Source organism: Novipirellula artificiosorum (assembly GCF_007860135.1).
GTDB classification, from domain to species: Bacteria; Planctomycetota; Planctomycetia; order Pirellulales; family Pirellulaceae; genus Novipirellula_A; species Novipirellula_A artificiosorum.
In genome coordinates this window covers 212,369-270,039 of sequence record NZ_SJPV01000003.1, presented here as the reverse complement: position 1 = coordinate 270,039, position 57,671 = coordinate 212,369, and the positions used below count along the sequence as shown (strand labels likewise).

The following is a 57,671-nucleotide window of genomic DNA, read 5'->3' as shown; positions in this document are numbered from 1 at the left end:
CCGAAGTGCTTCACGTTGTGCCCGCAAAAATGCGTCCAACTTCTCTTTGGCGTAACGACGCTCCAACAGCGCCTTGCCGGAAACCGCACCGCTACGGGTCGCCTCTTCCAAGCGAACGATCTCGCGATTCTCAACCTCCAATTCGCTCAGCGTCTTGAGATACTCCGTTTGCTTGTCAACCAATTCTTCGTAGGTCAAACGCACTTCCATCAGCAATTCGCCCGGCATCACCGCTTGCCCAGTGACCGCATGCACGTGAGTCACTACTCCGTTCAGCGGCGATGCAACGACAACCTGGGACCGGCCTGGTTTTGCAACGATGACCGATGGCACCGTAATCGATCGACGGTAGGTCGAAAGCTCGATCGGTCGCAAGTAGTCCGACGTTAGGCCGAGATTCTTGATTGCCTGAGCCGTTAGGTTAAGCGACTCCCTAGCGACAGGTGCCGGCTCGGCATGGTCCGCATCATCACCGTGCCCCTCTTCTTCGGTTGGTGCACTGCGATGCGACATCAGTGTCGAATCGACCCAATTCGACAGTGGCGGCCACCATGTGTTGTAAGTCACACCCGCGACGACGACGGCGATCACACCGATGAAGAGCCGAATTGCGGGCCAAGGCAGTTTTGGAAATTTCCAACGCATCACATTTACTCAATGAAACGGGGGTGCAGCGAGACAGTTGCCGCCGCTCAATGAGCCGCAGCTAAAAGGATTTGTGGGTTTCGCCAGTACGAATGGCGGAAACCAAACCGATATGAAAGCTTGTAACCGTAGCTCGAACCCACAGAAAAGACCGCGCAATGGTTGCGGTGGCTCAAAGCCAACGCTACGAATGCATTCCAACTTTCCGTGACGGTAAATCTAGGCAGTAACGGAATGAATTCCGTTCTGCGAAGCTACAGCGGTAGCAAGAAGAGAGTCGCTCAAATCTGCCAAGATTGCAGATGAACGCAGTACTGTGACGAAGAAAGGCATGGCGTTTGGAACGACGATTCAACACGTTCGTCTATCACTCGCGACAACATCAATGTGTAGTCGTTCGCCACGCAGTATGCACCACAAAACGACAATTCGCCTAATAACGTTGACGCATCAACATTGAGGACACGAGAGCTTTCGGCAACGTAACTACAACGTGAACCGTTGCAATGATCGTCGTGATTGCAAGGCGACTCCGAAGCACAAACCGCTTCGACAGTACCTTCAACATCCGTCGCCACATCTACACCATCAAGGTCATCGGCGTCATGAGCGTCCGTGAGCAGATGAGTATGCCCACAATGAACATGAGCATGCGGATCTTGATCGACAGCCACCTGCTTCGTCTTGCTCGAACAACAATCGATCCCGGCAGCGTGCGAATGATGAGCGCAACAACCCAGCACCGCATGAACGGCAAACGCAATCAGCGTTAAAATGTGGGTGATTTTGGCAAACATGCGAGAAGTTGCAGGAAAAGCGTGAGAAAACAGGAACGGTATTGACCGAGTAACGTGAGTGAATTGTAAGCGTTAGATGCCTACGCCGCGTATTTATATTTACCCAGACTACGTAATCGGGTCAAGGGCAACCATTTCTTGAATGTATTATCAAGTTTACAATAACGGCACATTATTGTTGACTGAACGTCAGACCACGGAGGCTATCGTCGCCACTGTTGTCGATGACGGCGTCGAGTGCCCCGGTGAGCACGTATCCATCGACACGGGCACGGGCTTGACCGAGCAGCGATTGTGAGGAGATGTACTGCAAATTCGTGTCGAAGTAGGTGCGGCGTGCGACCAGGACTTGCACAAAATTGGTCTCACCTGTCTTGTAGGCTGTCTCTGCTAATTGCAGGCTTTCCGCTGCGTTTGGCAAAATATCTTTCGCATATTTCTCGACCGCTGCCAGCGAAGAATCGTAGTCACGTGAGACGGCACCGAGTCGGGCTTTGATCGAATTCTCGATCCGCTGTACCTCTTGTGCTGAACGCAATAGTTCGGCCCTGGCAGCGGCAATATTCCCTTGGTTCTTATTGAATACCGGGATGGGTGCTCCGATTTGCAAGTTAATCAATCCAGAATTTGTCGCATTATCGACGCCAGCAGCCAACTGGACATCTAGGTTCGGAATCGGTTGGACGCATTGACGTTCAAGGTTCGCTCGTGCTTGGCTGACTCGCGTTTGGGCCGCCTGATATTCAGGACTTGAAGCGATAATCGTGGATGCTAGCGTTGACCAATCCAACGTCGTTGCTGATTCAGGTAGCTCGCCCAATAATCGTACTGGCGTCATTTGTGGACTACCTGCCAATGCCCCAAGCTCTCGCCAAGCAGCCGCGTAACTCACCTCGGCTTGCTGTAGTGCCAACTCAATCTCGTTCTTCTGAACCTTGGCTTGAAGCACATCAAGTTGCGACCCTTCGAGTGCTTTCTTGCGAAGCTCGGCCAACTCGAGTCCTTTGTCGACGACCGACAAGAAATCACGAATCTGTTCAATACGTTCCTGGGCCGCCAGTGCATCGAAGAACTTAACGTGGATATCGGTTGTAACTCGGTACTTCTGAGCTTCGAGTTGCAGCAGTTGGGCTCGCAACGCTTCATTTAGCACACACCGATTCAGAGCGAGCTTGTCACCGGTAATGATCGTTTGAGAAATGAAGACTGTGTGCTGATCCGTCCCTTGGTCAGCTAATTGGTTTGCTTGGTAACCGATACTTGGGTTCGCTCGCAAACCAACTTGGGTGCGGAATCCAGCGGCCTTTTGTGTTGTCGCGACCAACTCCTGGATCGTCGGATTGTTGCCCAAAGCAAGTGCCTCAAAATCGGCCAACGTCATCGCTGCAACACCCGATTGATACTCCGACGACGGTATCCCACCGAAGTCACTCTCCGTAGGAGCTGCAAACCGAACAGCAGCATCCTTCACTTCCCCGCCTGTCATGTCCTCCAGCTTTGAATCGACTAACGACATCTCATCGAAGACGACTTGCTGAATCGCTGGTGAACTCGGCGCAGGTGGAGTCTGCGCGAGCGAGTCCACACCGTTGGTCGGATTGTAATCGTACAGAGCCGAGAAATGCCGCGTCGTTGAGCAGCCGGTTACTCCGACGGTCGTTGCAAGCAAAAGCAATCGGGCAAAGTGTTTGCGGCGGATAGGAATCATAAGAACACCAATATGAAGACAGTAAAGACCTAAAGCGTTTCCTCGGGCCCTTTCATTTTCGGCGATCGAATGTGCCTGTAATGCCCATAAAAACGGTTGTGACAGATAATTGTCGATCAAAACCGCGTCAGATCGATATAACCCTGAGAGTCCAACAAGACCCCTCCTTCAATCTACACAGAAACCCCCAATTCGGATGGCATAAGATGGGTGATTTGATATAATTCAAACACTCTTCGATCGCTTCGCTTCTCACCTCATACAAGGAACCAGTCCATGCTAGTTCGCATGTTCACCTGCTGTATCGTCGCCAGCATGTCCGCGATTTCCGGTCAAGCCGTAGCTCAAGTTCATCTGCACGGCGGGCATGTTCAGCCACACATCGACCACCATGACCATGTGATTCAGGATTCACACGGTCACAACATCGGCGTCCAACATCACGATGTTCTGCATGGCGGATCACACGGTATCGGCTCGCCCATTATCAGTGGCGGACACATTGACCATCACGATCATGTGATACAAGATTCGCACGGGCACAACATTGGAGTCCAACATCACGATGTTGTTCACCAGGGTTGGTCACACGTCGTGCCAAGCAACATTCACGGTCATTCGCCGGGCCAGTACTACGTTCAAGGCAACCAGTACTTCTACTCGCCGTCACCTGCGGCCGTAAACGGAGGACGTTATACGAGTGCCAAGCCAGCGGTCGTCCCCTTCGGTGGATTCAATCAGACGGAAGACCTTTCAGGGCGACTTGAAACACTGCTTAACGACTTGCTTCTCGACTTGCATTACAACTATCGACACAATCGCGGGTTCGCCGAAACCTACGGCGAGGCATACCAATTGCTTGATGTTGCCAAGTACATCCACGCTGCAGAGCACAACAACGACCGTCAGGCGATGCGTTCAAAGCTAGGTGGAACGGATCAGTTGTTTCATCATGTCCAAGAAGATGTGCGAGGATGGTCACGCCATCACCAACGCCAGATTGGTCAACTTGGCATTATCACGAAAATGGAATTGATCGAAGCAACACTTCATCACTTGATGAACGACGTTGGAGTCTCCGGTGCAGAAGGTGGTCCTCAGCAAGCACCGCCACCAGCCTCTGGACCGGAACAAGCTCCACCTCCACCCGGATACTCTACACAAGGAAATGCGTCTCTTGGGCACTCCGCTCCACCACCGACGCTACCTTGATTCTGATCCGCACGGGCTCGGGCGCCGTTGACAGTAAGATTAACCGCCGTTTGAGAAAACGGCTTGACCTCATGCTGTTCATTGCAATAGTTGAACGGTCAGTTCCCGACAATTTCTCATAGAGGCAATTCAAATGAACAGAATCATCATGACCACTGGATTCTTTACGGTTGCCTTCGGCTGGTTGTCGGCGACGGTTTCAGCTCAGCATTTTGGGCATGACCATTCAAGCTATGATTATTACGGACACGGTGGCTACTACGGCCACAGCAATCATCATGGCGGCCACAGCCATTACAATCACGGTGGATATCCCGTGGCTGACTACTTGACATACCCTGTACATCCGCCCGCCTACATGTACTCTGCTCCCGCATACACCGGTCCAGCGTATATGCATGAACCATCAAGCGAGTATTATTGCCCTGATTCTGGCTACTGCCCGCAAGCCGCATACGGAATCGGCGAACAATACGCACCGCTGCAATCGCATGGCCAACCGCGCGACCACGCTTACGGACAATCGCAATCGCCGAACGGTCCATTCCACGCTGGACATGATCACTCTGGTCACGATCATTCCAATCGTAGCGACGCCCACGCATCTCCGTCACAACCGCAGGACCGCAGCTACGTTCCCGCACCTTCGCTGAATCAAGCCCCACGGATCCAGGCTTCCCCGCCGCGACAGCCCACTGGCGATGCCGGCACTCGCCAGTACTTGCCAGACTCTCAGTCAAGCGAGCCGCACCGCACCGAAGCACCGATCCAAATGGACGGACCGCCACCGACATTTTGACTCGCGAAAAACATGAATCCGACGATGACGCCGTGCTTAAGCAGATTCACGATCAATTGAACCAAACGCCAGGATATGCGTTCCAGGTTAACTTCGACTGTCGCCAACATTGATGTCAAAGCGTCTGCCATCAGTGACCGTGTCCGACGTGAGCCTCTTCAGCGAATTCGCCTGCGTACGGTGTGCCTGCGACAACGTCGGTTAATGTTCCAGCGTACTCCTGAGCAATGCCCAGCTTCTCATGCGTACCGACGAACCGCGATGCTTTACCATCCGACTCGCCCTCGTGTGGAACGGCCCTTAAGACAACCTGCATTTCCGGAGCGGTGATACTGAGTTCAATCTCCTCCGCGTCGATTGGCACTGCGGATTTTTCGTCAGCCCCAAGGACATAAATGGTCGCGGTTTTTCGTGATCGACGGTGAATTCGACGTGATATTTTCCGCCGCCCCAATCGGCCAGAGTTCCGTCATGAGGGCCAACTCCGTGTGCGCCATGAGCATGCCCTTCATCGCCAGCATCATGTTCATGCCCATGGTCACCAGCGGCAGAAGTCTCTGGTGCGGTTGGTGCCACCGACTCTTGTTTGCAACCAATAAAGGAAATCAAAGCAAGAAGGGAGAAAGCATTTTTGATTGGCGGTTGAAGATTGTGGATGCGGTCATGGAAGTTTTCCATATCTAGGTTTATGAAACTGAAGATCTTTACCAAAATATTGCGATTGGAAAACCAGAAGCAAAGATCGCAACCCTGGGTAAAATGATACCACTATCAGCAACCACTTTGCCTGGACGCTGATGGATCTATTTGTTGGAAGTGACCACAACGACACGTCAAACTATGCTGCTTGTCGGGATAATCCTGCGGCATCCATCTGGCTGGTTGGCTCGGGACGCTTTGCAATGGAGTTTTACGACCAACCTTCCGATACTCTGCATTAAGGCATTCACAATTGACGTAGCGATTATCGCGTTGGCACGGACGTCAGCGGGGTCGGTACGGAATTCGTTTCCCGTTTGTTGAATGGATGCCATGAAAAGCCAAGCCCTTTGCTTGACAGCCTGTGTTTGTTTGTTGCCTCTGGGCTGTGCGCGGCTCGGCAAGTCGATTAGTCAGTCACCACTGCCCGTGTCCCTGGAAGTGAGAGCCAGTGATCGTCTTGATTCGGGGGTGCAAGCCAAAGTGGACGAGAGTCCTTCTTCTGAGGTGACGACGGTCGCCTTCACACAGATCGAAGACGCTGAGTCCACTGAGCAGGGATTGTCGTTGGAGCCGGTTGCGATTCCTCCGTTCGATGCACCTGTGACGTTGTCTGACACGATGGAAATCGTGAATCCCACTGCTTATACGCTCGTCGACGTCGAGCAATTGGCACTCGCCAATAATCCCGCGATCGCTGCGGCCAGTGCAACGGTGAGCAAAGCAGCAGGGCTGCGTCAACAAGTCGGCGCACTTCCAAACCCGTTGCTCGGTTACTTCGGTCAACAAATTGCCGACCGGAATACCGATCAGCATGGACTGTTTATTGAACAAGAGTTCGTTCGCGGTGACAAGCTGGAAATCAATCGGCAAGTTCTCGGACACACTCAATCGGCTCAGCAAGCGGAGATCGAAACTCAGCGATATCGTGTGCTAACGGATGTTCGTGTCCGATTCTTTGAAGCCGTAGCCGCTCAACAGCAGTTCGAAATTACGACCGAGTTTGCGAAGACGGCACGACGGGCGGTTGAAGCTGCTGAGCAGCGTCAAGAAGCAGACGAAGGCACGATGATCGACACATTGCAGTCGCAAACGTTGCTGAGCGAAGTCACTCTGGCCGCGGAGCAGGCTGAAGTCATGTATCGTGGCGCGTGGCGAGACCTTGCAGCGATCGCTGGCCTGCAGGTCGACACCCCGGTTCGTTTGTCAGCGGACTTGAATGTCCCCAGCGAGACACCTGACTGGCAAGTTGCTTTCAGCGAAATTGCCATGCAAAGCCCAGAGCTAGCGGTCGCTCGGGCGCTGGTCTGTGAGAAACAAGCGTTGCTGAAACGTCAACAAGTACAATACATACCGAACGTCACTGCGCAATTGGGCGCGGGGTACGACGATGCCACGAACCACGGGATGTTGAACGTCCAATTATCAGCACCGATTCCTGTTTGGAATAAGAATACGGGAAACATTTCGGCTGCCTATTCTGACTATGTCCGAGCAACACAAAATGTACTGCGGGTTGAACAGTCGATCCGTTCGAGACTCGCTCGTACGGCACAAGACTACGACGCAGCGATGGCCACAGTGAGAAAATATGATAATGAGATCCTTCCACAGGTTCAAAAGAGTCTCGATCTATCCGAACAAGCCTACCGTGCGGGCGAACTCAACTTTCTTCAAAGCCTCGTGATCCGTCGTAGTTTCTTTGACTCGTCGATTCGACTGGTTCAAGCAAAAGGAAGACTAGCCCAGGCCGCCGCGAAGGTTGACGGACTGTTGCTTACGGGAGGTCTTGAGGCACCGACGGACTACACCGACGGTGACGGCATCCGAGGCCAAGCGTTTAGCGGACAGTGATTTGATTGATTGTTCTCGCTTTGAGAAAACGTTCGTTGGGGGAGGACATGCGGTTGCGTTGCATGAATAATTCACAGCCGGGGTTGTTCATCATCCTCGTTCATAACCGACTGTTTGATTGCAGGGTTTGTGGCACTCAAGATCAGCAGCACGACTAGACTGCCAATTGCATAGACTGCGAGAATGCTGAAGAGATTCTCCGCAGTCATTTTTTCAATGCCCGCTGTAAAGAACGACGTCATCAGCAAGGCTCCGCCAAAACAGAGTCGACCGGCAAAACTCTGCAGTGATAAAAAGGTCGCTCTCATGTCGCTGCTTAGATGTGGATGAACGGTTGCGTTGATAACGGGGGTCATTAGCCCACGAGGAGTGCTTCTTAGTAGCAGTAAAACCGCTATCACTGGATGAACCCAGATCGCCATTAAGGCAATCAGACCGGCTTGCAGCAACATGGATGCAATCAGGGTCCATTTCGCACCTAGCTTCTCACATACTGCCATCGAACGCCTGCTTGCCCAACCGGCGATCAACATCGTTACTGCGACGTGTAAACTGGCAACAAGTGGCGTCATCGCGTAGGTCCCCGGATCGGCGAACCCATACCGCTGGATCAAAATGTCAAGATAGGACTGAAAGAACTCGTAAGGGACATGATTGAAAACCGTAATCGCAACTACGAATACCGAAACCCAGCGAAGGGTTGGATGTTTCAGTTGAGCGACACACCGGACGAGCTGGTTCGTAAATGTCAACTCCGTTTCGGCTCGATAACGCGGTGGTTCCGTCATCCGCCAGACAATCCAAAGTGTCAACACGCTGCCAATTGCAGATAATAGATAGGCGACTCGCAAGTCAAACCCAGCCAGAATCCCACCGGCGAGACAGGCAGCAGCGGTCGCATAAAAGCCGTAGCTCTGCCCGACTCCCTCATACTCGCCCACCTCGTCAGATCGATCGAGTGTTTGCAACGAGTCGTATAGGATTGATGAATCCGTTCCAGACCGGAACGACATTCCAACCGCTAAAAAGATTTGGGCAAACGCGAACCACATGAATGAGGCTGTCGTCGCAAACAACAAATACGCGGCGGTCCATGCCACTGCGGCAATCTGCAAAGTGGGACGTCGACCAATCCGATCTGAAAAATACCCGGACGGCACCTCCAGTGCAACGACGCTCCAGTAATAAATCGTTTCCAGAATCAACACTTCCCGAACCGTCAAGACGGACTGAAAGTAAAGGAAAAAGACTGGCAACCAAAAATGCAACGACGCGCACGCTTGAAAGTACGGATATAGTTTTAGATTTTTTTCCATGGGTCCGGTAACAAAAAAGAGGTGGGCGGAGGATTTCTCCTACGATCCTGTTATAGAAGGCATTCACAAACAGAATCGCCGACCGACGAAACCGCCGGTCACCGCCCACCGTGTTCTCCTACGATTAGTGTTCGTGGTCGCCGTGAGCCTCTTCGGTAAAGTCACCGGAATAGGGCGTGCCGTCGACTACTCCACCAATCGTTCCTGCGTATTCCTGAACGACGCCTAGACTCTCGTGGTTACCGACGAAGCGTGACGCTTTGCCTGCTGGGTCGCTGCTTTGCGGTGCAGCTTTCAAACTCACTTGCATCACGGGATCATTGATGCTCAGATCGATCGACTCGGCTTCGATGGGAACGGGCGACTTCTCGTCGGCACCGAGGATATAAACTGTGCCTTCTTGCTTGTCGTGATCGACGGTGAATTCGACATGATATTTACCACCACCCCAGTCGGCGATGGTGCCATCGTGTGGCCCCACACCGTGCGCTCCGTGCGGCGCGTGCTCGGTGCCATCGTCGTGGACGTGCGTACCATCCTCATTGGACGCCGCCGCTCCGGGAGCGGACGTCGCTGGGGTTCCTGCGTCCTTGCAGCCGGCAAAGCTTAAGACGCATGCAGTTGCCAGCAGAGTGAACATCGTGGTTGAAAGTTTCATATTTAGTTTCCTGTAAGTATTTTGAGTGTTGGCAAATTGTTTTGAACTGTACGGTGAGACGTTGATCGCCCCTACGGATTCCTTGTTGATTTGATTACTTTATTCCAAATTCGTCCTCCTCCGATTCGAGCTTTGCCAAGTAGGCAGCGTCTTTTCCACTGAATTTCCAAAACAGTCCAGGATGGATCAGAAATTCGCAGAATGTAGACGTGATTAGTCCGCCGAGAATCACGGTAGCGACGGGATACAGAATTTCTCGTCCAGGCTCTTGGCCACCTAGCACCAACGGCATCAAGCCAATGCCTGCGGTTATCGCTGTCATCAAAACGGGAGCGAGTCGCTCGAGGCTACCTCGCATGATCATCGCTTGCGAAAACTCTTCGCCCTCTTCCTGCATCAAATGAAAGTAATGTGTCACCAACAAGATGCCGTTTCGGACCGCGATGCCCCCGAGCGAAATGAAACCAACGAGACTGGCCACGGTCAAATTTTGTTGTGTAATCACCAACGCCATCACGCCACCAATGAATGCAGTGGGTAAGGCATCAGTTCTTTCGATGCCTCACCAACGCAAACCGACATCCCCTAAGCGGATGAAACGGATGCGTGATCGTGAAAGTTCTTTCGTCACCGACCAAATCAGGTGCAGTTGACGACTCATGCAAACGCGCACTTAGAGCGGTATTTCGGATCGCTGAAATCCGAATGCCTTTACAAACTAATTCTCTTTGGCGAGAACGCGACGCGAAAAGCTGTTCGGTGTTTCCTCGATCACTATCACACGGAAAGAAACCACCAGGGTTTGGACAACGAGCTGATCGTGCCCATGGATCGTCCACCGGATTTGAACGCTGAGATAGAAACGACGGAGCGCCTTGGTGGCTTGCTTCGATCGTATCGACGTGCGGCTTAGCTCGTCCCGTTCTCACTCGCTCGCACCACGCCGATTTCAAAACAATCGGTTTGATGTCTGCTGCGCGATGCGACCGTTTTGACGCGATTTTTCAACGGCACCGCTGAATTTGAGCTCGATCTCGACCTAGAATTGGATCTCATCTGAGAACGCAATCTCGGTTTCACTGACCTAAATGCTCGTTCGACTTTTTTGACCCGACGACCACCAAAGCCGGCAAGACCGTCGGCGGCGTGCGATTTATTAAGAGCGTTCTTCACGCATTGTTGACGAATCGAATCTATCTCGGAAAGGTCACCTATCACGATCAAGTCTACGAGGGCGAGCACGAGGCGATCGTCGATCCCGAAACGTTCGAGCGTGTCCAACAACGCTTGCGGCGAAACCGAATCAACGCTGGCGACCGCGTCCACGGACGATCCGCCGGCGTACTTGCCGGGTTGATTCATTGTGCGTCATGCAATTCGGCGATGACTCATTCGGTCAGCAGCCAGCGGCGCCAAGCCAAACGCTATCGCTACTACGTTTGCAGCAAGGCATCCAAACGAGGTCGTAAGACCTGTCCGCGTCCATCATTGCCAGCTGAAGAAGTCGAGCGATTCATCGTCGCTCAACTGCAATCGCTGACCATCGACGAAGACCTGCTTTCGGAAACTTGCAACCGAGTTCTCCAATCCGTCGACGACCGTCACCGGGACCTCGGCAAAGAGCGGTCGACCCTCGTCGCCGCTGTGCATCAAACCGAAAAGGCGATCGACGCATTATCGACGCCAGCCGACGATCACGATCGCGACGTGGCAAGGCTTCAATCGCTCGCCACGCTGACCGACCAGCATCGCCGCGACTGCCAACGACTCGATGCGGTCAACGAGCAACTTCAAGTCATCGATACCGCATCACCCGACCGCGTCGCCATCCTCCGCGCCGTGAAAGACATCGAAACGCTCTGGGATCACCTCACGATCGGGGAACGCTCCCGCCTGATGTCGCTTCTGATCGAACGCATCGAACACGATCCCGTCGAAGGCAACCTCTCGATCACGCTCAGTCCCGCCGGCCTGCAATCGCTCAGCACCGGCACCCCAAACTCAAACCCCAACGCAGCCGAATGACCCACATCCAAGCCAAGTTCCAAACCACCACCGCCGCACGCGGCCGACACCGCGTTACGTCCGTCACTGCGACCAAACCCCCGCCCACGCCGCGCGTGCCCCACGTTACTAAACTGATGGCCCTCGCCATCCGGCTCGACCACCTCCTCGCCACCGGCCAATTCAAAGACCAAGCCGAAATCGCCCGGACCGCCGGCATCACCCGCGCCCGAGTGACTCAGATTCTCAACTTGAACAACCTTGCACCAGACATTCAAGAGCGAATTATTGGATACGCCCCATCGAAAAGTGGCCAAGACTCGCTTAAGGAACGACAGCTGCGCAACATAGCAAATCAATCGAATTGGAATGTACAGCGTCAACGTCTCGGGAAGGCTCTTGATGACCGAAGAAGAGGCTAGGAGGCAGACTTTCGTTCATCGAAATACCTAACAAGCAAACGCTCGGACCGGAACCCGGTAATCAAGGCGTTTGCAAAGTAGACAATAGCCGCGGCAAGGTGCATCCCGAATGCTGCTCCCAGTAGAAAAGCAACGAGCAGAAATATCTTGTTGACGTTGACGCCAAGAGCATTGTTCGGATTGAGATCATGAACAAAATTGAACAAGAACACAAAAAATGCGACCATTGAGGCAATAACGACCGCGAACACGATCAGTAAGAGAACTCGCCATCTATCCCAAAACGCCAGCCTTCTGGCGACGGATTCAACATAATCTCTATCCGATTTCTTCTTGCCGATCAAGTTGCGCATCAGGTCAGTGGAAAGATGTTTGAGAGATTCTGTAAATCATACGTTTGCCGCATCCAAGGTCTGCAGAAGATCCTAATCGGTTTGCGGTCCATCGGTGGGAATCAGCATAACTCGCAGATTCAAATGCTCGTAGAACTGTTGAAATTCGCTCAAATTCTCAGCGTCATCAAACGCGATGATGCAAGGATCACGCTGGCCAAGATACCCGCTAAGATAGCAGTCATCGGCAATTTGCTGCCCCACGTCGTCGTCTCTCACGCACAACAAGATCCCCAAGCTGCGTTTGTGAGTTCGGTTGTAGGCCCGCAACTCCGCGATCTGCTGCTGCAGCGTGGGGATTCCGAGTTCGCATAATTCCTCACTGGTCAGATCCGAAGGCGAGGTTTTTTCCGAAGCAACACCCTTTTGTCGGATCTGTTCCTGAAACCATGCTTCAAATTCTATACCAAGCCTGTGTGCATGCACGGCGCGTTCCTTGCCAACAACGACATCAAGCCGAATAAAATCGACCGCATGGTTCGCAGCGTCCGTACCGATGATCCGCTTGGGGCGATTCGTCTCTGCGATCTCAATTTCAGGAATCGCAATCCGTTTTGCTCGAGAACGCATCACTTCCGTCGCACGCTGATCCTCGTCGGAGATTTTGGCATCTAAAATCGCAGACAATGCGTCTTTCTCAGCTCTTTTCGTCTGATCAAGTTCCGTCCGATAGGTCGCTGCGACTTCGCGGACCGTGTCTTGCAGGTAGTGCCGGATTTCAAAAAACACTATCCCCGATTCAAAGTCCGGCTGATCGATCGCGATCGTCTCTAATCGCAGCAAGACCCGTTCGACACTACCGATTGTTAAACCGTACATCAATCGATTGGAGTTGGCGAGATGTACTCCGACGCCTGCGAACGCGCGCAGATGCCGAATGTCTTGCTCGATCGGCAACCGATGCGATCGGCTCAAAATGTCACTACCCAACTGACGAAGCGATGACGATGCAACTGCGCCCCAGTTGCCGATCGCTTCTGCGGCGAAAAGTCTACCTTCAACCGCTCTTCGAAAGATGCCTTCTGGCACACTGTTGCCGCTAAGCCCAGGCATTTCCTTCTCAACGGATTCCGGGAAAGTTAGTAAAAAACCCGTCGGCCACGGAGCCTCTGGTGCAATGCAGTCCGAGCGTGAATTGCCGGCCTCCATTGCCTCAATCGCTTTTTCATCAATGGGGTCACTGAGTTCCTTTAGGCCCCGAGTGTAAATGACCGCTTTCGCGTATAGCGGCAAAGCGTTATGTGGTTCGAGCTGAGCCCAACTATCGGCTGCGGCAAGAGCAATTGTTTGGTCTGAGCTATCTAGTAGTGCAGCCCAAGCAGAAATCAGCATTGGATCACGTTGAACAGCCGTGAGTAGCAAATGCTCAAAAGATGACGAATCGCCACCCATAGCTTGGCGACGTTCCTGGAGATCCTGCTGCAAATGCCGAGCATACGAACGCATCGCAGCCGCCCTACCTTTCGCCCAAGATTGATCGGCTGCGGATTCGCTATTTGAAATAGTGGCAACTGACTGCAGCGTTTTGTCTAAGAGTTCAATAGTCTTTTCAATGTTGCTTTCATAGACTCCCAGCCTGCCTTTCCAATAGGCTACGCGTGCCGATTGAGGATAGGCTTTGCAAACCCTCTCAAACGCTTTCGATGCATCAACAGAACCAACAGGCTCTGCAATAAAGATCGACCAGAGTGCTTCAGCGATCATCTGATCTTCAGGGCAAGCGGGCGGAGAATCCGCTTTCATGCTCATCGGAACACAAACAAGAACAAGGAAGAACAAAATTACTGATCGCATTTGAAGCAAAGTCATTGATCAATCAATCCAAATAAAAATCTGAGCTTTAAGTTCCTGCCGCTATTCTCCTGTTCCGATCAGATCTCGCGAAGCATCTCGTTGTTTCGCTGGTTCGACAAAATCGTGCCATTGATAACCATCTGGTAATTCGCGGCACGCGGCAAACTCGAGATGCAGAATTCTGCGATGGCGAGTGGTGCCAGGGTGTGATGATCCGCTTGAATGTGTGATCAATGGTCTCATCGCCAACACGTCGCCGACAGCAGCGTGGATCGCGACAGCATTTTCCACGCCGACTCCGTCGCTTTCAACTGACACATGTGATCCAGGAATGACACGCAGTGGCCCATTCTCATCCGTGACCTCATCCAAATGCAACCGCAGGGTCAGCATTTGCCTAAGTACTTCATCGCACGCCACCACATGCGGCACACCAGCTTTGACCGTTGGACGCGAAAAACTCTCAGAAGCACCTGAGTTATCTTTCACGGCGATTGCGGTATCCTTGTGCCAAGGCAACGCCCAAGTGCGATCAGGTGGCTTGTCGAAGAATAGAACTCGGACCAAACCGATCGCGTCACCGAGAACCAATTTCAACGAGTCAAGCAAAATGCCTTGTTGCCAAAACGTCTGGATCTCTGGGACAACGTCAAGCAAGTTGCGAGCCGCGTAAACATGGCCACGACTCGATCGAGCACGTTCAACCTGATCGTCTATTTCAAGGGCTCGCTGGCAGGCTCGCATCAATATATCCACATTCGCCGAGTCAACGGCATCACGGATCAATGTGAAACCGTTGTTGTGTATCTCTCGCAAGTTTTCGTCGTTCATTGCGTCTAATCCTGATCCGGAATCATTTTGCCGGCGAGTGCGCCGATTGCCAATATCGCCGTGAGGAGTGTTCCGCCGATGAATAAAAACGAACGCACCCATTTTCGATCGTATCCCAGCCAACGAACGTAAGTCTCGATGATCGGGCCGGCAAAATAGCAGACGTTCGCGGCAATCCCGCCTTCGACAATCAAAAGAAAAATCCGCAGACGCATTAGGCTTCGACCCGCCAACAGAACCGTTAGCAGGCCAAGCAGGAGGATGAAAACAACTCGCAGCTTTTCCCAAGCTATAAACGTACTGCGAGCAGTATCACCCAGTGATCTCGATGCGGGAATCGCACCTTCGCCGGATTCTGCGGCAGGTTCAGATGTTGGAGTGGAATAGGGATTGGTCATTCCATTTCGACTTCGATTCTGGGATTCAACTCAATAAACTCCGTCGGTACCGCGTCGTTGAGCCAAACGCCTTCGGTGGACAAGGAAATGCGGATGTCCGGCAGAGTTTATTCTACCAGCGGAGTGTCTTGAATGCCGCGACCGAAACTAGCTCAATTCAAATTCCGCTCCAATACCGAACCGATGAACGCATTTACTTCATTCGCGTGAGTCAGTGAAATGACGTGACCACCACCAGCGACGGCCCGTGTTGGGTGCGTGTTTCGAATTGGCAGCACCAAGTCGCGGTCACCGTGAATGTGAAAGATGGGGCAGTCAACTCGCGGCGTAGAATCCCAATCTAGGATTCGCGATAGCGACCACTTAAATACTCTCGGATCGCTGTGACGGAATTGGCGGGCCAGTCCGCCGAGGTGTGGAAACCAACGGCCAACCATCTTCGATCCAATCGGCACACAGGCGATCTGCATCAGCCGGACAGGTAGCAGGGAAACGAGTGGTTGCAAGCGACGAGACCACTTTGCTGATCGGGGCAATTCGTCTGATGAGCGAACACTGCCAATCAGAATAACCGCCAACGGATCAAGGTGCTTGGCAACATGCAACGCCACGATCCCACCGAACGACGCGCCACCAATCACCGCTGGTCCGAACTGCCCTAACTCGCCGGCCAATCGTTCGCTGTAACTGTCAAGCGTATCATCTGATTCAGGAACCGGCCAACTCGGTACGATCAGGTTCTCGAACGCGAGCGACTGTGGAGCAAAGACTTCGCGATCCGCTGCAAGTCCTGAAAACAGAATCAGTGGCGTTGAATTACCGTGCATCGCCAACATCAGTCCTTCTCAATTCCGAAACCACCAATGAATGATCACTGCCGTCACGCTTAATGATTTCGGATTTGATTGTTTCAAAGTGCGGCGTATGAAAAATGTAATCGATCCTCAGAGCGAGCGGTAACGGACGTGTTGGCCAATGCCACGTCGGGTGCGTATCGGCGTCGGTTATCACAGATGCGAACGAGTCGATAAACCCGAGTTCGACGAGACGGTTAGGGGCGTTGAACGACGATAGACTGTTGAAATCGCCAATGACAATGGTGGGCTTCTTGATGTCCAATGACTGGATGATCGCGGTGACTTCGGAAGAGTGTATTTGTTCGGTCGCCGAAACGGCTGTCATTGCATCGGTGATTCCACCTCCACGCTGTACTTGGAATGGCGTCAGATGAACATTGACAATATGAACCGACTCGCCGGCAATGGGGATACTCGCTGAGAAGAAACCGAAGAGACCAGTGGCAGGGCCGACGTATCTGGTATTTGCAAGAGAGGTTTTTGACGCAAACACAAATCGCTCTCCCAAGTACTTGCCTTGGTGGCCGACCGAGTGGAAGTGGGGATAAGTCTTTGCAAGTCGTTCCTTTAGAAACGTTTCTGATACGGGCGTTGTCTCTTGAAAACAAATCAGATCAGCATCTGCTTCGGAGACCGCGTCGAGAATTTGGTCACCGCGACGGTTACCCCAATTCAAATTGTAGGTTGCGATGGTGAATGTTTCGCCACTCGCAGCTGATGAAAGTATGCCCAGGAAGGCAACAAGTAGTGCAATCGACCGAATCATTCTTCAGCTCCTTCCTTGTTCGAGACCGAAGCGGAACGACGCCAACGATCGGCCGGCGGCGAGTGTCGCATAAGTTTCGAAGGGATTTGACATGGTGGATTGGCTCTCGCATGGAACGGATCGTTCGTTATTCAGTATACTCATCTGTACCAGCCGCAATCCCCTGCCAACGAAGAGCAGCCAACTTCAATGACAACTGACCATTCGCTCGGCAAAGGTGTTTACTACGACATCAATGATTACCCCGGGTTCCTGCGGCGATTGGCAGTCCTCGTGATCGATTCTCTCGTTTTGCTTGCGATCGGAATCCTATTGTGGATGGTGATCGCAACATTTTCGATGGCCAACAACGCGTCCTATGATCCGAGCGGTATTTTCTACCTGGTCTGGATCGTTGCAGTGTGGATCTATTTGGTTCCGCTGAAACGCTCGCAGCTGCGTACGATCGCCTATCGCTTACTGAGCCTGAAAATCGTGACGACTCGAGGCGAACGCCCGTCGTTATTTAAGATGACGTTTCGAATGCTGATGTGGATGTTTGGCCCGTTTAACCTCGTAATCGACTTGATTTGGCTGGGTGCTGACACGGAACAACAATCGCTTCGTGACTGTTACGTCGGCACCTATGTCGTGCGGAACACTGCGGAACCGATTGGCGAAGGTCCCATGCATCTGACTCGCTACAACGCCGTAGGTTTTTCGATTGCCTATCCTCGCGCTGGTCGCCAACAGTCAACACCGCAAGGAGTCACGAGAGAGTAGGAACACACTCTTGATCGCATTAATCGACCTGCACTAAACGATCTACTCGTCTGATTCCGACTCCAGCGTTGATGCGGTCGCTGGAACAAAGCTTTTTAAGTATTCGCTATCCGAAATCAAACGCGTCCGGATCATGAACACCTGGCCCATGCCATCATCGCGTCTGACTTGCTCGGCGTCCGATTCGTTTGAATAGGGTTTTGGTGAAAATACTAGCAAGGTTTCCGACTCATTCAAGATACTCTCCACAGCGATCGAATCTGACTTGACCGTTGGCACTTGGATGGTCACCCGATCTTCCGGATCGTTGCCGCGTCCATTAGGTAAGTTCGCTAGTTTCACTCCGTCGATGCTCGCATGAGTGAACACCATTTTCAAATTCACCTCTTCTTCCGCAGTGACTGTTGGTTTCACCAAGAATTTCCAACCATCTTCGAATACGGAAATTTTCGGTTGTAACGCAGTCGCTTTGTTGCCAGGAATTTCAAACACATCGGTGACAAATGGACGTTGCACCATATCGCTGATCACTCCACACTGACCATTAAACATTGTGAATTTCGGAGCAATCATAAGGTTCGACCGATTATCTTTTTGCACTTGGTGCATGAATCTCGCGCTTTGCAAGCGACTGATCTTGGTAACGCGAATGGGGATGGAAACCGCTTGTTCGACCATATTATCATCGTAGGTTGTCGGAGGCCAACCCACCGCATTGAGCGAGAACGTCGCTTCTGCCCACTGTTCAGGGTCGTCCAAGACAGGCGAGCGATCGAGACGGCGCAAGCGAGCAGTCGAATCCGACGTCGACCAATCAAATTGATCGAGCAGGCGAATATTTGTGTTGATGAGTCTTAGCTCGGTGACGATCTGCCACGGACCTGACTGTTCGAATCCCGAAAGTCGTTGCCTCACTAATGCTTCTTTTTGTTTCGTCAGCTCGACGGTCACGACACCGTCAATGATTTTTGTCTCCGCACGTTGCTCTGCCGGCACCAAAGGAGATGTGAAGTAAGTCATGACGAACTTCTGGGCATCAATGCCGGGCTGTAGTTCCTTCGCTTTTTGAAGTGCTTTTTCGACATTGATCGCAACGCTTCGCTTCGACTCTTCACGCTTAACCTTTAAGGGCGTCCGGTCTCCGGGTTGAGCGACAATTGCGTCTGTTGTCAACTGTCGCTGCCACTGGGCTGTCGTATTCTCGAAATTCGGCACCTGCTGCGGTGCGACCTCCGGCGTGTCGATCGGCCCCGCGTCTGTCAGGCCCGATACGGCAACCAAGCCAATCACGGGCGCCGCCATCAAGCCTCGAAGCCACGTTCTGCTTCGAATCGGTGACCCCAGTGACTCGATGCGTCGCTGGAGATTTTTTGGCGCGGCCATCGCGAGCAGTCCTACGGTCGGCTGCTTGCGCAGAGATGGTTGGCCGGCAGCGAATCGAAGCAGCAGTTCGCCATACTCGCGAATCTGCGTCTCATTCAAATGAAGCGTTGCTAGTTCATCAGCGGCTCGCTCCATGCTGTGTTGTAGCTTATTAACCGCGATCCACGATAAGGGATTGAACCAGTGAACTGATTTCACCAAGGTTGCCATCGACAACAACAAGCCGTCGCGACCCTTGACGTGCGCGACCTCGTGACGAAACACCCATTCAAGCTGCTGCATTGTCAACTCTTCTTGCCAGCCCGCCGGGAGGCACACGATCGGCCGAAACAGACCAAACATCGCCGGGGCGTGAAGCGACGCGACTTCTTTGAGCCTAGGGCGTCGTCCCGCACCAAGCTCATCACAGACTCGCAGTAGGCAATCAATGGTCGCTCGATCGGTTACCAACGGCAGCGACCGCAATTTCCAAGCGAAACAAACATGGGACAGGACGTTGCGGAAGAGCAGCACAATCGCGACGGCTGGCAGGCCAAGAACGATCAAGTAGGAAGCTAGTACCAGAAAGGGTTCCATCATTTCAAACCAAGACTCCCCAGCGTCCACTTGATGGAATGGTTGCTGCGCTGCGGACGACGCAAGCAAAGCCAATTCCTCGGCAGTGATCTTCGCCACATAGGCATCCGCCTCAGCCTGTTCCTCCGCAGTCGCGTCGGCTGGCAGGAGTGCAACCGTCACGGACTCCCCATGGTTATCTTCGTAGGTGAACGTATCGAAGCCACGCGAATCCACCGCGACTTCTTCCTCGCTTGATATCAGCGTTTGTGAAGGTTTGTCAGCGACGGAACTGATCGCAACCGTCGACTCGACAGACCAAGGCAACAACAGTCTTGCGATCACGATGAGCCAAAGCCAGCACAGGTAACGCGCGGGGACTCGTTTGCGGATCACCAGCGTCAAGACTGCAACCAATAAAAAAATGGGCAACGTACGCCAGCTTGCCAGGAACACTAAGGCAAGAACCTCACAACACAGTTCGGCAATTTGGTCAATCATTCCTTTGATCCTTTATTCTGAGAGTTTTTCGATTTGCTATGTAGAAGTTCGCGAAGCTGATACAGCTCGTCTTCGCTCAGCTTGGAGGTTTTCACCAGATGCAAGAGTGCTGGTGCCGCGTCGCCACCGAACACACGATCCAAAAACGAGCGACTCGCTTTACGGACACAGGCACTCCGTCTCACGGCGGCGGTGTAGCGGTACTTCTTGCCAATTGGCTCAGTGGTCAAAGCACCCTTTTTCACCAGCCGATGAAGCATGGTTTTGACGGTTGCGTCGGACCACTCGTTTGCCGCACCCAACGCCGCGATCACATCGCTGGCCTCGGTCGGCTGCGAATCCCAGACGAGATTCATCACAATCCATTCCGCGTCTGATAACTGCATGAGTTTTTCCTTTTTCGATGACAGATGTAAACAGTTTACGTCCGTAATCGGTTCTCACGCAAGGCCGATTCCTTGCACTCCAGCAAGCCGGGGCAGTGAAGGTTTGCGAAGCCGCCTAAATCGCTTCCGCCAACTCGTCCAAAATCATCTCCGCCGCCGACTTGATCAACTCGACCAATTCGTTATCCATGAACTGGTAGTCGTCGGGTATGTCCAGCACATGCAGCGGCTTGAACTTCGACTCACCGGGAAAGTCCGCCAGGATTCGCTGTTGGTGTTTGACTTCCATCACCAAAACCGCGTCTGCCCAAACGATGTCACTCGCTCGAATCGTTTGCACGGCGGACCTCGACGTGCCGCGTGAACGAACCGAAATGCGATCGTCGTTACGATAGATCGCTTCCGCCGTGGGACTCCGCCATTGGTTCTTGCTGCACACGAACAGCACGTTGGGTCTTATCACAATGCGATCTTTCGTGACGCGATTGTCAGTCGTCATCGACATCCTCTGGGTCGTTTTGTCGCAAACGGTTGCTTCGCATTTCGACACGTTCAAGTCTCACTTCGCGAATAAAGTTGGGTCAATCCAAATCAAACTGATGATCCGGTGATACCCAAGGAGCGTACCAGATTGTTACCTGTCGAATCAGTCAGGTTCGCCCTGATGTCAATCACGGCGATCACACAAATCCCTCAGTGCCGGCTCAAGTTCTGCGAATTGAAACTCGAACCCTTCGTCCATCAATCGCTTCGGCAATACGTAACGACCATAGAGCACCAGTTCTGGATCGGTTCGCAAGAACAACGGAGCACCGATGCGGACCATCCACTCGGTCGCTGGCAAACCGATCGGCATCCCGATGACTTTGCGAAGCGTCCGCATGAAGTCCACCTGGGACATCGGGTTGGGCGATGAAACGATGTACGCCCCCGTCATCAAATCATCGACAATTGCCCGAGCAATGATCGCGTTCAAATCGTCTTCGTGGATCCAAGACATCCCCTGCAATCCTTTGCCAGCACGTCCGCCCAAACCCAACTTCGCGATTAGCCTTAGCGTCGCGAGCGCCCCGCCTCCCCCACCACGATCACGACCGACAACAAAACTGGTCCGCATCACCACGCCACGCTGAGCGTGTTTATGATCGTTGGGCAATTTGCTCTCCTCAAACGCACACTCCCAAGCCCGAGCGATTGTCGGCGCGAAGCCGATTCCTTCGGCCGAGTCCTCGTTGCAGACCAACGTCGGCGGATCGCCGTAGATGTGAGCCGTACTCATCTGGACCCATGTCGGAGGCGGCGAGTCGACAGCCCGCATCGCTTCGCCAAGCACCCGCGTCGATTCGACTCGCGAACGCAGGATCTCGTCCTGGTGGTCTGGAGTTTTAATGCAATTGACGGTTCGTCCCGTCAAATTCACCACCGCATCGGCACCAGCGAGCAGATCAACCCACGAGCCCAGCGACCGAGCATCCCAAACTTCGTGAGTCCAGCTACCAGTCACCAGCGGAGCCGACCTCGATAGAATCGCTACCTCGGCCCCAGCGGCCGAGAAGCTCTCCGCCATCGAGATTCCCAGAAATCCGCTACCACCCGCAATCACAATTCGCTTGCCGCTGAGTTCCGCCATATCCACGTCTGCTCATCCTTCCAGTTCGCTGGCTTTGTTTGCACAATTACACCAATTGATAACCGCAATAGCGGGATGGGGCTGACTCAGAGAGGACGTTTGTTTTTCAGCGGTTCTCTTTTGCTCGCTCAAACGGGAACGGGCTGTTAATTATTTGTCGCTGTTAATCAGAGAGTCTGAGAGTTTGGGGCGAAAATATTCGTAGAACGGATGAGAACGGGCGGTTCCGTTTCGATCTCCGAATTAGATTCCTCGACCCCGAGAGGTTTTCAAGATCGGCGAGAACTTGCAAAACACTGCAAAAAACGGGGTTAGAAACGAAAAAGCGCCCGGTCGAGAGTTCTCGCTTCCGGGCGTTAATTGGTGTGTCGATCAGTTCGATACTTTTCGACGAGCTCGCTGGTGTATTCGCCGCGTTAACTAAAGCATCGGAATGAAATCAGTACATGGATTCATTTGAACGGGTGACGGTTGATGAGCCTCGTGGTTACTTTGCTCAAGCCTGCTTCGATAACTTCGAGCAGGATTTCATTCCCATCGCATGGTGGAACCGACTGCGAGAACGAAATCGAATCGGAATCGAACGCAGATTTAATGCCAATGGCCTCGGCCAGCGTCCGTACGGCATGGATTTAGATCCAATGTTTAAACTCGTTTGACGGATTCTGGCTGCTCCGCTTTATCCAAATCCAAACTCCGATTGATTGTCGCGGTGCGGACTTGTTCGGTGATGGATTGACGATCACCGCCGGCTGGTTCTGGGGGAGTCTCGATGTCTCTCTCTGTTGCCCGGTTTGCGTTAACCAGAGCGAGCATGTTAACAGAGAGAGTCCGAGAGATTTCGGCGGATGGTGTCGGGGCAGCGGGCCGGAAAGATGCTTTCCGGTTGTCTCACCGAATCAGCCGAGAGCGAACGCGGTGGGCTAGCGGTGGGCAGAAAGAGCCGTAAAATGGGGGCGATAACGAAAAAAGGCCGATGCGTTTGCATCGGCCTTCTGCGTTAACTGGCGGGCAGCAGCATTTCGCTACTGTACAATTTAGCTCCCCGTACACAACTCATTTGTAGCAAGTTCTCTGTTTCGTGGATCGCTATAAGTCGTTGGGCTGCAAGAGATTGCGGACGAAACAGCGTTTCCGGTCGGTCAAAGCGGTCCGAACTTAACCGTCATCAATCCATCTCACGGTTAACAGCTTTCTGTAAACCCGTTGCGTTCAGTTTCGTGACAAAAATGCCGGTTAACGCAAACAGAGAACGTGGATCTCCAACGGAGCAGATGAACGGTAAAGAAGTGGCAAATCTCAGTCGCGACGAAATGCCTTTTATCGCGAAAGAGTGTGGTTAAACGAGTCTCATCGTTTTGTACCGCGCGTGCACCCTTGCGGGTCGATGTATTCCATTTCGTATGGATTCGTGGGCATCTTTCTTGGTATAATCATCGAAACCAAAGTTTTTCGGGGAGAAACGCATGTCGAATGAAGCGAAGCTATTGCCGAACGTCAGCGTCTCGGGTTTAAAGGCGCTCGCCAGCGGTATGCTTGCACCTCAGTCGCAATCGCTTTTGGACGATCTGCTAACTCGAAACTCCGACGGAAAGCTGAGCGAGCAAGAGACCAAAGAGCTTGATTGCCTGATCGAGCAAATCGACGAACTAAATCTGCTCAAAGCTCGGGCTGCCTTCACACTCAGTCACCAAGATCAAAAATCGTGAGTGAATATGTTCCTGCCGATCTGCGACGGCGGGTTCGAGAGACTTTTTTTCTTGTTGTGCGTACTGCCAAACTGCAGAATCCTTGACAGTCACGACGTTTGAAATTGAGCACATTGTTCCAATTTCGATTGGCGGATCAACGGAATATCAGAATCTTTGTCTCGCTTGTCCTGCTTGCAATCGATTTAAGTCAAACCGTACTCGCGGAATAACGGACGCCGGCCATGAAGCGGACTTGTTTCACCCACAACGAGAGAACTGGCTTGAACATTTTGATTGGTCTGTGGATGGAACCGTTGTCGTCGGCTTGACCGAAGTTGCAGAAGCAACCATCAGAACGCTTCGCATAAATGGGCCGCAGGTCGTTGAAGTACGATCACTCTGGGTCGATGCCGGACGTCATCCACCTAAATGACGATCATCGTCGTCATCCGGCTCGGGAACTCCTTGTACTCAACTCAATTGTGGCGGATTCACTGTTTTGTGAAATTCGGCAGAGCCTTCGCCGGCAATGATTTGGAAGCGAAGCCGACTCTTCGATCGCTCAATTCGAACCAAACATGGCGACGCTGCTGGACTGTTTCGGTTAACAGCCTGCGTTAAACGGACGCTCGCTTTCATGGGCGTCACCCTGGGTCAACACATTTCGGGGGCGTGTTCGAGGCTTGCTCCGATTGGGAGAGTCTGCTCGCGGATCGGCGAAGTTGGCATTCACGAGTGATCGCTCTGGCTAGGATCTCGACGATTTCTTGACAGCGTTCTTGTGGCGACGTCTCATCGCTGGATAGTTTCATAGCGGCTTGCGTCAAGGGAATGGATAGAACGGATTTCCGTTCAGACTTACCTCGACGCTGCCTCGTCTCACAGGAGCCATTACCGCAGTTGCTTGCCAAGATTTCGGAAACAATCCGTTCGTTCCGGGACGATCATCCAGTGAACTCGGTGTTCGAGGAAAACTTCAGTGTAGACCAGGCTCTGGCCGGAGGACTGGCGCTGATGGAGCCAGAGGATCATCTTGCGATCGAGGTGCTGGGGACGTCGGCGAGAGGCGGCGTGTGGTAGTGGATTGCGGCTTCGCGATCAACAAATGTAGGTTCCCCTCATGACGCAATGGTTGGAAAATGCCTTTAGTATTCCATCCTTTCGTCACTCTGGTATCATTGTGGAATGTTGAGCGTCACGCAAATACTTTCACAGCTTGAACAGGGAGATCCCGCCGCCGCCGAGGATCTGTTACCACTGGTCTATGACGAGCTGCGAAAACTGGCAGCCGCCAAATTGGCGCACGAGCGATCCGGTCAGACGTTGCAGGCGACGGCGCTCGTGCATGAGGCCTACCTGAAACTTGTCGGCAATGGAGCTGACTTTTCCTGGGATTCTCGTGGACACTTTTTTGCTGCTGCGGCCGAAGCGATGCGCCGTCTATTGATCGATCGGGCACGACGACGACAGACCGAGAAACACGGGGGTGACCTTCAACGCATTTCGCTGAACAAGGTCGATATCCCCGACGAGTCCCGATCCGAGGACTTGCTGGCACTGGATGAAGCCATTAGACGCCTTGAGGTAAACGATCCGATTCAAGCTCAGTTGGTCAAACTAAAGTACTTCGCTGGGTTAACCAACCAACAGGCAGCAGCGGCGCTTGGCATTGGTGTGTCAACGGCGGAAAGGTATTGGGCCTACTCTCGCTCTTGGCTGCGTGCTGAAATTTCCAAGATTCAAAGCTAGTTTTGCCCTCTCGCTGCTGCGACAGTTAGCCGCAGTGAACTGTCGTCTAAAAAAAATCTTCTCAAAATCCCAGGAGATCGTAGGTTTTTTGTGCCAGCATCTCGCATTGATCAGTGAAGGCCCTTTCGTGCCACCACTTTCGCTATCAGGAAATGCAAGATGAGCCAAACTCGCCCGAACGAACAGGAAATCTTTGACGTTGCTCGCCAAATGGATTCGCCAGAGTTGCGTGCATCCTATTTGAAACAGGTGTGTGTCGACGACAAGGCACTGGAAAGCCGATTGGTGGAATTGTTGGCAATCCACGATGCGGATGACAGCCTATTGGATAAGGCTCCTGGTGGCCTGGGCGCCACGGTTGGACTGGATCCGATGGAAGACCATTCTGGCGATTGCATCGGCAACTATCATTTGCTGCAGAAAATCGGCGAAGGCGGGTTTGGCGTTGTCTACATGGCAGAACAAACGAAACCAATCCCGCGAAAAGTGGCTCTAAAGATCATCAAGCCTGGCATGGATTCCAAGGAGGTCATCGCCAGATTCGAATCCGAGCGACAAGCCCTGGCGATGATGAATCATCCCAACATCGCAAATGTGCTTGATGGCGGTCGAACTCCTGACGGTCGACCCTACTTCGTCATGGAACTGGTGCGTGGGGTATCGCTGACGGATTTTTGTGACAAGAAAAAGCTCTCACTGAATGAGCGGTTGGCATTGTTCATGGACGTTTGTGTCGCCATTCAGCATGCTCATCAGAAGGGCGTCATCCATCGTGACCTCAAGCCTGCAAACGTCATGGTCACACTGCATGACGGCAAACCCGTCGTAAAGGTCATTGACTTTGGCGTCGCCAAAGCGATCAACCAGCAGCTTACGGAAAAGACGCTTTTCACTCGCTACGGGCAGATGGTCGGAACGCCTCAGTACATGAGCCCGGAGCAGGCGGAGATGAGCGGCTTGGATGTTGACACACGAAGCGACATCTATTCGCTGGGCGTCATGCTGTACGAATTGCTGGTTGGTACGACTCCGTTGACAAAAGAAGCCTTCCGAGAAGTTGGCTATGTCGAGATGCAAAAACTGATTTGCGAAGGAGAGCTTGCACCTCCCACGAACCGTTTGAGCACGACGGGGCAACAACAGCTTTTGGACATTGCTGATCACCGCGGCGTATCGCCGGAGAAGCTAACCAGCAGGATTCGCGGAGATCTTGAATGGGTCGTCATGAAGACCTTGGAAAAGGAACGTGATCGGCGCTACGCATCGCCCCTGGAACTCAGTCGGGAAATCGACCGATACCTCAACAACCATCCCGTCGAAGCGCACGCACCATCGATCGGCTACCGAGCCAAAAAATACATCCACCGTCACCGCGGACTTGTTGCCGCTGTGACCTCGATCATCAGCGTTCTTTCCTTGGCTGTGGTGTTCAGCACTAGCATGTTGCTGCTTACTTTGCAGTCTTTGGAAAATGAAGCTGCCCATCGCGTAAGAGCGGAGGAAGAAAGAGCCGCAAAAGAGGATGCGTTTGATAAGGTGGAAAAGCTTGCTAGCCAACTCGCAGATCAACTGTATGCCTCACAGATTGAGCAAGTAGAGACGCTCATTGAAACAGGTGACTTAAGGGCGGCGAAAAATGTGTTAGATTTGTGCTCCGATAACCACCGTGATTGGGAATGGGATCACCTTTCATTGCTTTGTAAGGAGCGTAGCAGACGTCTCTTCACGGTCCCTGGGGAACAAGATCCCCAATTCTTCAACAATAGAAAGAGCTTTCTCAATATAGGTGTTCAAGATTCCGGGTGCGTGATCAATTCATGGAGCACTGAAACCGGGGAAGTTGTGGAAACGATGGAGTTACCAACAACCGACATGCTGACGATGGTTGCCCTGCATCCAGACGACCGCACAATTGCAGTCGGAACCAATACGGGAGATGTGTTTCTCGCGGACTTCGACAGCAAAAAAATTCTACACCAACTCTCAGGTGTCAATTCCCAACGCGTTGATGGGATTGCCTTTAATCCCAACGGAAAGTCATTTGCAGCATCAGGAGGGGGGGGAGAGTTCAATATATGGGAGGTCAGCACAGGTAAACTTCTCCACAAACTTAATTTTAGTGGCGGAACCCGCAATATCGCTTATGACCCAACAGGGAACTTTGTGACATGCGGACGAACACCCAATGGAGGCGATTGCGTGTTCAGGGTTTGGGATGCCGAAACGATGGAAGTGTGTCATGAGCAAGACTTCGTCAATGGTAGTTTTCGGGCTGTTGATTTTAGCGATGATGGCCAGTGGCTTGCTGTAGGACATTCAGGCACTGGAGCTCATCTCCTGCGTGTCGGCACATGGGAGGAGGAAGCAATACTCTCGAACGCAACGGGGGACTATCAGTCCGTCAATTTCAGCCCCAAGAGCGATTTGGTTGCAGCCGGTGAGCAGGGAATGGTATCCGTTTGGGATATCCAAACGGGACAGATTGAATTCGAGTTCAACGTAGAGCATCAAAAATCATGGTGGATGTCGTTCAGTCCTGACCAAGATAAGTTGGCTGTTTTTGGGACCGGTAGTGAGCGAAAGACAATTGTATTTAGCTTGGAAGACTCCTCCGCCGTTGATTCGGAGGAAATTAGCCAACGTTCTAAGTACCAACTTCTCGGAATGAACGACAAGTATTTGGATATTGGGAAATTCAGCAACGATGGAACACTCTACGCCAACGGTGGGGCCAACTGGACAGTCAAAGTTTGGGAAACGACCAGCGGGCGAGATCTGGCAACGCTCTATGGTCATCGTTCAAACCTTGTGGGGCTGACTCTTTCTCCAGATAACACCAGGGTCTATTCTGTTGACGAGACAGGCGTTTTGATCGCATGGAATCTCGCCACTCACCAGCAACTATGGATGCTTGCGCTGCGAACACCCCACCGATACATCTCGTGGAAAGCACTGGAATGCAGTCCAGATGGTTCGCTTCTTTATGCCGGTACGTCTAAAGGATCCGTTGCGGTCATCGATACGTTGAAAGGGATCGTCAGCAAGCAACTGAACGGAAAACTCTCCGATGAAATCTGTCATTTGGCTCTTTCGCCCGATGGAAAGAAACTAGTTGCCAGTGCGGGAAACAAAAAGGGAGGATTGCTTGAGTTTTGGGATCTAACGACAGAAGAGGTGTATGGCAAGCTCGATGTCGGATGGGACATTTCATGCCTCTCAATGTCCCCAGATTCATCCAAGGTTTTGGCTGTAACATCGAAAGGGATCTCAATCGTCAATCTAGATCGCCCCAAAATAGATAGATTTCGGAATGCACGTGGAACACGTTTTTGGAAAGCAAAGTTTACGCCAAGTGGTCAACGAATAATTGCATCCCAATTTGGAACATGCAGCGTGCTCGATCTAGACGGGGAATTGCTATTTGATTGGCAAATTCCAAAATGTTACGATCCAAGTGTTTCGAGTAAGGGGACCGTCGCGGTTAGCGGACTGGAGGGAATTGTTTGGCTCTTTGAGCAGAATCCCAGCGAATCCGGACAAAGGGATTTCTACGCTAGTGTGCATCAGGCTATTTCGATTGCCGTTGACAGCGGGCTTGCAGAGGAAACGATTCGTCGGCTCGATGAAATTGAGAACCTACAAGATGATGTGAGGGACGAGGCAGTTCGCTGGGTCCGAAAACGCGGTGATGATCCAATTCGGTTGAGCGATCAAAGTCACGAAATACTGCTGAACCGCGAGGTTGACCAATATCCTTCGGCTCTCAAGTATGCTTTAGCTGCAGATGCGGCTATCCCCGACTGCACCGAGTTTTTGGCGGCTATTGGAATTGCTCATTACCGTAATGGTAATTTGGATGAAGCGGCAGCCGTCCTCGGGAGACTTAGGGAGATCGATTGGGACCTTCGAAAGCCCACAACTTTTGATCGTTGGATCGACTATCCGTTAGATGCTCACGTGTTTGCGGTGCTTGCGATGGCGGAACGAGAACTGGGTAACCAAGATCAAGCTAAAGAATGCCTGGAAATCGCAATCCAGCGACTCGGTGGCAAAGAGTCTGGAAAATACCCGGTGCACGAGATCGTTGAGGAAGCTAAACAACTTCTTGCAGGGACTTGAATCCACCCCTGTCAACGACCAGATTGAATATCGTTAAGATAGGGACTCAACAAGCGAGTCTCGTCGCAGCGGAAATGACCTCCAAGTGAAAGTTGGAGAATCCCAGCAATTAAGAATTCTAAAGGTCGTGTTTTCGACTTTCACTCTATTCCTGTTTTGCGATGCTGATCCCACCGGGTGTGTTCTCGATGGCATCGCTCGAGGATAATGAAGGACAGAAGGACGGTGAGATTCAAAATCCCGTTCGAATTACAAAACCGTTCTATTTGAGCGTCTACGAGGCAACTCGTAGTGCTCGCTCACGGCCTCAGCACGCCAATGTCCGAAGCATGCAATTAGCATTCGAACGCTTGCCTTTTATTAATGGAGAATCGACATGACTAGCTTCAACTCAGGACGCTTTGTGGTGGGTGCCTTCGTCTGGCTTTTGACATGGCACGCAACCGGTCAAGCAGAGGAACCTTCGTACTTAACAACAGGGACACCCATTCGACTATTGAGCGCAAATGATGGCGCTACAGTCATTCAGCTAGATGAAAACGGATTATTTGACCGCACCAAAACCATTTCGGACTCGATTACGGTCATCGACCTTGACCGGGACGAACCACCGAGTGTTCGAACAGTTTTCGAGACTGTCCCCGTCACGATTACCGGACCGCCGCATATGGCGATGTCGAAAGACGGACGACTGGGATTCGTCACCAACCATAGCTGGCAACCGGACGATCCAACGTGTCTCACAACCGACTACAGCACGCTTCCTGCCGACCGGCAGAATGTACTGAGCGTCATCGACCTTGATTCGCCCAACTTGACAGTATCACAAACGATTGAATTGCCTCCACATCCTTGGCACGTTCGGATGCATCCCGACGGTCAACACGTCATCGTCACCTGTTGGCGGGAATTTTGCGTCTACAAGATCGTCGGAAAAGAACTCGAGTTGGCTAGAACGAATCCGACGCCATTCATACAGGTCGGTTTCGATATTAGCCCAAAGGGTGACCGAATCATCGCTACGGCTCTGAGCCATGATTACACGGAAAATGACTGCGGAAAAGACGTTGACGTACAGGTCTACCTTTTCTCAGTAGACGGTGATCGCATCGAGTTTTTGCATCAGGTCAAGATGTCTCCGAAACTTGGAAGTATCGACGGGCCGTTTGCTCCCCGCTTCAGCCCAGATGGCAAGCGTGTGTTGTTTATGAATGGGGCGGGCGTCCCCAACAAAGGAGTGCTTGACGCCGTTCTGAGTATTGACATGACACTCGAACAGCCCGCTGTCACGGAAGCCATACCCCAAGTTGCCGATGGGCTTGAGAGCCTCGCGATCCATCCCGATGGTGACATGGCCGTCGTCACCTGTCTTGGAAACACTGCGAATTATAATGCAACCCAAGCCTTTTCCCGTCTGGCCATTATCGATTTAAAGAGCAAGCCCATGCGAATGCTCGCTCAGATACCTGTCGAGGCTGGGCCACAAGGGATTGAGTTTTCGCCAACGGGCGACAAATTGTTCGTCGGTTGCGCATTTGCCCACCATGTCGCGGTATACGATGTTGAGGGCTTTCGATTGATCCGGTCTCCGTACATCCTGCCAACGGGCCACGGCCACGCATCGCTGGCCATTGGTCCACAGCCCAACGAGTAGTTGTGTAACCCGATCGACAGAAGACGATGTTGATCCGAGTTGCCGGCGATGTGATTTTTCAGCTTGTGAGATCTCAGTATCTGATGATCAAAAGCGAAAATGGCATTCTCAACCAATTGTCACTGCATATTTTGGGGATTCGTGTCTATCGAGTTGAAATCGCTCTCCCGTGCACAACTCAATTGCGGTGGGGCTCTGTTTTGTGCAATCGGGAAAAGCCAGCGACGGTAATGATTTGGGAGAGATTTCGTGTGAACAACCTTAGTCCGGTGCAATGTTCAGTAGTGAACGCTCCATGTTCACACGGAAACGCCTGAGTACTGCCTCCGTTGGTAGAACCGCATTAATCGCCAAATACTCGCCACATAGCAGTGATTATCGGACGCACGGCGTGACATAGACGCTGCCATCGATAGCATCCTCCCGATTCAAATACGCTGGTCACTCTACGTTGGCCGCTACGATTGCTGCTTTCCAACTTCCAAATGTGCGTTTGATCGCCAACGCGACGTCCCGATTTTCTAAGCAAACACTCGAGAATGTCATGCTCTGCCCAGTCGCATGACGCTCTCTGATCCAGTGCAAAATTGTGTTGCGATCCATGTGCGGCGGACGGCGGCGGGAGACGTTCGTTAGGTTGATTCCGGCGGCCGTGAGTGCCTTTCGCCAGGTGCCGTGGTAGCGGAGGGCCGCTTCATAGAGCGCGCGATCCCGACTTCGGTTCACCACGGCCCCAAGGTCGTAGCCTGTCGTACACAATCGGCGGAGTTGTTGTTCTACACGGGCTTGCGTGAGGTCGCGACGTGGGCCAACGTGGTGTACGTTGACGCCTGCGTAAGTGAGTGCCGTTGTCCACGCACCGAACTCGTCGCACGCGGCGGCGTGGAGGAGTTCATCGTCGCGGCGGACGTCATCTTCGAGCAAACTCTCTCTGGCGACGTCACGCTTGACGATGTTGCGGATGATGGTTTCGCGAATCATGAGGCCACCTTCCGTGTTGTTTGTTTGGTTTGGATGCCCGCGGCGGATAACGCGGCGGTCCAGGATCCGAAATGTCGCTGGGCCGCTGCGGCCATGTTGGTGTTGTCGGGGTGTCTGCAAACGAGCGATTGGCCGTCGCGTTGTCGCTGCTGGATCTCTTGGATGATGACTCGCTTGCTCCATTGGCGCCGAGAAGGCGGAATGCCAGCAGCGATCATCGCCGCGTGCCAAGTTCCGAAGTGGGTTTTGGCCGCGTTGTAGAGACTCTGATCGCTCTTGCTGATACCGGTAAGACGAATACCTTCACTGCGCGCGAGTATTATTGCTTCAATGACCTTCTGCCTTGTCCAGCGCTTGAGAGGTTTGGAGATTGGAATTCGATCAGCAAGGCCCGCAGCCTTGACGGCTTTAGCCCAAGATCCAAACCGTCGCTTTGCGGCATTGGCAAGGCGTATATCACCCAACCCTTGAATATGCTTTGGCTTGCCATTCACATATCGCTCTTGTATTTCGGCAATCACGCGTACATCCGTCCAATATCGCGGTGACGGCTCGATGTCCGCTTCCTCAAAGGCTTTGTCCAATCCGCCGAAAAACCGTATCGCTGCATCGGCTAGGTTCGGTTCCGATTCACAGAGGCTTGTATCCGTCGATCGTTCACGCCACGCCTTCAATCGCTCGATCACTCGTTGCTGTGTCCATCGTTCTCGATGAATTGGCTCAAACCCAGCCGCCTCTAAAGCGGTTCCCCAGTTTCCGAACCAATTTACGGCGGCTCGAAACAAGGATTTTTCTTCACGCCATGTTCGACACAACACGTGACCCTGGGCATTGCGTTTGCGAATCGCCTCAATCACCTTCCTCTTGGACCAACGGCGATGCATCGTCCATTCCAAGCCGACCGATCGCACTGCCTCTCCCCAGGAACCGAACCACCTATACGCTGAACGATGGAGATCGAAGTCCCTATCTCGCATGTTCGATAGTGACTGACCTTCTCGGTGCAAACGCATGATTCGGCGTTTGACCTCCGCCTCCGAATACGTGACTTTTGCCTGAAACGGAAAGCCGGCGGCCGATCGTGCGACCCTCCAATTGCCGAACAGTCGCTTTGCCGCAGCATAGAGCTCCGGATCTTTACGGCGCGTCAATCGTATGTTATGACCGTCTTCGACATACTTGCGAATGGCGTTGATCGCCGTTTGTCTTGTCCAATCGGGGTGAGCGGGCGGTTTCGTTTTGCATGGCAAGCCTGCGGCGGCCAGTGCTTTGCGTATCGAACCGAAGTGTCGAATCGCAGCACAAACCAGCTTGCTATCGTCCACGATTTTGCCCTCGTGTCGCTCTTTTAGCTCGCATAGGATGCGTTTGCGAGACCAGCGTTCACGTACCGACGCGAAGCCGGCAGCCTCCAACGCTTGCCGCCACGACCCGAACACGGCCGATGATCTCGAAGTTACGCCAGAATCCTGCGCCCACAACTTGCCAACGGGAACACCCTCGTCATGCCATTTCTGCAGTCGGGCAATGATTTTGTCCTTTGTCCAAATCTCTCGCGGCATGTCAACCCTCCGTGCTCTCGAGGATTTCTTCAAAGACCTGCGCCAGCTCAGCATGATGAGCCAGCAGATACGTTTTCACCTCGACATTATTGAGTAACGTGCGGACGTAAATGATGAGTTTCAACAAGTTTGTCGTGTACTGGCGATAAAGCCCCGAATAGAAATTCTGTTGCTGTTCGGCTTCTCGTAGCTTCTTGAGTAGTTGACTCTTCTTTTCGTCGGCCTGTGTCCACGGCGTCCTCGTCGCGTTCGTATTCGCCCGCTTCCCCGCCGGCGTCTTCAGCACCAGCCCCCGTGCGAACGTCGTGCTATAGTCGTTGCACGACTGCATTAGTTTGAGGATCTCGTGCTGGCGGTCCTGTTTGACGTTGACCAACTCGCGAGCGGTTTGCAAGTTAATCTTATTACCATTGAACGCCTTCACCACCTCGGGATGAAGTTTGGCGAGAAGGCCTTTGTTGAGCCGGTGACCAATGCTTTGCATACCAAGAGCATTCGCAATCGTCTTCTCATCGAGCTCTTCAAGCGACTTGCGAAGCATTCGCATTTCCTGCGACGCGCTCAATTGGTTGACCATCCGGTTGCCAGTGAATCCGTCGCGGGTATTGTGAACCAAGCACGGCACCGTCTCAATCCCCAGGTCCAACAGAATCCGATAGCGAAGTGCTCCGTCGAGAATCTCGTATCCATCCTCGAGCGGATAGACAATCAGCGGATCGATCAACCCTACAGCTCGCAGACTTGCCTCGATCCGTTGTCGATACTTTTTGGCGACCTTGCGTTCGTTTCGTGGCACCAGTTTGACGATCGAGACGTCGATGCCGTGAACCGGTTTACCGTTCTGTCCGTTGGCACTCATGATGACACCTCCGAATTGGCGGATGGATCAAATTGAAAGTCGCCAGAAAGCTCCGGACGCTTGTCGAGCTGCTGCTGTTTGAGTAGCTCGACCAGTCCCCCGTCCTTAAACAGCATGTTCACGCCGGACAACAGCGTCATAAACCGGTTCTCTTTCGTTTTCGCCTCACGGACGTACGATGTTTTTACACGCGTTGTCTCGGCGATGTCCTGTCGTAATTGGACAACGGTGTAGTCTCGGCTAGCCGGCGATTTCTTTGATTGCTTCGCCCTTGCCGAGATGATTCGCCGGGCTTGGCCAAAGTTGTTCGTCGTGACCAGGCCCGCATCGAACGCATCCATCAAAACGTTTTGGATCTGAGAATCCTCCGTCGACGAAACCTGAATCGCGAACTTGATCGGAAAAATGCCATTCTCGACCCCTTGGATCAAACGCTCTTCCCCCTGTTCGACCAACCGGATGTAGTCACGAATGTAGTGTTCCGATTTACAAGCGATCTGGGCGATCCGTTTGTATTCCCAACCCTCGTCGTGCAAACGCTTCAGCTCCCGAGCGAAATCCATACTGCCCGGTTTCGTTCGGGCGATGTTCTCGATCAGCGATTGCAGCAGTGCCTCTTTCCGAGTGCATGTCACGACTTCGGCCGGAACGTGCGTCTTGGCGAGCTGCTTGTGGGCCAATAGCCGACCCTCACCGCAAATCAATTCGTAAAACCCGGTCGTGTCGAGAAACTTGTCGTTAACCCGGATCGGCTTCATCAGCCCGACGCCCTCGATACTTTCGACATTCATCTCGAACTGTTCTTTGTCGCGATTCCGCGAATTGATGACTTTCACTTTCTCGATCGGTACCTCTTCGTACCTACGGTTGGCGATCGAGCAGATGTTGGTGAGTGGTTCCATGTTGTTCTTTCGTTAAAGGAGTTGTTGAAGAAAGTTCAAATCGGTCCGTCCGAACAGTTCGGTGCGGGTCGATGAGCTGGTGAAGCGCAGCGGCTTGGAGTCCGATCCGAATCGAGGCAAGGCAATGAACCCGAGAATCTTGAAGTCTGCGGGTTCGGAAAGAAGGACGCCGAGCGTCATGTCGATGACCGGCCTTGTATCTCGGCGAAGTGGCCAGTACGATTCGTAGCCATGCGGTATCGGAACGGCGGGCTGAATCGAAACGGTCAACTTCTGGTCGAGCACCAAGAAGTCGGAGTACGCCAGCGTTTCAGGTACATGGCTTCGAATCTGGTCCTGAACCGTCTCGCGAGCCTTGTCCCGTTCACCATCGAAGAGTTTTTGGAATGCCTGGTCGAGCGAGCCAAATTGTCGCCCGTACGATCCCGATGATGGCAAGTCATCATTGAGACGCAACAATCCAGGCCGCACCATGCCGTGCGATCGGTACAGTGAGTCAAGCTGCCGCAGCATGTAGTCCGGGTCGTATCGCTGTTTACGTTTCTCAAGGATTTCCTGAGCACGCAAGTACAGTTCGATGTCGATGACGCCCGTAAAAGCTTCCGGTGTCCGAACCCATTGCTCCGGCGGGTTTGGATGCTTTGGCGTTTTCAGTTTTCCGGAGGTTTGGTTGTAAACCATCGTGCCGGCGTACTTCTCTTTTCGCAGTCGAGCGATCACACTGCCGGCGCCCCACCGCCCGCCTCTCGGAGAAGGAATACCGTCATCGTTGAGTCCCTCGGCAATCCTATATTCCGAGAACCCCTCCTCAACGAACTCGTTGAAAATCCGGCGAATCACGGCGACTTCTTCTGGCGGCCCTTCGACCAGCGTCACCCGTTGATTTTGAATGCCCTTGTGCTGGCCAGCCTCCAACACATGAAGCGGTTCGCGCTTCTCATCGAGCAATAGCCGCGACAAACCGTATGGCGGCGGACCGCCGGCCAGGTAGCCTTGCTCGGCTATTTTTACGCAGCCGCGCCAAACCTTGTCACTCAATTCGCGACTGTACTGAGCAGCGCGGAACCGCTCGAACTGAACGTAAACCGGATAGAGCGGATCGTTCTCTTTCGGCTTGCCAATCGTCGTGTAGATAACCTGCTTACCGTTTTTCTTGCAGATCGCCGAGAACTGCGCCGACAAGTCAATGTCTTGAAACCGCCCCCAACGACTGACATCCAAACACAAAACGTATTCAAAGTCATCGCGTTTAGCGATCCACTCTTCCATCATTTCGGTGAAGGCCGGTCGTCCTTCGGAATTCAGCCCCGATCGTCCTGCGTCACAGAACTCACGAATGATCTCGACGCCGTGTTCCATCGCCCACGCCCGAACCTGATCCTGTTGAATCGGTATCGAGTTTTCTTGTCGGTCTTGTGCCGAGTGCCGGTAATACGCCACCGCTCGAACGAGCGCAGGCGCATCCGGATCGGGCACACCGATTTCCCACCAGTTATCCAAGATGAATGCTCCATCTGTAAAAGTCTCTGTCGTAACCACGAACCCAACGCTCGTGGTACCAACAAGACAGTTACGAGAAGCACCCCACATGCCTCAAGCGGCTAAGTCACACCTGTCGCCCAGAATTCCGAGACTTTGTCCCACTCGCCCTCCCCGTGCGGGAATTGCCTGTCCACACTGGCTACGAAGCCGACTTCGCCGGCCATCGAATCGGCTACGCAATGCACTGCGTCAGTCGCTAAGTGAGCAACGCCGCGACCCGATAAAGAATCTGTTGGTGTTCATGCGAGAGCACCTCGCACAGAAGATTTGACGTATAGTGAGTTCGGTTTGGTCCGTCGGCGAAGGTAGCGAACGTTACCGCCAATTCAGAAACGGCACGGCCGCCACTCAGGTGCAAGCGCGGGTACGACCATTCAAATCGAATAAGGTTAGTGGATCGATTCCGAAGCGGTTGGGTCCCCGCGTTCCTTTTTGAAGACCGACGTAAAAGGACATGAACACCTGCCCAATGCCAGGCAAGAATCCAAGTATCATCCACCACCCGGACATGCCAAGATCATGCAAACGTTTGACGCCAACTGCCAGCGCACTCCAGATAAACGCGAACAACAAGACAAGGCTTACCAGACCGACAATACTTGAATCACCCAGAGCGGAAATCGCGATACCCCAAATCACAAGAAAAAGGAGCGGACCCAATACCGATGCGGCCCAAAAGATGCTTCGCGGTATGCGTCCGCGGAGGGAAAAGAGTATCCACAATAGATCGAAGTGTGTTGCTCGATCGTCTACCTGCGTTTCTGTTTTTGCGTTGGAAGGATCTCTTGTTTCTCGAAACGACGCATCGGTTGCCGTCGTGCCGGACTCTGTTTGCGGAACCACCTCACTGTGCGACGACTTACCACCATCAAGTTGCGTGAGGCAACTTGGGCACGTTCCGTCAGCGAAAATTGCGACGCGAACTGAGCACTTTGGGCACTTGATGATGTCCATTCTGAAAATGATCCTTGCCGCTGGGCCACAACCTTGCGAGTGGCTCCAACATCGAGTCGACGAACCTTGTGTATTACCTGAAGGACCAGCGAGATTCTCTGGTAGGTGCCTATTCTCGCGGGGTCGTTCGAGTGTTCGCGCTTGGACAGAAGTTCCACAGTATGAGCATTTTCCCCGAGCGGCACACTGCTGTCAAATTTTCAACTTAGCCGGAAGGTAGGTTGCAACGTTACGCGTTGATTTCCGATTCCTCCGCTAGAGCTCACGAAATTCGGCATTTCCCGCAGTGCAAATACGAGGGTCAATTGCCATGCGAATCAACGGTAGCGTACCCAGTCTTGTTGAACGACCGTTGTTTCTCCGTCCAGGGTGTCTTCAATCGTGGAACTGATCTTGCCATCAGCGGGGATTTTCACGGTGACTTTGCGCCGGAACTTTCCATTGGGGCCAAAGTCGTCACCCTCAAAAATCCATTCCTTCTCGGTGAACTTGGTGAGATAGATCACACCAGACGTACCATCGGCGAAAAAGCCCCACCAACCGACTTGATTATACTTAAGATCCACACCCATGTAGCCATGCCAGGGCGCCGGATCCAGTTCGCCGTTCGTGCGAACAAACTTCCTGTCTAGGGCCCATGCGTAGACATGTTTGCGCGGCCCGTTTTCGTCCTGTTGATCGGCGGGGACCCAAGTGCCAACCATGAAGTCACCAATCCTAGTCAACGCATTTTGCGAGTCGATTTCGGCCCAGCATTGTGGAGAAAACATTAGGATCGTCGCGAAAGTAAACATCGAGAAAAGCAGGTGCCTCATCATTCAGTCTCCTGTCAAGAAAATGGGTAATAGTCGCTTTTTAGAATATTGTGAGCCAAGCGTGATGTCAGCAAATGACGACAACGATCACGCGGTGTTCGCCACGCGATCGTCCATTGAAGGAACGTTACTCGTCCACCCCTTGGAAAAGAGGACTATGGGCACTGGCACTCCGGTCCAATCGATGGATCGTTGATCGCCAGGAATCTATCGATTCTCATTGTCGGTGCCACTTCCACAGGTCTGCCTCATCAACCAGATACGAGTATCCGTAATCCGTTTTCTCCCATTTTCCAGTGTGTTCGGTCTTGTTTCCCTCGTTGTCGAAAAACAAAAACTTCCCTGCGACGACGGTGGCCGACAGTCGCTTGAAGTGTCCAACTGAGTATCCTTTGCCCGGGTGGTAGCCCAAAGCAAGTAGTTGGTGGTCACTGGATTGGTCGATCCCGAATGTGCCCTGGAATTTGTCGGATGAAGCCACGTAGCAGTTCTTGGCTTCGTTAAGCTCGATTGACATTACATTTTTCGCTCCGTCCGATTGTTCCAAGCTCCAACTCCCTTCAAGGAACGACCACGGGCTCGGATCTGGAACATCCGGTTCGGCGCCCGCAGTGGAGTAACAGAATGGAAATAGAGCCAGCGTCAAGGCAATCAATTTCGCAGCACGTTTCATCGTAACACCTCATTAAGAATGGAAAGTCAATTCTCTGACCAAATCAAACAACTTGCGTATCACCGGAAGTACCAGCGAGCATACCCATGAAGGGACTCATTCACATTGGTTTCCCATTCGGTACCGAGGGTGACCCCCACTGATGCTCAGTGGTTGAATTGAGTGTTCTCAACGGGAGGTCAGATCGCCTCTTTGTGTATTCTCACTGGTTCGGATTGTGCTGAAAACTGGCTAACCGGTTGCACCGTTTTCGCAGCTCAGTGTTGCATTGTATTGCCACTGCTGTCCCTGGTGCAAATTTCCACAGCCATGAAACCGGGACCATTCGCTTGGTTGCGACGATCCGCCACACTGTATCGGGAAGATCGCTTCGATTGAGTTGCAAGAGGATGATGCACGAGAACACTCTCACGCCCACGAACTCAACGAACTGGACGTTGACGTTGGGCCTAGTGGGTGCGATCGTTTTGATCGATCAATTTGGCGAATAGCGTTCTCTGCTTGTCCCAGTCCGGCTCGCCTGCGATGGGGCGGACTTCTCGCTCGGTGAAGGGGGCTCGGCCCTTCGAATACCGCGCCAGATGAAGGAGTTGCTCTTGGATGTCGGGAGCGAGGCACGATAGGTTGAGAATCTGGGTGAGACGGTAATGAGACACTTGGCAGGCGCGTGCTAAATCGCGCCCAGAACAAAAAGATCCGTCACGACCGTGGTTTGCAGCGAGTGAACTGCTTTTCGCTGTTGACCAAGCCATAACGCCAAAAGTCTTCGAAAACCAGCCTCGTCCGGTCATAAACTTTGGCGAGCATTCCGGTCATAAACTTTGGCGAGCATTAGACACAGCAAAAACCGATATTTGCGAGCAATCGACATCGGTGTATCCCGACCGCAATGACGGATACAATTTCGTCGGCAAAGTTCCATTTCCCGCGTCCCACTCGCCTGACAACTGTCATGAAGATCGTGTTTGTTAGATCCGGAGCGTTGGGCATTTTTAGCGAGGGTCTCAACACATGACCGTGACCGCCTAAAAAATATCGACATCCAATGCCTTGAGTTCGCCTTCGTTGGGACTTCGGGAAAATTCAGCATCCAAATAGTCGACTTGTTCGAAACGAATTCGCAGATCCCCTTCTCCCATTCGCCGAATTGCGTGAGGAAATTCATTGTCAGTATCTGGAATGATTGCGGTCCAAGATCCGGGATCCTTCGCTTCAAGATGGTACAATGTCAAATTGTTCGCTCTGATTCCTGAATAAGACTTAGATTTGCGGGACTTAAATTGAGTAACGCCTCCTACTCGAACCGTAGCAGTAATCATCCCTGATTCTTCATCCCAACAAAGAAGCACGTGTACGGTTGGGGTATACGTATGGAAGGGAAGGGGAAGCTGTTGCATCGTGTATTTGTATTCATAGTCGATAGCAATCGCCTTTCCCGACTCAGCAACGCCGATTTTCATTGGGTTTACTTTCCATATCACATACCCGGACGGAAGGAGACTATCTGAGGCGTTAACAGGATTCCAATCACCAATCATCCATGCGAGTGGTTCTAAGTGTGGGTCAAGCTTCGGATCAGCCCCATCGCATAAACTCATTGCGGAACAAAGAACGAAACCAAAAAACAGGACACGAGTTGCCAGGAAACTCATAGCTAAACCTCAAGGTTGATAGGAAAAACGCAAAACCTAACAGAGTAATTACAAGCGTTCTCACCCCCCAAGGGCAACGCTGTGAAGCCTCCCCATGCAGGCCACTCTTTGTAACAAATCGAAAAAGCTCTCTCTCACTATACTGCAGAAATATCATGGGTTTACGAGTTCCGAGGCCGTTTCGGTTTCCTGCCGATCGTGTGTGACTGGCTCGAACTTTTGCACACGCAAGACATCTCTCGTTCGAATATCACGCTCGATCGAGATGCGGGCATCTGTAACCCTGCTCGAACATTCTACTTGCCGGTTAAACCTACTTGTTATCGGCCTACTTTGCTTCGTCGATCGCCAATACTCTCGACGCTTGATTACGGACGTACTGAAGAAGCTTTTCCTCTGAAGGGTTTTCGCCCATCCATTCTACAGCTTTGTCATAATGCTGTTTTGCTTCCTCCGTTTCTCCCTGCTTTGCCATTACCATCGACATCCAAAACCAATCGTATCCATTCAGCTCCATATTTGGATTGAGTTCAGTCATCTCATAGGATTTATCAAAAGCTTCACGTGCCTTCTCAATGTTGCCTCGGTAGTACTCGACGATTCCAAGGGTAGACCATGGCCATGGGTGTTTTGGATACAGTTCCTGGTATCGTTTTGAAACTCGAAACGCTTCCTCCTCCAGCGATGGGTCTTCTCCGCAAGCGTAAGCGAGAGCCCACGCCTTGTAGCCGAAGATAGCGGTTCGCCTTCCTTCTGGATCCATCGCCTCAGCGAGTCGCACCAACGAGACACTGTCACCGAATCGAACGTCCTCAGATGCTGGCAAAACCTCACCTAGGAAAGCTTGAAATCGATCAGTAATGGTTGAGGTTGACATTCCTAGGCCAATAGCCTTCTGGTAATGGTATGCCGCCAACTCAATATTGTCCTGGCTGACTTCGCCTGCGTTTCGCAAAAGCGGCGAGACCAGTGAGTCGGCAAACGCAATGTGCGTCACTGCTTTATCTGGCCTTAACGCTAACGCTGCAGCAGCGCATCGAATAGCCATTGCGTCATTAGACAAAACGGGACGAATCTGTGATTGGTGCAATAGCGAACGAGCTAACGAAAGGCTGGCCCAATAATCTCCTGGATTGGCACGACATGCGTCTTCCAAAATCCCTAATGACAAATCCGCTGGATCCGGAATTTCTATGTCATCGTAGCAAATCTGGATTCGAAAAGATCCTAGAAGGGCATTTTCCATACCTGGTTTTCCAGTTGCCAAACACACTCTTAATGTATCTGTATCAAATGGCGTCCGATCGTCCAGCAAGAACACAGCCACTCGCTTAGTCTTCCCATCATGAACCTGCCAGCGTGTTTGACTGTCATTATCAAACGCACGATATATCTCCATGTTTTGGTCGGCATCGTAGCTGCAGAAAGCATCAGCTATTGGAACATTGGTATCCTTCCCCTGATCAAAACCGCTGCATCGCGACAAATCAATGTCTGATATGGAAAACCCTTCTCCAGCTCGGCCAGCACTGCTATTCTCGCGAGTAGAATCAGGCATCGTTTCGACCAGGATCGCGCGAATGGGCCTAGGTTCAACTGGAAACGAAATCTGATATTCATCTCTCTCTGGCATAATGCCATCAACGGCGATTCCGCTTTCTGCGCTCCACTTCAATGATGCACCACTTGTTGCTTCGAGCATTGTCGGCCTAGTGGTCTTCCACTCGTTTTGGCTAAGAATCTCCATCAACTTGGGCGCAATTTCTGCTCGCTTCATCAATTCAACCACGTCGGTACGAACGATTGCAGGCTGACGATTGAATGCATCTTTTTCACGCAATAAATCAAGAAACTCAACTATGTCGTCATTATCAATGACTTCACGATATGCTCGTCTCCACTGATCATTGTCGGCTCGGGAAACCAAACGACTCAGCCAATCAGACTTTTTGTAATTCGAGTCGTTTGAACAAACGGACAGACGAAAGCTACCCAGATTCGCTCGCTCCACTTTACTGTGTGTTCTGTAGCCAGTATTCATAAAGAAAAGAAATCCTGAATCACTGGTGACAGCTACATCTGTTTCAAATACTGCGGTCATCGACTCACCACCGCTTCCGCCACTATTCCATCTCATCGTACTCATCGGATACCGAATTGAGGACATGTCTGCGACAGCCGAGCGTAGTTTCAGCAACTCCCGTTTTGAAGGATCCGATTTTGACGCTACGGCCATTAAGATACCGGGCACGGCAAAATATCCTGTTGCTGATCGACCTGGACCGCCATTTGGAAGCGAGTCATGCGTCAGTGCCTCAAGGCGGACAGCAGTGATGACCTTTTGACTCGTTTCAAATGTAAGCTCATATCCATGTTCCGGGTGTTCACCACTGGCTAGAATCGACATGTCACCAAGAATTTCCAAGCTGTCTCCACCAGGCGATGATACTTTCGTTGGCATGAGAATCGACCAGTTTCTGTTCTTTGATTTTTCAATTGGCAATGGCGTATCAAGAGATCTTTGCCAACGTTCAAGAGACACGATGATGCATTCTCGTAGTTGCTCTGGCAAACTGGAGATTCGCTTCTCAAACTCAGTACTCTCTTCTTCATTTATGTGTAATCCCCAATCAGAGAAAGCACGCTCATACCGTTCGGCAGCCCCGTCTATCCCAAGCGACCGAAGACAAAACGAGTTTCTCGGTACGGGAGGGGGCAAGTTGAAGAAATCGTCAGGAAATCTCTCACGTCCCGATTCAGCCAGTCGCCTGAGGTGCTCCGTTTGTTCAACATATTGTTGCATCTCCCATTCCCAGATGTTCTCGAGTTCGGCGAGAAGGGTCTGGTCAAGAAGGCGGGTTTCTAATGCGGATGCAAGGTTTTGCACCTGCGTATCCAGTTCGGGATCGACCTCGTTGCCTTCAAGCAATTTCTTGGCTCGGCGTACGCATTCAAGAGCGCGGGACAGTAACTCGGGATCGGTTTTTGCATCCGATTCTAAATCGCCCGCCAAAGCATTAGCCGCCGATAATTCTTTGACTATTATCCGTTCACGATCCTCTCGCTCCTTCATAGCAACCATTGCGATTTGATTCTGCTGATTTTGTTTCCAGTTCCAACTTCCCCCGGCTATGGTGATCAGCGCGATGAGCGACGCCGCGAGTGCCATGACCACCTTGCGGCGTTTACGTTCCTCGGTTGCGCGGGTCTCCGATGTGATGGTGTCTAGTTCCGCCTTTCGAAGACGCTGATCAACCGTTTCGAGGTATTCGGAAATTCTGTTGGACACCACACCGGCGTCTCGCAAGCGATCTGCTGGTTCAATCTCCAAACAAACATGCACCAGTTTGCTCAGTTCTTGATCCGCGCCGGTCTTGGCTAAACGCTCGAAGCAATCGGCAAGTTTGCCCCGGGTCGCCATGCGAAACACTTCTGTGGAATGATCGGCCACGTAAGGCGGTTTACCCGTCAGAATTTCACAGAGGATTGCGCCCAAACCAAACACGTCCGCATGTTCGTCTAAGCGATCGACTTCGCCCAGCGCTTGCTCCGGCGACATGTAGGCCGGCGTGCCCAAAACGCTACCGAGCTGAGTTTGAGACCCCACCAGTCCCGGTGTGTCGCCGCTGCCGTGACTGCGAATCGTTTCAATAATGCTGGTGCCTTGATGCGCACTGAGTGCCTTACGCTCGTCCGCAACTCCACCTTCGCTGAGAACCTTGGCTAGCCCCCAATCCATGACTTGAACTTCACCAAAAGCACCGACCATCACGTTCGACGGTTTCAAATCGCGGTGGATTACTCCGCGACTGTGGGCGTAGGCCATCGTTTGGCAGATCTGCTCGAAAATGGCGAGGAATCTGGCTCGATCCTCGGTTGGTGATTCACGATCCGAAAGCAGCACTGACAGCGTCTTTCCTTTGACTAACTTCATGCTGAAGTACGGGCGTTTGTCGGAGAATTGCCCCAATTCATAGACGGGCGCAATGCCAGGATGCTGAAGCTGGCCGCCGATCTGAGCCTCTTCAATAAATCGCTGAATCACTTCGGGTTTGTCTTTGTGCGAATCCAGCAAGACTTTGATGGCCAAGTCGCGTCCCAGATCGATATCATGTCCTTTAAGAATGGCTCCCATACCGCCGCGAGCAATTTCACCATCGACGCGGTAACGACTATCCGGGCTCGTGATGGGAATCTCGGTCGACTTCGTCCGCACGATCGGATCGCCTTCGGGATGCAAACCGCTTTTCAGAATTACGCGGGGAACATTGGACAATCCGCTACAGATTGTCCGCAGGACGCTTTGATGAATTGGCGGCGTTGTCAACGAATCTTGCCCGCCAAAGGCAGCCGCCATTCCGGCTTCCAATGCACGAGTCGGCGTTTCTGATCTGGAATGATCGGTGGCTGTGATCGGACCGTTGCTGTCTTCACTCATCGGTTAACTTCCCGGATTTGATTTCCATCACCAACGCGATTTTTGTGCGTCTCTAAATCAGGTTCCACTGGAAAACGATTTTCGCGGCCGTTTTTTAGGAAATTAGCCCAAAATCTCTAGCAGCAGATCAACCTCCTGCTGCGTGGCGTCGGAATCACCACCCGAATGAAAAGCGACAACCTGACGCAGGGCCGAGCTAAACTCCTTTCGAGCCATCGCGTACTGGTGATGCAGTTTGGCGGGCTCCTCCTGCCACAAGACAGCAATTTCGCGTATGGGTCGTCCTTCTTCGAAACGCAAACGCAACAGCTCAATACGTCGCTTCGCGTCTTCGCCCGCAGATGCAGCTTGTTCCTTCTGCAACTCCGCCGCCCTCCGCATCATCGTTCGTGCCCACGCGCGATCGAACTGAATCGAGAACGAGGTGTCGTCAGACGCAATGTTCTCCAAATCCGCCTCGTCTGCCCTGCGGTGAAACGAGGCGGCCTGTCGCGATTCATAACGCAGAGCGACTTTTCTGGCTATACCGTAGAGATACGGTCGGAAGCCTCCTGATCTGCTTTGATCAACACGAGCCAGCGGTCCAGACGTGCGAAAACACTCCACGAACACCTCTTGAGCTGCATCACTAACGTACTGCGCGTTTGGCGATCCAGACCATCGAGCCTTCAAATACGCAGCGACGGCGGGCCAATACAACTTTGCAAAAGTTTCGCGGTCAGCCACGCTTCCACCAGCAGCGGCATCGATCATGGTCCAGCAGGTGCTTTCAGAATTTGCCATTGCAACTACCCAGCATCATGTGAAGTGATCAGACATCAATCGCAGCATTGTATTCCGCGAATCGCCTCTCCGTACACAACTCAATTGCAGGAATGTCTCTGTTTCGTGAGCTGTTGTGAGCCGGTTCCCCGCTTGGCATTGCCGAAAAGTCGTTGTGTCGGTCGGTCCAAACGGTCTGAGCTTCAAGTTGGGTTAGTCCGTTTTAGCCTGCACAATTCCTCAACATAGTGGGCTTGCCGAACGTTGGCGTTCGATCTAATTGGGTCCACTGGTTTTACCGGTAAGTTTGGCGAATAGATTCCTCTGCTTGTCCCAGTCGGGCTCGGCGGCGATGGGGCGGACTTCGCGCTCGGTGAGGGGGGCTCGGCCCTTGGAATACGGCGCCAGATGTAGGAGTTGCTCTTGGATGTCGGGAGCGAGGCACGTTAGGTTGAGGATCTGGGTGAGACGGGCGCGAGTGACTTGGCCTACGCGGGCCAGATCGGCTTGGGACGCAAATCGGCCGGTGACGAGCGCGCGGTCGAAGTGGATCGCCAGCGCCATCATGCGAGTGAGTCGCGGCAGTCGGCCAGGGGTGGGCCGTGGTCGGGGGACACCGGGATGGATGCGTCGTTCTCCACGATGGGCTTTTGAAACGTGGAAGGTTCGAAGGACCGAAGGCGCTATTGTCATTTGGCTGACTCCAAAAGGTCGAAGCCTTGGCCGAGTGTCTTGATTCCAGTGGTTTGAAAGATGATGTCGATCGTGCCCGCCACTCCGTCGAAGTTCACCGTTTGGATGATAAGCTCGATCAATCGGCACCGTTCTTTCCGGGACATTGCATCCCACATATCGTCGAACTGATGGAGAGCGTCGCGGATTTCCGCATGACTGATCGTTTCGTCGCGATGCTGGTCAATCGAACGTTTCAGCAAGTTGTATCGCTGTTCGTTGTCGGTAATTCGCTCCTGTACAGTGGCGATGTGGTCTAGCGAAGCCTTGTTCGTGGCGAAGTGATTCAGTTCTTCGTAGTCGTTGCGGATGCATTCTCGTAGCGAGTTCATTTCCTTGCGTTGGTCCGTTGTCTTTTCCCTCTCTTGCTCGTGGGTCCGGTCGTAAATATTGCGGATGAGTTCATCGTCAGCGGCGATAGTCCGCAGTTCCTTGACGACGAAGTCCTCGATTTGGCCGGCAGGAATTGACGGTGAATCGCAGGCTTCGTATCCTTGCTTGTCGGCTTTGCCGCAGACGTAATAGCGATAGCGTTTGGGGCCGCGGCCGGTGGATGTGTGTAACATGATACGGTTGCATCCTGCGCAGCGAAGGATGCCTCGGAGCATGCCGTCAAAATTGGTACTGGCTTGCATCATGCCTGTGCGGCCGTTGCGTTTAAGCGATCGTGCGACCCGGTCGAAAGTTTCCGTGTCGACGATCGCCTCGTGTTGGCCTTCGTGAACTTCGTCTTTGTAGGTCAGCTTGCCGAGATAAGTGACGTTGGTGAGAAGCTGGTGGATACGGTTCTTATTGAACTCGCAGTCGCCGCGAATGGTGCCTTTCTTCGTTGTCCATTGTTTGGTTCGCCAAGCTCTCTTGTTCGCTTCTTTGGCGGTCTCGATCAACGACCGTGTTTGCAAATAGAGGTCAAACAACTGGCGAACCCGTTGGGCCTCGTGCGGCACGACGATCAGTTTGGTGTCTTCGACGGTGTAGCCGAGGATTGGGATTCCACCGCACCACTTGCCTTTGCGGCGTGTGGCGGCGATCTTGTCGCGGGTCCGCTCGCTGATCATTTCTCGCTCAAACTGGGCGAACGAGAGCAGAACGTTGAGGATCAGCCGTCCCATGCTGCTGGCCGTGTTGAACTGCTGAGTCACTGAGACAAAGGCAACCTCGTGTTTGTCAAACGTCTCCATCAAGCGTGAGAAGTCCATCAATGAACGGCTGAGGCGATCTACCTTGTAGACGACGACACAGTCGATCTTGCCGGCCTCAATGTCTTCCATCAGTCGTCTCATCGCCGGCCGGTCGAGGTTTCCGCCGGTAAAGCCGCCATCGTCGTATCGCGTGTCGATGCACTCCCAGCCTTCATGCCGTTGGCTGGCGATGAATGCTTCACCGGCATCGCGTTGCGCGTCCAGACTGTTGAACTCTTGTTCGAGTCCTATATCGGTTGACTTCCGAGTGTAAATGGCGCACCGGACAATCTTGAGTTGCTCGCGTCTCATCTGGTGACCTTTGGTTTGGTGAGGTTGAAAAATCGAAAGCCGTTCCAATGCTGGCCGGTGATTTCCGTCGCGATGGCGGAAAGCGTTTTGTAGGTTTGGCCCTCGTATTCAAAGCCCAATTGAAGAACAGTGACGACGTACTCTTGGCCCTTGTAAACGCGAACGATATAGTCGCCGACCGGCGGAAGGCGGTCGTCGTGTGGGGCTGATATTGAGGTCGCTTTTGGTTTAGGCTTTGTCGCCGATTCTTTTGGCGCGGTTACTCGCAAGTCGGCTTCATTGGCGAGCTGCGATGCCCGCTCGATAGCTCGGTTGGTGAGGCCGCCGAATTGATTGGCCTGGATTCGCCAAGCGATTCGTTTTTGCAACCATATTTTGTTCCTTCCCGTGGTCGCTTCGCCGAAGACTTCGACGTACTTGTTTTGCAGCTCGCCGACGCTCATTCGTTTCAAATCGGCAAGCTCTCTGGTGATCGTGCTACTCATCGTTTCTCCCTGACAGGTTGGAAAGGTCGGTGCCGGGTGCGTTCACCGAGGCCGTGTCATAGAGAGCCTTGAGCTTCGGGAGAGTTCAAGCGAACATCCTCCGAGTCTTGCGAGAGTTCTTCGAATTTGCCGAGGATCGGTTGGTTTTGGCGGGATCGGACGATGGCTCTGGCAAGGATGCAGACGATTTCACGACGACGATTTCGCAATTCGTCCTCTGGGGTTTTGCTGGGTTGGGTTCGCACGTGCGGATTCCGAAACGAGAAAAGGAGCCGGGCGGTTAACGCACTGCCTCTACCCCTTGAGCTACTCCGGCGGAGGGCAAATTGGCGGTGGGTCAATGGAGGAAAATTCTTCAGCGGGTGAGTCACGCGTTGGAACCTCACAACAAAACGCCAAAAACACTGTGGAACGACACTTCGGATCGGTCCCCTGGCTTCCAATTGGGCCGCCGAACATCACCAAAATTGAAAAAGTTTCTGACCCCTGTGACCAGACTTGTCACGACCACCTGGACAATGCTTACAAATAACCTGTCCACCCGATTCCAAGAAAGGAAACGACATGAAAACCACCGAAAGAGTCAATGATTACCCGAAGCTCGACATCGCAATGATTCGCAGGATTCGCAAAGAATCTGGGCGGAGCGTCGCCCAATGCGCTCGTGAAGCGGGGATGCCACCAGAAATGTGGGAACTGTTTGAAGCGGGACTCGTTCGCAAAACGGACGTCGGCGCAGTGATCTTTCTCTGGCAAGGGCTTCGCTGTGATCCAAAAGCGATCATGACGGAAATTCGTGGCAAGTTCACTAAGGTGCCAGAGTACGTCTACGTCATTGATTCGGACATCAGTGACAAGATTCTTCCGATACCGTCGGCACGTCCAGGAAAGCGCCCCAAGAAACGTCGCCGGCCGACCTCGCTTGGTCCGTCGACGGGCGGATGGAACGATATACAGCCATCTTTGAATTGAAGCCTCAGCTCGCTACTGAAGTTTAATCCGCCGCGCTTTATCGCGACACAATCGTAAGTCGGGAATGGGTCGGACGTCAGGAGACGTTCAGGAAATCGGCCACGGAGGAGCGGCAGGACGCCCACGACGGACGCAGCGGTGGTGGAACCATCGCCGGCCCGATCCCGACGCTTTTTCAGTGCTTGGATCGCTGGATCAAACAACTTTCCCACGGATGCAAATGAAACCGACAAGCTTTGAACTGCAATATCTCTTATGTCTGACCACTACCTACGACTGACCCATCACAACATCTTCAAAAACGTGGCCCACGAACGACTCCATGAATTTCTCGCCCCCTTCGCAGACTACCTTGCCACCCGCGGCATCAAACTGCCTCGCCTAGCGATCGACGATAAGTGGCGCGAAGAGGTTCGATTAATACTCCGACAACCCGACGACGGCACGCCGCGTACGCTGTTGCAGTCGGCGCATTTTGTCAACGATCTTTGCACCGAAAGCTGCATGGAGAAGTTGCTCGATCGCATCGACGGTTTGGCGGCGAAGTTTCGTGAGGAGGAAAATTCAACCATCGCGGATGTTGCCGTCGAGGCGTTCTTGCATCATCACGACGACGCAGAAGAGATCCTTCGGTGGGAACGCGTACAAACGCGAAAGTCGTTTCAGTACTTTCAAGCCAAGACGAGCGAACCGCCGGAAATCTTGCTGCCGCTCGAGCCACGGCGTCTGGCATTCCAAGATCATGTGTCGCAGTACCACATCGAAAAGCGATGCGGTCCATTCGTTGATGTGACGATTGAAGAGACCGAGACGATGTTGCGGCTTTTGGTCAGTCATGGATCTCCGTTGAAAGCGATCAAGCTGGTTGAGAATGGCCAGCCAGTCGATCGACATAGCCGGCCACGTGGCGAAGCGATGTTGGAACTGAATAAACTTGCTGGCGAATTGAAGATCAACGCAGCGACTCTCACTCGTCGGCAAATGTACCGTTCGGCGTTCGGAGAATGCTTCTTCGACGACGAGGAGATGTTCCCCGATGGCAAAATCTGGACCGCTGACCCGCTTGTCATCGACGGCAGAAAGTCTCTGTCAGTCGCGGATGTTCCGCAGCTGCTCAATGCGTCGCTGGTAAGTGTGAAAATCGCGTTGACCGGTGGCGTTCCTGAGTACGTCCGAACGGATCGCGAAGCGCTGATCGACGTGCTCGAGGACCGAATCGCGACGTTCAGCAGCTATGACGAAGAGGTCCGCATCATCGAAGCTAGGATCGCATTGACATTCGCGGATTCGCGTCGTATTCGCATGTGCACGATCAGGCCGCCCAACTTTGCGGCGTTTGGTCGAGACGGAGATGCCGATGTAATCGAGGATTTCTTGCGAAAACGAGGGTTTATCAATGGTCGCCGGATCAAGCCGTTCGCATTACCGGGAGCCGGTTTGGAGAGCCGTTCGCTCGGTGCGTCAGTCAGCAACGTCTCTGACTCATTGGCGGAACCTACTTCGTGATCGGTTCGCGATCGCCGAGCCGTGGTTGAAACCGACGGACCAGTACGCGAGTCACATTCCGAAACTCGGGTCCGACTTTGTTTGGTACCGAGTCATTGAGGATACGCCATACGTTTACATCGCGGTCGACGAGGAACAGGGTTGTCGCGTTGATGTGCAGCGCTGTGAGATGGTGATCCACCAGTTCGACTTTGGTCGGTTGGTCGCATGCCTTTCCGCGCACTTCGGTTTCGATATTCGTCTTGAACGTAGGCCCAACGATCCAGCCTGGCTGATTGGGGTCGACTCACCGCTGGCCGGCGTTGCGTTTCCAGTCTTCTTGCAATGCCGCCGAATCAGTGATGCGGTGTTGTTTGCGACCGATCACAGTGATGGACCTTTCGTTCTCATTCAGTGGGGCGATGAGCCGATCGACGACCGGACTCGGCGACGACTTGAGGGTCATGACGCCTTGCTGTTGACGTTGGATCAATTCGCGTCGCTCGACGAGCGTGGTGAACTTGCGCTTGCGGGAACTGCAAGGAACCGTCTGAAGGCATTTCGCAATTACCACTCGCCCAACATCGATGCAGCGAAGCCCAACATCGGGTTCGCCACACCAGCCGGTTGTACCTGGCCTGACGTATCGATTCGGTTTGTTGATCAACACACGGTCCGCATCTCAGTTCGCGACGAGACGGGAATCTATCTCTATTCTCAAATGGGGTTGGTGGACGCTCGGAATCGACAGCCAACGAAGCAGTGGGACCTGTTGGCTGACTTTGCCAAGGGCTATGGGCTGATGACTTGGAACTCACCGGCGGCTTGTCGCAAGAACAAGAAGCGGCGCGAGGTTCTATCCGCCACCCTGCGTGACTTCTTTCGCATTTCCGGTGATCCGATCGAACTGACCGAGGACAAGAAGGGTTGGCGATGTGTGTTCCGCATCGAGCCAGAAAGCTGACACTTGGCACTTTTCGCAGATCCCAAATCTGCAAACTCGAAAATGAATGAATTCACTTGAAGCCGTAAATCGTCGAGTTTGCGGCTTTTTGCATGGGAAATGTCTCGGAAATTTTCGCCCCCTTGGGACTTTTCGCCAGTGGCGTTCGACAGGCCTTGAACGCTTCTGACAACTCACTTTGCCGAAGCAGACCACACCGTATCCAGCCCCCAACGGGACGGTCTGTTGCTTCGGACGCGGCGTCTGTTTGCCGGCCAAGGACTGGCAACCATGCCCCCTTCTTCCGACAAGCATCCAAACACCGAGCACGACATCGTCAACGATAAGTTCGCTCGTGGCATTATCCGCCGCAAGACGCAGCAGATCATCTTGCGTCCGGGATTGAGCAACCAGGACGCACCCGCGATCGAGCAGACGATTCTGACCCACTTGATCGAGGCGATGCGATCGTTTGATCCCGCGATCGCTCATCGCAACGTGTTCATCACCACGGTGGTCGAGCGCTTCGTGATGAGCTACCTAAAAAAGCGACTGACCCAAAAAGCCGGTCCGGGATACATCCAATCGCTCAACATCGAGGTCATTGTGCCCGGCGAGTTGCCAACGGATCTGCAATACACACTCGACGAATCCATCAAGTACGCCCGTCTGCAAATCGAGCGTCGGCCGGACGACGAACTTCGTGAACTGGTCGAGGCCATGGCGGCGATGATCGCGACGCTTCCCGAACCTTGGCAACGGATGCTGGAACTCCGCAAGTCGCACTCAATGGTTCGTGTTTCTGAATTAATGGGCGTGCCGCGATCGACGCTCAACGGATGGCTTCGGGCGGTGGCGGAAAAGTTCGAGCAAGCGGGCCTTCGCGACTACCTCGCCTAAAAACTTTGGCCTCCGATCCGTCAGTCCCATCGCTAGCGGAGTAGTTCAAGGGGTAGGCGGGCATGTCTCGCCGACCGACTCAAGACACCAACCAAAGGATCATTATGCCCAACATTGCCCTCGACATCGAACGCCGCGTCGCACTTTCTTTGGCGGTCGGACGCTATCTCCGTTCTGCAGAGAGGTTCAACAATGCGTCGAAAGAGTTCACCACGTGCTGTAAATCACTACGCAAGCGACTCGGTAGCGACCAGCGTTTTGTCGTTCAAGTCGACTTCAAATACTACCTCGTCACGAGCGACCGCGACGGCAACTTCGACGTCGAACCGATCCCGTCGCTATGACAATCGTTCTTTCAAACCTCACCTCCTCACTTCAAACTTCAAATGACCAATTTACTCGAAACCATCCAAACCGGCCGCCAATCCAAACCACCGCGTGTCTTACTCTACGGTGTCGAAGGCATTGGAAAAGCACAACCATTGGATGCCAAAGTCTTGACACCTAATGGATTCGTCCCCATGGCTGACATCTCGGTCGGCGATGCCGTGATCGGTGCCAATGGGCAAGCTTGTGAAGTGCTTGGTGTCTATCCGCAGGGCACCAAAGACGTTTACCAAGTTACATTTCGCGATGGATCAACGACCCGGTGCTGTGACGACCATTTGTGGCTGACGGCGACATGTAACGAGCGATCAAAAGGAATGGCTGGTGCGGTTCGCACGCTCACAGATATCCGACATTCGCTTCGTTACGGCACTCATTTCAATCATGCCGTGCCGCGAGTGGCGCCGGTTCAGTTCCCGGCAAAAGACCTGCCGATCGATCCGTGGTTGTTGGGGATGTATTTGGGTGATGGCCATTACGGTCACAGTCTGATGATCACCAACCCTGAACTTGATATCCAAAACCGAGTCCGGAATATCATGGCTGCCGACGGTGATCAAGTAGTCATGGTCGACGATTTGCACATGCGGCTAACCTCACCGGACCGAAGCGGCACGCAATTCAAGGCGACCATTGATACGCTCGGCCTGGCTGGCCGCAAAGCCGAGGACAAATTTGTCCCAACGGTGTTCCTGAACGGTTCCGTCGAACAACGACTGGAACTAATACGGGGACTCATTGACAGCGATGGATTCGTCACAAACCCAGGCTCAGTCGAGTACACCACCGTGAGCCCGCAGCTTAGCGCAGACTTCTGCTATCTGGTTCGATCCCTCGGTGGTTCCGCTTGCGTCAAGACCAAACGTGGGTCGTACGAAAAGGATGGCATCCGGCACAAATGCAAAATGGCCTATCGAATCTTCGCTTCATTTCCAAACGAAGTCGCGCCGGTCTCCAGTGAAAAGCATTTGGCCAAATGGGGCTCGGCGGAGTGGCGAATTCATCACACCATCCGCGAAGTAACGCTGATCGGCCAGATGGAGTGCAAGTGCATTCGTATCGACTCGCTCGATTCGCTTTATGTGACTGACGACTTCATTGTCACGCACAATAGCACATTCGGCAGCGAAGCCCCCAAGCCGATCTTCATTCAAACCGAAGATGGCCTCGACGAGATCAATTGTGATCGTTTTCCGCTGGCGACGAAGTTCGATGACGTCGTCGCAGCCCTGAAAACGCTCGCGGGCGAGAAGCACGATTACGAATCGGTCGTGATCGACTCGCTCGATTGGCTCGAACGTCTTGCGTGGGACAAATTGTGCCATCAATACGGGGCCGAGTCGATTGAGAAGGTCGATGGCGGGTACGCTCGTGGCTATACGCATGCTCTCTCACTATGGCGTGAAGTGCTGGACTTGCTCGGTGTACTTCGTTCCCGCGGCATGGTGATTGTATTGATCGCGCATTCCAAAGTCGAGCGATTCGAGGATCCGGAAAGCTCGCCCTATGACCGTTATTCGCCGCGGCTTCACAAGCACGCTGCAGCCCTCGTCAAGGAATGGTGCGACGCAGTGCTGTTCGCGACTCGCAAGATGCGAACGCAAAGCGAAGACGGTGGTTTCAACCGCAAACGAACCATCGCTCACGCCATCGGCAAAGACGGCGGCGAACGCGTCATCCGTGCTTACGGTTCGCCGACCTGTGTTGCGAAGAACCGCTACGGCATCGCTGAAGAACTGCCTCTGTCCTGGTCGGCGTTCATCAACGCCATGTCGACCAACTGAACAATTCACCCCCTTTCTATCCCGTTTCAAACCCAAGGAAAACGCAATGGCTACACTCAACTTTGACGCCAACCAAGTCGAACCCACCAACTCGCTCGAACCGATTCCCGCTGGCAAGTACGTTGCCGTGATCACGGACAGCGAAATGAAGCCGACCAAGGCTGGCACCGGACAATATTTGCAACTCACGTTCGAGATCATCGAAGGCGAGTTCAAGGGGCGTCTGTTGTGGGTTCGTTTGAACCTTGACAACCCGAACGAAACCGCCGTGCAAATCGCTCAGGCGGAATTGTCCGCGATCTGCCGTGCCGCGGGTGTGATGATTGCCAAGGACAGTCAAGAACTGCATTCGTTGCCGATGATGATCAACGTTCGCCTAAAACGTCGCATCGACACCGGCGAGATGCATAACGAGATCCGTGGTTACTCCGCAACGGCGCCCGCTCCAGCTTCTAACCCGGCGCAAGCGTCCACCGCGCCTTGGAAACGCTGAGCGTGTTGCTCGTCGAAGTGCCCCACCCTCCCAGTATCAATCATTACTGGCGGCGGGTGGGGCCACGGACGTTGATCAGCAAAGGCGGTCGAGAATTTCGTCGCGACGTTTGCCGTTTGCTTCATGACATGGAGGTCCGCCCCATCACCGGCCCGCTGTCGGTCGATGTGTTGATTCACCCGCCCGATCGTCGCCGTCGTGACATCGACAATGTGCTCAAGGTACTGCTCGATGCACTCCAGCACGGCGGTGCGTACGAAGACGACAACCAAATCGTCGATCTCTCTATCCATAAACGCTGTCCGGTTAAGGGCGGCAAAGCAATCGTCCGAATTGAGGAAAACGATGGTCGCCTTTGCCCACAACTATCGCCCCGCAAATAGGGTGTGTCTGAAGTGTGACAAAAAATTCGACAGCCAAGGACCGGGAAACCGCATCTGCAGGAAATGTCACAAATTGAACGCTCGCTACACGGGGCACTGCGAAGCATGGCTGCAATCCCAACGCGGCGTGAAACGACGCAACGGTGAGGTCATCGTATGCAACTAAGACCCTACCAACGCGCCGCCGTCAACGCGGTCTATCTGCACCTACGTCGCTTCGACACCAACCCCGTCGTTGTCATTCCGACCGCTGGTGGCAAAACGCCAACGATCGCAACGATCTGCGACGATGCGGTAAATCTCTGGCAAGGCCGCGTCTTGATCCTGGCTCACGTCAAGGAACTCTTGCAACAGGCCGCCGAGAAGTTGACCGCTGTTTGCCCGAGCGTCAACTTTGGTGTCTTTTCGGCCGGCCTCGGCAAACGGCAAACCAATGGCGATGTCATCATTGCCGGTATCCAGTCCGTGCATCATCGAGCCGAGGAACTGGGGCACTTTGATATGGTCCTGGTCGACGAGTGCCATCTGGTGCCCAAAGAAGGCACCGGCATGTATCGACGGTTTCTGGCCGATGCCAAGCGAATCAATCCGAACCTACGTGTCATCGGGTTTACCGCGACGCCGTATCGACTGGACAGCGGTTCGATATGCGATGCAGCCGGTCCGTTACACGAGATCGCATATGAAGTCGGTGTCATGGACCTCATTCTAGATGGTTACCTCTGCCGTCCAACCGCTAAGGCAGCCAAACAGAAAGCAGACACCTCGGCGTTGAGGGTTCGCGGTGGTGAATTTATCGCTAGCGATACCGAAGCGTTGATGAACGCCGAACCGATGGTGGAATCCGCGTGTGACGAAATCATCGCGGCAACGGTCCAGCGGAATTCGTGCT

General features: G+C 53.0%; 55 protein-coding genes and 2 pseudogenes (2 of these 57 running past the window's edge). 25 read left to right on the top strand and 32 right to left on the bottom strand.

Annotated features, from left to right (window positions below):
* The 3 genes from Poly41_RS10595 to Poly41_RS10585 form a co-directional block, all read right to left on the bottom strand.
* Window positions 1–645 carry the start of an efflux RND transporter periplasmic adaptor subunit gene (locus tag Poly41_RS10595; RefSeq protein ID WP_146526182.1) on the bottom strand. Its footprint begins 870 nt before the window's first position, so the window shows 645 of its 1,515 coding nt (coding positions 1–645); its start codon is at window positions 643–645; the stop codon falls past the left edge of the window.
* A 281-nt stretch (window positions 646–926) separates the two neighbouring features.
* A complete protein-coding gene (locus Poly41_RS10590) occupies window positions 927–1,442 on the bottom strand; it encodes a hypothetical protein (protein WP_146526181.1) in 516 nt (171 codons plus the stop codon).
* 172 nt (window positions 1,443–1,614) lie between these two features.
* Window positions 1,615–3,150: a TolC family protein gene (locus tag Poly41_RS10585; RefSeq protein ID WP_146526180.1), complete on the bottom strand. Its 1,536-nt coding sequence runs from the start codon at window positions 3,148–3,150 to the stop codon at window positions 1,615–1,617.
* A gap of 276 nt (window positions 3,151–3,426) precedes the next feature.
* Between Poly41_RS10585 and Poly41_RS10580 the strand changes: the two genes are divergently transcribed.
* Both Poly41_RS10580 and Poly41_RS10575 read left to right on the top strand, forming a co-directional pair.
* Window positions 3,427–4,362, top strand: a complete 936-nt coding sequence (locus Poly41_RS10580) for a hypothetical protein (RefSeq protein ID WP_146526179.1) — start codon at window positions 3,427–3,429, stop codon at window positions 4,360–4,362.
* Between the two features lie 133 nt (window positions 4,363–4,495).
* Window positions 4,496–5,161: a hypothetical protein gene (locus Poly41_RS10575; RefSeq protein WP_146526178.1), complete on the top strand. Its 666-nt coding sequence runs from the start codon at window positions 4,496–4,498 to the stop codon at window positions 5,159–5,161.
* A 130-nt stretch (window positions 5,162–5,291) separates the two neighbouring features.
* Here Poly41_RS10575 and Poly41_RS34820 read toward each other — a convergent pair whose 3' ends face one another.
* Entirely contained in the window at window positions 5,292–5,525 is a 234-nt protein-coding gene (locus Poly41_RS34820; protein ID WP_231615570.1) for a hypothetical protein, read from the bottom strand.
* Between the two features lie 131 nt (window positions 5,526–5,656).
* On the opposite strand from Poly41_RS34820, the gene Poly41_RS34815 reads away from it, so the two are divergent.
* Window positions 5,657–5,845 carry a hypothetical protein gene (locus tag Poly41_RS34815; RefSeq protein WP_231615569.1) on the top strand — a complete coding sequence of 63 codons (189 nt, stop codon included), beginning with the start codon at window positions 5,657–5,659 and terminating at the stop codon, window positions 5,843–5,845.
* A 348-nt stretch (window positions 5,846–6,193) separates the two neighbouring features.
* Complete coding sequence (locus Poly41_RS10565) at window positions 6,194–7,714, top strand: TolC family protein (RefSeq protein WP_231615568.1); 1,521 nt, start codon at window positions 6,194–6,196, stop codon at window positions 7,712–7,714.
* A gap of 71 nt (window positions 7,715–7,785) precedes the next feature.
* Here Poly41_RS10565 and Poly41_RS10560 read toward each other — a convergent pair whose 3' ends face one another.
* The 3 genes and pseudogenes from Poly41_RS10560 to Poly41_RS10550 all read right to left on the bottom strand — a co-directional run.
* On the bottom strand, window positions 7,786–9,030 hold the full coding sequence (locus Poly41_RS10560) for an MFS transporter (RefSeq protein WP_146526176.1): 1,245 nt from the start codon (window positions 9,028–9,030) through the stop codon (window positions 7,786–7,788).
* A 124-nt stretch (window positions 9,031–9,154) separates the two neighbouring features.
* On the bottom strand, window positions 9,155–9,688 hold the full coding sequence (locus Poly41_RS10555) for a C40 family peptidase (protein WP_231615567.1): 534 nt from the start codon (window positions 9,686–9,688) through the stop codon (window positions 9,155–9,157).
* A 94-nt stretch (window positions 9,689–9,782) separates the two neighbouring features.
* Window positions 9,783–10,235: pseudogene (locus Poly41_RS10550) on the bottom strand (efflux RND transporter permease subunit); the annotation flags it as partial.
* Between the two features lie 96 nt (window positions 10,236–10,331).
* Between Poly41_RS10550 and Poly41_RS35650 the strand changes: the two are divergent.
* The 4 genes and pseudogenes from Poly41_RS35650 (at window position 10,332) to Poly41_RS10535 (ending at window position 12,114) form a co-directional block, all read left to right on the top strand.
* The gene (locus Poly41_RS35650; RefSeq protein ID WP_146526175.1) at window positions 10,332–10,601 is read left to right on the top strand and encodes an integrase core domain-containing protein; all 270 of its coding nucleotides are present in this window, start codon (window positions 10,332–10,334) and stop codon (window positions 10,599–10,601) included.
* A 230-nt stretch (window positions 10,602–10,831) separates the two neighbouring features.
* Window positions 10,832–10,975 (top strand): annotated as a pseudogene (locus Poly41_RS35410) (recombinase family protein); the annotation flags it as partial.
* Window positions 10,976–11,713 carry a zinc ribbon domain-containing protein gene (locus Poly41_RS10540; RefSeq protein ID WP_261344897.1) on the top strand — a complete coding sequence of 246 codons (738 nt, stop codon included), beginning with the start codon at window positions 10,976–10,978 and terminating at the stop codon, window positions 11,711–11,713.
* Window positions 11,710–12,114, top strand: a complete 405-nt coding sequence (locus Poly41_RS10535; RefSeq protein WP_146526173.1) for a hypothetical protein — start codon at window positions 11,710–11,712, stop codon at window positions 12,112–12,114. The genes Poly41_RS10540 and Poly41_RS10535 overlap by 4 nt, the downstream gene beginning before the upstream one ends.
* Here the strand turns inward: Poly41_RS10535 and Poly41_RS10530 are convergent.
* The 6 genes from Poly41_RS10530 to Poly41_RS10505 all read right to left on the bottom strand — a co-directional run bounded on the left by Poly41_RS10530 (window position 12,111) and on the right by Poly41_RS10505 (window position 17,152).
* Complete coding sequence (locus tag Poly41_RS10530) at window positions 12,111–12,458, bottom strand: hypothetical protein (protein WP_146526172.1); 348 nt, start codon at window positions 12,456–12,458, stop codon at window positions 12,111–12,113. The genes Poly41_RS10535 and Poly41_RS10530 overlap by 4 nt on opposite strands.
* An 81-nt stretch (window positions 12,459–12,539) precedes the next feature.
* Window positions 12,540–14,300 (bottom strand): hypothetical protein, encoded by a 1,761-nt coding sequence (locus Poly41_RS10525; protein ID WP_146526171.1) that lies wholly within the window; start codon window positions 14,298–14,300, stop codon window positions 12,540–12,542.
* A 60-nt stretch (window positions 14,301–14,360) separates the two neighbouring features.
* Window positions 14,361–15,131 carry a phytanoyl-CoA dioxygenase family protein gene (locus tag Poly41_RS10520; protein ID WP_146526170.1) on the bottom strand — a complete coding sequence of 257 codons (771 nt, stop codon included), beginning with the start codon at window positions 15,129–15,131 and terminating at the stop codon, window positions 14,361–14,363.
* A 5-nt stretch (window positions 15,132–15,136) separates the two neighbouring features.
* On the bottom strand, window positions 15,137–15,529 hold the full coding sequence (locus Poly41_RS10515) for a hypothetical protein (RefSeq protein WP_146526169.1): 393 nt from the start codon (window positions 15,527–15,529) through the stop codon (window positions 15,137–15,139).
* Window positions 15,530–15,681: 152 nt separating this feature from the next.
* A complete protein-coding gene (locus Poly41_RS10510) occupies window positions 15,682–16,365 on the bottom strand; it encodes an alpha/beta fold hydrolase (RefSeq protein WP_146526168.1) in 684 nt (227 codons plus the stop codon).
* Window positions 16,346–17,152: an endonuclease/exonuclease/phosphatase family protein gene (locus Poly41_RS10505; RefSeq protein WP_146526167.1), complete on the bottom strand. Its 807-nt coding sequence runs from the start codon at window positions 17,150–17,152 to the stop codon at window positions 16,346–16,348. The genes Poly41_RS10510 and Poly41_RS10505 overlap by 20 nt, the downstream gene beginning before the upstream one ends.
* A 189-nt stretch (window positions 17,153–17,341) precedes the next feature.
* Between Poly41_RS10505 and Poly41_RS10500 the strand changes: the two genes are divergently transcribed.
* Window positions 17,342–17,914 carry an RDD family protein gene (locus Poly41_RS10500; protein WP_146526166.1) on the top strand — a complete coding sequence of 191 codons (573 nt, stop codon included), beginning with the start codon at window positions 17,342–17,344 and terminating at the stop codon, window positions 17,912–17,914.
* A 42-nt stretch (window positions 17,915–17,956) separates the two neighbouring features.
* On the opposite strand, the gene Poly41_RS10495 is transcribed toward Poly41_RS10500, so the two are convergent.
* The 4 genes from Poly41_RS10495 to Poly41_RS10480 form a co-directional block, all read right to left on the bottom strand.
* Window positions 17,957–20,353: a M56 family metallopeptidase gene (locus Poly41_RS10495; protein WP_146526165.1), complete on the bottom strand. Its 2,397-nt coding sequence runs from the start codon at window positions 20,351–20,353 to the stop codon at window positions 17,957–17,959.
* Window positions 20,350–20,739, bottom strand: coding sequence for a BlaI/MecI/CopY family transcriptional regulator (locus Poly41_RS10490; protein WP_146526164.1), 390 nt, complete (start codon window positions 20,737–20,739; stop codon window positions 20,350–20,352). The genes Poly41_RS10495 and Poly41_RS10490 overlap by 4 nt, the downstream gene beginning before the upstream one ends.
* 115 nt (window positions 20,740–20,854) lie before the next feature.
* A complete protein-coding gene (locus Poly41_RS10485; RefSeq protein WP_231615565.1) occupies window positions 20,855–21,238 on the bottom strand; it encodes a low molecular weight protein tyrosine phosphatase family protein in 384 nt (127 codons plus the stop codon).
* Window positions 21,239–21,406: 168 nt separating this feature from the next.
* Window positions 21,407–22,369: an epimerase gene (locus tag Poly41_RS10480; RefSeq protein ID WP_146526508.1), complete on the bottom strand. Its 963-nt coding sequence runs from the start codon at window positions 22,367–22,369 to the stop codon at window positions 21,407–21,409.
* A 446-nt stretch (window positions 22,370–22,815) separates the two neighbouring features.
* On the opposite strand from Poly41_RS10480, the gene Poly41_RS10475 reads away from it, so the two are divergent.
* The 7 genes from Poly41_RS10475 to Poly41_RS10445 all read left to right on the top strand — a co-directional run bounded on the left by Poly41_RS10475 (window position 22,816) and on the right by Poly41_RS10445 (window position 31,582).
* Window positions 22,816–23,028, top strand: a complete 213-nt coding sequence (locus tag Poly41_RS10475; protein ID WP_146526163.1) for a hypothetical protein — start codon at window positions 22,816–22,818, stop codon at window positions 23,026–23,028.
* Between the two features lie 807 nt (window positions 23,029–23,835).
* A complete protein-coding gene (locus tag Poly41_RS10470) occupies window positions 23,836–24,078 on the top strand; it encodes a hypothetical protein (RefSeq protein ID WP_146526162.1) in 243 nt (80 codons plus the stop codon).
* A gap of 4 nt (window positions 24,079–24,082) precedes the next feature.
* Window positions 24,083–24,493, top strand: a complete 411-nt coding sequence (locus tag Poly41_RS35645) for an HNH endonuclease (protein WP_390621418.1) — start codon at window positions 24,083–24,085, stop codon at window positions 24,491–24,493.
* Between the two features lie 467 nt (window positions 24,494–24,960).
* Window positions 24,961–25,140 (top strand): hypothetical protein, encoded by a 180-nt coding sequence (locus tag Poly41_RS10460; RefSeq protein WP_146526161.1) that lies wholly within the window; start codon window positions 24,961–24,963, stop codon window positions 25,138–25,140.
* Between the two features lie 105 nt (window positions 25,141–25,245).
* Entirely contained in the window at window positions 25,246–25,809 is a 564-nt protein-coding gene (locus Poly41_RS10455; protein ID WP_146526160.1) for an ECF-type sigma factor, read from the top strand.
* Window positions 25,810–25,968: 159 nt separating this feature from the next.
* Window positions 25,969–29,928 (top strand): protein kinase domain-containing protein, encoded by a 3,960-nt coding sequence (locus Poly41_RS10450; RefSeq protein ID WP_146526159.1) that lies wholly within the window; start codon window positions 25,969–25,971, stop codon window positions 29,926–29,928.
* Between the two features lie 376 nt (window positions 29,929–30,304).
* Window positions 30,305–31,582: a lactonase family protein gene (locus tag Poly41_RS10445; protein ID WP_146526158.1), complete on the top strand. Its 1,278-nt coding sequence runs from the start codon at window positions 30,305–30,307 to the stop codon at window positions 31,580–31,582.
* Window positions 31,583–32,023: 441 nt separating this feature from the next.
* On the opposite strand, the gene Poly41_RS10440 is transcribed toward Poly41_RS10445, so the two are convergent.
* From Poly41_RS10440 to Poly41_RS10370, 15 genes are all read right to left on the bottom strand, one after another.
* Entirely contained in the window at window positions 32,024–32,563 is a 540-nt protein-coding gene (locus tag Poly41_RS10440) for a hypothetical protein (RefSeq protein ID WP_146526157.1), read from the bottom strand.
* Window positions 32,560–34,125, bottom strand: a complete 1,566-nt coding sequence (locus tag Poly41_RS10435) for a hypothetical protein (RefSeq protein WP_146526156.1) — start codon at window positions 34,123–34,125, stop codon at window positions 32,560–32,562. The genes Poly41_RS10440 and Poly41_RS10435 overlap by 4 nt, the downstream gene beginning before the upstream one ends.
* A gap of 1 nt (window position 34,126) precedes the next feature.
* Window positions 34,127–34,984: a ParB/RepB/Spo0J family partition protein gene (locus tag Poly41_RS10430; RefSeq protein WP_146526155.1), complete on the bottom strand. Its 858-nt coding sequence runs from the start codon at window positions 34,982–34,984 to the stop codon at window positions 34,127–34,129.
* Complete coding sequence (locus tag Poly41_RS10425) at window positions 34,981–35,886, bottom strand: ParB/RepB/Spo0J family partition protein (protein WP_146526154.1); 906 nt, start codon at window positions 35,884–35,886, stop codon at window positions 34,981–34,983. Before Poly41_RS10425 ends, Poly41_RS10430 begins: the two co-directional genes overlap by 4 nt.
* 12 nt (window positions 35,887–35,898) lie before the next feature.
* Entirely contained in the window at window positions 35,899–37,386 is a 1,488-nt protein-coding gene (locus Poly41_RS10420; RefSeq protein ID WP_197231206.1) for a recombinase family protein, read from the bottom strand.
* 390 nt (window positions 37,387–37,776) lie between these two features.
* The gene (locus Poly41_RS35640) at window positions 37,777–38,382 is read right to left on the bottom strand and encodes a DUF805 domain-containing protein (RefSeq protein ID WP_146526152.1); all 606 of its coding nucleotides are present in this window, start codon (window positions 38,380–38,382) and stop codon (window positions 37,777–37,779) included.
* A gap of 317 nt (window positions 38,383–38,699) precedes the next feature.
* On the bottom strand, window positions 38,700–39,152 hold the full coding sequence (locus Poly41_RS10410; RefSeq protein WP_146526151.1) for a hypothetical protein: 453 nt from the start codon (window positions 39,150–39,152) through the stop codon (window positions 38,700–38,702).
* 262 nt (window positions 39,153–39,414) lie between these two features.
* Complete coding sequence (locus Poly41_RS10405; RefSeq protein ID WP_146526150.1) at window positions 39,415–39,870, bottom strand: hypothetical protein; 456 nt, start codon at window positions 39,868–39,870, stop codon at window positions 39,415–39,417.
* Window positions 39,871–40,319: 449 nt separating this feature from the next.
* Window positions 40,320–40,526 carry a hypothetical protein gene (locus Poly41_RS10400; protein WP_146526149.1) on the bottom strand — a complete coding sequence of 69 codons (207 nt, stop codon included), beginning with the start codon at window positions 40,524–40,526 and terminating at the stop codon, window positions 40,320–40,322.
* A 369-nt stretch (window positions 40,527–40,895) separates the two neighbouring features.
* Window positions 40,896–41,522 carry a hypothetical protein gene (locus Poly41_RS10395; protein ID WP_146526148.1) on the bottom strand — a complete coding sequence of 209 codons (627 nt, stop codon included), beginning with the start codon at window positions 41,520–41,522 and terminating at the stop codon, window positions 40,896–40,898.
* 328 nt (window positions 41,523–41,850) lie between these two features.
* Window positions 41,851–45,960, bottom strand: a complete 4,110-nt coding sequence (locus Poly41_RS10390) for a serine/threonine-protein kinase (protein WP_146526147.1) — start codon at window positions 45,958–45,960, stop codon at window positions 41,851–41,853.
* Between the two features lie 102 nt (window positions 45,961–46,062).
* Window positions 46,063–46,743 (bottom strand): RNA polymerase sigma factor, encoded by a 681-nt coding sequence (locus Poly41_RS10385; RefSeq protein ID WP_146526146.1) that lies wholly within the window; start codon window positions 46,741–46,743, stop codon window positions 46,063–46,065.
* Window positions 46,744–46,998: 255 nt separating this feature from the next.
* A complete protein-coding gene (locus tag Poly41_RS10380) occupies window positions 46,999–47,415 on the bottom strand; it encodes a hypothetical protein (protein ID WP_146526145.1) in 417 nt (138 codons plus the stop codon).
* Window positions 47,412–48,947, bottom strand: coding sequence for a recombinase family protein (locus Poly41_RS10375; RefSeq protein WP_146526144.1), 1,536 nt, complete (start codon window positions 48,945–48,947; stop codon window positions 47,412–47,414). Before Poly41_RS10375 ends, Poly41_RS10380 begins: the two co-directional genes overlap by 4 nt.
* Window positions 48,944–49,432, bottom strand: coding sequence for a DUF2924 domain-containing protein (locus Poly41_RS10370; protein WP_146526143.1), 489 nt, complete (start codon window positions 49,430–49,432; stop codon window positions 48,944–48,946). The genes Poly41_RS10375 and Poly41_RS10370 overlap by 4 nt, the downstream gene beginning before the upstream one ends.
* A gap of 564 nt (window positions 49,433–49,996) precedes the next feature.
* Between Poly41_RS10370 and Poly41_RS10365 the strand changes: the two genes are divergently transcribed.
* The 9 genes from Poly41_RS10365 to Poly41_RS10325 form a co-directional block, all read left to right on the top strand.
* Window positions 49,997–50,404 carry a hypothetical protein gene (locus Poly41_RS10365; RefSeq protein ID WP_146526142.1) on the top strand — a complete coding sequence of 136 codons (408 nt, stop codon included), beginning with the start codon at window positions 49,997–49,999 and terminating at the stop codon, window positions 50,402–50,404.
* Window positions 50,405–50,659: 255 nt separating this feature from the next.
* On the top strand, window positions 50,660–51,910 hold the full coding sequence (locus Poly41_RS10360; RefSeq protein WP_146526140.1) for a hypothetical protein: 1,251 nt from the start codon (window positions 50,660–50,662) through the stop codon (window positions 51,908–51,910).
* Entirely contained in the window at window positions 51,861–52,853 is a 993-nt protein-coding gene (locus Poly41_RS10355) for a hypothetical protein (protein WP_146526138.1), read from the top strand. The genes Poly41_RS10360 and Poly41_RS10355 overlap by 50 nt, the downstream gene beginning before the upstream one ends.
* 270 nt (window positions 52,854–53,123) lie before the next feature.
* Window positions 53,124–53,732 (top strand): hypothetical protein, encoded by a 609-nt coding sequence (locus Poly41_RS10350; RefSeq protein ID WP_146526136.1) that lies wholly within the window; start codon window positions 53,124–53,126, stop codon window positions 53,730–53,732.
* A 104-nt stretch (window positions 53,733–53,836) separates the two neighbouring features.
* On the top strand, window positions 53,837–54,076 hold the full coding sequence (locus Poly41_RS10345) for a hypothetical protein (RefSeq protein ID WP_231615564.1): 240 nt from the start codon (window positions 53,837–53,839) through the stop codon (window positions 54,074–54,076).
* A gap of 42 nt (window positions 54,077–54,118) precedes the next feature.
* Window positions 54,119–55,903: an AAA family ATPase gene (locus tag Poly41_RS10340; RefSeq protein WP_146526132.1), complete on the top strand. Its 1,785-nt coding sequence runs from the start codon at window positions 54,119–54,121 to the stop codon at window positions 55,901–55,903.
* A 46-nt stretch (window positions 55,904–55,949) separates the two neighbouring features.
* Complete coding sequence (locus Poly41_RS10335) at window positions 55,950–56,396, top strand: DUF669 domain-containing protein (protein WP_146526130.1); 447 nt, start codon at window positions 55,950–55,952, stop codon at window positions 56,394–56,396.
* 2 nt (window positions 56,397–56,398) lie between these two features.
* Window positions 56,399–56,779 carry a RusA family crossover junction endodeoxyribonuclease gene (locus Poly41_RS10330; protein WP_146526128.1) on the top strand — a complete coding sequence of 127 codons (381 nt, stop codon included), beginning with the start codon at window positions 56,399–56,401 and terminating at the stop codon, window positions 56,777–56,779.
* A gap of 156 nt (window positions 56,780–56,935) precedes the next feature.
* Window positions 56,936–57,671, top strand: partial view of a DEAD/DEAH box helicase gene (locus Poly41_RS10325; protein ID WP_146526126.1) — the beginning only. Its footprint extends 920 nt past the window's final position; 736 of the gene's 1,656 nt are visible here — the first part of the coding sequence; the start codon lies at window positions 56,936–56,938; its stop codon lies off the right edge, out of view.

Bases quoted from the DNA above. Each gene is read 5' to 3' on its own strand.
- Poly41_RS10590 (WP_146526181.1), bottom strand. From the start codon at position 1,442: ATGTTTGCCAAAATCACCCACATTTTAACGCTGATTGCGTTTGCCGTT.
- Poly41_RS10585 (WP_146526180.1), bottom strand. From the start codon at position 3,150: ATGATTCCTATCCGCCGCAAACACTTTGCCCGATTGCTTTTGCTTGCA.
- Poly41_RS10580 (WP_146526179.1), top strand. From the start codon at position 3,427: ATGCTAGTTCGCATGTTCACCTGCTGTATCGTCGCCAGCATGTCCGCG.
- Poly41_RS10575 (WP_146526178.1), top strand. From the start codon at position 4,496: ATGAACAGAATCATCATGACCACTGGATTCTTTACGGTTGCCTTCGGC.
- Poly41_RS34815 (WP_231615569.1), top strand. From the start codon at position 5,657: ATGAGCATGCCCTTCATCGCCAGCATCATGTTCATGCCCATGGTCACC.
- Poly41_RS10565 (WP_231615568.1), top strand. From the start codon at position 6,194: ATGAAAAGCCAAGCCCTTTGCTTGACAGCCTGTGTTTGTTTGTTGCCT.
- Poly41_RS10560 (WP_146526176.1), bottom strand. From the start codon at position 9,030: ATGGAAAAAAATCTAAAACTATATCCGTACTTTCAAGCGTGCGCGTCG.
- Poly41_RS10555 (WP_231615567.1), bottom strand. From the start codon at position 9,688: ATGAAACTTTCAACCACGATGTTCACTCTGCTGGCAACTGCATGCGTC.
- Poly41_RS10535 (WP_146526173.1), top strand. From the start codon at position 11,710: ATGACCCACATCCAAGCCAAGTTCCAAACCACCACCGCCGCACGCGGC.
- Poly41_RS10525 (WP_146526171.1), bottom strand. From the start codon at position 14,300: ATGCGATCAGTAATTTTGTTCTTCCTTGTTCTTGTTTGTGTTCCGATG.
- Poly41_RS10520 (WP_146526170.1), bottom strand. From the start codon at position 15,131: ATGAACGACGAAAACTTGCGAGAGATACACAACAACGGTTTCACATTG.
- Poly41_RS10515 (WP_146526169.1), bottom strand. From the start codon at position 15,529: ATGACCAATCCCTATTCCACTCCAACATCTGAACCTGCCGCAGAATCC.
- Poly41_RS10510 (WP_146526168.1), bottom strand. From the start codon at position 16,365: ATGTTGGCGATGCACGGTAATTCAACGCCACTGATTCTGTTTTCAGGA.
- Poly41_RS10505 (WP_146526167.1), bottom strand. From the start codon at position 17,152: ATGATTCGGTCGATTGCACTACTTGTTGCCTTCCTGGGCATACTTTCA.
- Poly41_RS10500 (WP_146526166.1), top strand. From the start codon at position 17,342: ATGACAACTGACCATTCGCTCGGCAAAGGTGTTTACTACGACATCAAT.
- Poly41_RS10495 (WP_146526165.1), bottom strand. From the start codon at position 20,353: ATGATTGACCAAATTGCCGAACTGTGTTGTGAGGTTCTTGCCTTAGTG.
- Poly41_RS10490 (WP_146526164.1), bottom strand. From the start codon at position 20,739: ATGCAGTTATCAGACGCGGAATGGATTGTGATGAATCTCGTCTGGGAT.
- Poly41_RS10485 (WP_231615565.1), bottom strand. From the start codon at position 21,238: ATGACGACTGACAATCGCGTCACGAAAGATCGCATTGTGATAAGACCC.
- Poly41_RS10480 (WP_146526508.1), bottom strand. From the start codon at position 22,369: ATGGCGGAACTCAGCGGCAAGCGAATTGTGATTGCGGGTGGTAGCGGA.
- Poly41_RS10475 (WP_146526163.1), top strand. From the start codon at position 22,816: ATGGATTCATTTGAACGGGTGACGGTTGATGAGCCTCGTGGTTACTTT.
- Poly41_RS10470 (WP_146526162.1), top strand. From the start codon at position 23,836: ATGTCGAATGAAGCGAAGCTATTGCCGAACGTCAGCGTCTCGGGTTTA.
- Poly41_RS10455 (WP_146526160.1), top strand. From the start codon at position 25,246: ATGTTGAGCGTCACGCAAATACTTTCACAGCTTGAACAGGGAGATCCC.
- Poly41_RS10450 (WP_146526159.1), top strand. From the start codon at position 25,969: ATGAGCCAAACTCGCCCGAACGAACAGGAAATCTTTGACGTTGCTCGC.
- Poly41_RS10445 (WP_146526158.1), top strand. From the start codon at position 30,305: ATGACTAGCTTCAACTCAGGACGCTTTGTGGTGGGTGCCTTCGTCTGG.
- Poly41_RS10440 (WP_146526157.1), bottom strand. From the start codon at position 32,563: ATGATTCGCGAAACCATCATCCGCAACATCGTCAAGCGTGACGTCGCC.
- Poly41_RS10435 (WP_146526156.1), bottom strand. From the start codon at position 34,125: ATGCCGCGAGAGATTTGGACAAAGGACAAAATCATTGCCCGACTGCAG.
- Poly41_RS10430 (WP_146526155.1), bottom strand. From the start codon at position 34,984: ATGAGTGCCAACGGACAGAACGGTAAACCGGTTCACGGCATCGACGTC.
- Poly41_RS10425 (WP_146526154.1), bottom strand. From the start codon at position 35,886: ATGGAACCACTCACCAACATCTGCTCGATCGCCAACCGTAGGTACGAA.
- Poly41_RS35640 (WP_146526152.1), bottom strand. From the start codon at position 38,382: ATGGACATCATCAAGTGCCCAAAGTGCTCAGTTCGCGTCGCAATTTTC.
- Poly41_RS10410 (WP_146526151.1), bottom strand. From the start codon at position 39,152: ATGTTTTCTCCACAATGCTGGGCCGAAATCGACTCGCAAAATGCGTTG.
- Poly41_RS10405 (WP_146526150.1), bottom strand. From the start codon at position 39,870: ATGAAACGTGCTGCGAAATTGATTGCCTTGACGCTGGCTCTATTTCCA.
- Poly41_RS10395 (WP_146526148.1), bottom strand. From the start codon at position 41,522: ATGAGTTTCCTGGCAACTCGTGTCCTGTTTTTTGGTTTCGTTCTTTGT.
- Poly41_RS10390 (WP_146526147.1), bottom strand. From the start codon at position 45,960: ATGAGTGAAGACAGCAACGGTCCGATCACAGCCACCGATCATTCCAGA.
- Poly41_RS10385 (WP_146526146.1), bottom strand. From the start codon at position 46,743: ATGGCAAATTCTGAAAGCACCTGCTGGACCATGATCGATGCCGCTGCT.
- Poly41_RS10380 (WP_146526145.1), bottom strand. From the start codon at position 47,415: ATGACAATAGCGCCTTCGGTCCTTCGAACCTTCCACGTTTCAAAAGCC.
- Poly41_RS10375 (WP_146526144.1), bottom strand. From the start codon at position 48,947: ATGAGACGCGAGCAACTCAAGATTGTCCGGTGCGCCATTTACACTCGG.
- Poly41_RS10370 (WP_146526143.1), bottom strand. From the start codon at position 49,432: ATGAGTAGCACGATCACCAGAGAGCTTGCCGATTTGAAACGAATGAGC.
- Poly41_RS10365 (WP_146526142.1), top strand. From the start codon at position 49,997: ATGAAAACCACCGAAAGAGTCAATGATTACCCGAAGCTCGACATCGCA.
- Poly41_RS10360 (WP_146526140.1), top strand. From the start codon at position 50,660: ATGTCTGACCACTACCTACGACTGACCCATCACAACATCTTCAAAAAC.
- Poly41_RS10350 (WP_146526136.1), top strand. From the start codon at position 53,124: ATGCCCCCTTCTTCCGACAAGCATCCAAACACCGAGCACGACATCGTC.
- Poly41_RS10345 (WP_231615564.1), top strand. From the start codon at position 53,837: ATGCCCAACATTGCCCTCGACATCGAACGCCGCGTCGCACTTTCTTTG.
- Poly41_RS10340 (WP_146526132.1), top strand. From the start codon at position 54,119: ATGACCAATTTACTCGAAACCATCCAAACCGGCCGCCAATCCAAACCA.
- Poly41_RS10335 (WP_146526130.1), top strand. From the start codon at position 55,950: ATGGCTACACTCAACTTTGACGCCAACCAAGTCGAACCCACCAACTCG.